Source organism: Spirillospora sp. NPDC047279 (assembly GCF_040643285.1).
In the GTDB taxonomy this organism is placed as follows: Bacteria; Actinomycetota; Actinomycetes; order Streptosporangiales; family Streptosporangiaceae; genus Spirillospora.
The window spans coordinates 1-55,586 of the sequence record NZ_JBEYUA010000012.1 but is presented as its reverse complement, the minus strand read 5'-3'; the positions used below and the strand labels follow the sequence as shown (position 1 = coordinate 55,586).

Annotated in this window: 54 protein-coding genes and 1 tRNA gene (1 of these 55 running past the window's edge); 24 read left to right on the top strand and 31 right to left on the bottom strand. The window is 72.3% G+C overall.

Annotated elements, in window-relative coordinates:
- The 7 genes from ABZ810_RS28815 to ABZ810_RS28785 form a co-directional block, all read left to right on the top strand.
- Window positions 1–678: the 3' portion of an LppX_LprAFG lipoprotein gene (locus tag ABZ810_RS28815; RefSeq protein WP_358408610.1), read on the top strand. 39 nt of this gene lie to the left of the window's left edge; 678 of the gene's 717 nt are visible here — the last part of the coding sequence; its start codon lies beyond the left edge, outside the window; it ends in the stop codon at window positions 676–678.
- A gap of 3 nt (window positions 679–681) precedes the next feature.
- The gene (locus tag ABZ810_RS28810; protein ID WP_358408607.1) at window positions 682–2,199 is read left to right on the top strand and encodes an MFS transporter; all 1,518 of its coding nucleotides are present in this window, start codon (window positions 682–684) and stop codon (window positions 2,197–2,199) included.
- Between the two features lie 81 nt (window positions 2,200–2,280).
- The gene (locus ABZ810_RS28805; protein WP_358408605.1) at window positions 2,281–3,291 is read left to right on the top strand and encodes an alpha/beta hydrolase; all 1,011 of its coding nucleotides are present in this window, start codon (window positions 2,281–2,283) and stop codon (window positions 3,289–3,291) included.
- 184 nt (window positions 3,292–3,475) lie between these two features.
- Entirely contained in the window at window positions 3,476–4,855 is a 1,380-nt protein-coding gene (locus ABZ810_RS28800; protein WP_358408602.1) for a wax ester/triacylglycerol synthase family O-acyltransferase, read from the top strand.
- A gap of 299 nt (window positions 4,856–5,154) precedes the next feature.
- The gene (locus tag ABZ810_RS28795; protein ID WP_358408601.1) at window positions 5,155–6,600 is read left to right on the top strand and encodes a wax ester/triacylglycerol synthase family O-acyltransferase; all 1,446 of its coding nucleotides are present in this window, start codon (window positions 5,155–5,157) and stop codon (window positions 6,598–6,600) included.
- 141 nt (window positions 6,601–6,741) lie between these two features.
- Entirely contained in the window at window positions 6,742–7,356 is a 615-nt protein-coding gene (locus ABZ810_RS28790; RefSeq protein ID WP_358408599.1) for a hypothetical protein, read from the top strand.
- A 77-nt stretch (window positions 7,357–7,433) separates the two neighbouring features.
- Window positions 7,434–8,876 (top strand): NAD(P)/FAD-dependent oxidoreductase, encoded by a 1,443-nt coding sequence (locus ABZ810_RS28785; protein ID WP_358408598.1) that lies wholly within the window; start codon window positions 7,434–7,436, stop codon window positions 8,874–8,876.
- Window positions 8,877–8,957: 81 nt separating this feature from the next.
- Here the strand turns inward: ABZ810_RS28785 and ABZ810_RS28780 are convergent, their stop codons facing one another.
- From ABZ810_RS28780 to ABZ810_RS28770, 3 genes are read right to left on the bottom strand one after another with little or no spacing between them, the layout of a single operon-like run.
- Window positions 8,958–9,842, bottom strand: coding sequence for an ABC transporter ATP-binding protein (locus tag ABZ810_RS28780; RefSeq protein WP_358408595.1), 885 nt, complete (start codon window positions 9,840–9,842; stop codon window positions 8,958–8,960).
- Entirely contained in the window at window positions 9,839–10,888 is a 1,050-nt protein-coding gene (locus ABZ810_RS28775; RefSeq protein ID WP_358408593.1) for an iron chelate uptake ABC transporter family permease subunit, read from the bottom strand. Before ABZ810_RS28775 ends, ABZ810_RS28780 begins: the two co-directional genes overlap by 4 nt.
- Window positions 10,885–11,931 (bottom strand): iron chelate uptake ABC transporter family permease subunit, encoded by a 1,047-nt coding sequence (locus tag ABZ810_RS28770; protein ID WP_358408590.1) that lies wholly within the window; start codon window positions 11,929–11,931, stop codon window positions 10,885–10,887. Before ABZ810_RS28770 ends, ABZ810_RS28775 begins: the two co-directional genes overlap by 4 nt.
- A gap of 129 nt (window positions 11,932–12,060) precedes the next feature.
- On the opposite strand from ABZ810_RS28770, the gene ABZ810_RS28765 reads away from it, so the two are divergent.
- Both ABZ810_RS28765 and ABZ810_RS28760 read left to right on the top strand, forming a co-directional pair.
- On the top strand, window positions 12,061–13,092 hold the full coding sequence (locus ABZ810_RS28765) for an ABC transporter substrate-binding protein (RefSeq protein WP_358408588.1): 1,032 nt from the start codon (window positions 12,061–12,063) through the stop codon (window positions 13,090–13,092).
- Entirely contained in the window at window positions 13,092–13,913 is an 822-nt protein-coding gene (locus ABZ810_RS28760; RefSeq protein WP_358408585.1) for a siderophore-interacting protein, read from the top strand. The genes ABZ810_RS28765 and ABZ810_RS28760 overlap by 1 nt, the downstream gene beginning before the upstream one ends.
- A gap of 1 nt (window position 13,914) precedes the next feature.
- On the opposite strand, the gene ABZ810_RS28755 is transcribed toward ABZ810_RS28760, so the two are convergent.
- Window positions 13,915–14,955 carry a DUF6528 family protein gene (locus ABZ810_RS28755; protein ID WP_358408582.1) on the bottom strand — a complete coding sequence of 347 codons (1,041 nt, stop codon included), beginning with the start codon at window positions 14,953–14,955 and terminating at the stop codon, window positions 13,915–13,917.
- A 158-nt stretch (window positions 14,956–15,113) separates the two neighbouring features.
- On the opposite strand from ABZ810_RS28755, the gene ABZ810_RS28750 reads away from it, so the two are divergent.
- On the top strand, window positions 15,114–16,007 hold the full coding sequence (locus ABZ810_RS28750) for a TauD/TfdA family dioxygenase (protein ID WP_358408580.1): 894 nt from the start codon (window positions 15,114–15,116) through the stop codon (window positions 16,005–16,007).
- 136 nt (window positions 16,008–16,143) lie between these two features.
- Here the strand turns inward: ABZ810_RS28750 and ABZ810_RS28745 are convergent, their stop codons facing one another.
- The 5 genes from ABZ810_RS28745 to ABZ810_RS28725 all read right to left on the bottom strand — a co-directional run bounded on the left by ABZ810_RS28745 (window position 16,144) and on the right by ABZ810_RS28725 (window position 21,768).
- Complete coding sequence (locus tag ABZ810_RS28745) at window positions 16,144–16,803, bottom strand: isochorismatase family protein (RefSeq protein WP_358408578.1); 660 nt, start codon at window positions 16,801–16,803, stop codon at window positions 16,144–16,146.
- Window positions 16,800–18,671, bottom strand: a complete 1,872-nt coding sequence (locus ABZ810_RS28740; protein WP_358408576.1) for a hydantoinase B/oxoprolinase family protein — start codon at window positions 18,669–18,671, stop codon at window positions 16,800–16,802. The genes ABZ810_RS28745 and ABZ810_RS28740 overlap by 4 nt, the downstream gene beginning before the upstream one ends.
- Before the next feature lies 1 nt (window position 18,672).
- Complete coding sequence (locus ABZ810_RS28735; protein ID WP_358408575.1) at window positions 18,673–20,730, bottom strand: hydantoinase/oxoprolinase family protein; 2,058 nt, start codon at window positions 20,728–20,730, stop codon at window positions 18,673–18,675.
- Window positions 20,731–20,971: 241 nt separating this feature from the next.
- Window positions 20,972–21,544 carry a hypothetical protein gene (locus ABZ810_RS28730; RefSeq protein WP_358408573.1) on the bottom strand — a complete coding sequence of 191 codons (573 nt, stop codon included), beginning with the start codon at window positions 21,542–21,544 and terminating at the stop codon, window positions 20,972–20,974.
- Window positions 21,545–21,695: 151 nt separating this feature from the next.
- A tRNA-Asn gene (locus ABZ810_RS28725) sits at window positions 21,696–21,768 on the bottom strand.
- 130 nt (window positions 21,769–21,898) lie between these two features.
- Here ABZ810_RS28725 and ABZ810_RS28720 point away from each other — a divergent pair.
- Entirely contained in the window at window positions 21,899–22,195 is a 297-nt protein-coding gene (locus ABZ810_RS28720; RefSeq protein WP_358408572.1) for a YtxH domain-containing protein, read from the top strand.
- Here ABZ810_RS28720 and ABZ810_RS28715 read toward each other — a convergent pair.
- From ABZ810_RS28715 to ABZ810_RS28665, 11 genes are all read right to left on the bottom strand, one after another.
- Window positions 22,192–22,659, bottom strand: coding sequence for a hypothetical protein (locus tag ABZ810_RS28715; RefSeq protein WP_358408571.1), 468 nt, complete (start codon window positions 22,657–22,659; stop codon window positions 22,192–22,194). The genes ABZ810_RS28720 and ABZ810_RS28715 overlap by 4 nt on opposite strands.
- 17 nt (window positions 22,660–22,676) lie before the next feature.
- Window positions 22,677–23,996 (bottom strand): hypothetical protein, encoded by a 1,320-nt coding sequence (locus tag ABZ810_RS28710; protein WP_358408569.1) that lies wholly within the window; start codon window positions 23,994–23,996, stop codon window positions 22,677–22,679.
- Window positions 23,997–24,034: 38 nt separating this feature from the next.
- Window positions 24,035–25,060 (bottom strand): TIGR03617 family F420-dependent LLM class oxidoreductase, encoded by a 1,026-nt coding sequence (locus tag ABZ810_RS28705; protein WP_358408567.1) that lies wholly within the window; start codon window positions 25,058–25,060, stop codon window positions 24,035–24,037.
- A gap of 121 nt (window positions 25,061–25,181) precedes the next feature.
- Window positions 25,182–25,997, bottom strand: coding sequence for an HAD family hydrolase (locus tag ABZ810_RS28700; RefSeq protein WP_358408564.1), 816 nt, complete (start codon window positions 25,995–25,997; stop codon window positions 25,182–25,184).
- On the bottom strand, window positions 25,994–27,169 hold the full coding sequence (locus ABZ810_RS28695) for a cysteine protease StiP family protein (protein WP_358409081.1): 1,176 nt from the start codon (window positions 27,167–27,169) through the stop codon (window positions 25,994–25,996). Before ABZ810_RS28695 ends, ABZ810_RS28700 begins: the two co-directional genes overlap by 4 nt.
- Window positions 27,166–28,596: a phosphoribosyltransferase family protein gene (locus ABZ810_RS28690; protein WP_358408563.1), complete on the bottom strand. Its 1,431-nt coding sequence runs from the start codon at window positions 28,594–28,596 to the stop codon at window positions 27,166–27,168. The genes ABZ810_RS28695 and ABZ810_RS28690 overlap by 4 nt, the downstream gene beginning before the upstream one ends.
- Window positions 28,593–29,753, bottom strand: coding sequence for an HpcH/HpaI aldolase/citrate lyase family protein (locus ABZ810_RS28685; RefSeq protein ID WP_358408561.1), 1,161 nt, complete (start codon window positions 29,751–29,753; stop codon window positions 28,593–28,595). Before ABZ810_RS28685 ends, ABZ810_RS28690 begins: the two co-directional genes overlap by 4 nt.
- Window positions 29,754–29,926: 173 nt before the next feature.
- Window positions 29,927–30,508, bottom strand: coding sequence for a TerD family protein (locus tag ABZ810_RS28680; protein ID WP_358408560.1), 582 nt, complete (start codon window positions 30,506–30,508; stop codon window positions 29,927–29,929).
- An 18-nt stretch (window positions 30,509–30,526) separates the two neighbouring features.
- Window positions 30,527–31,618 carry a DUF475 domain-containing protein gene (locus ABZ810_RS28675; RefSeq protein WP_358408559.1) on the bottom strand — a complete coding sequence of 364 codons (1,092 nt, stop codon included), beginning with the start codon at window positions 31,616–31,618 and terminating at the stop codon, window positions 30,527–30,529.
- 33 nt (window positions 31,619–31,651) lie between these two features.
- Window positions 31,652–32,230, bottom strand: coding sequence for a TerD family protein (locus tag ABZ810_RS28670; RefSeq protein WP_358408557.1), 579 nt, complete (start codon window positions 32,228–32,230; stop codon window positions 31,652–31,654).
- Window positions 32,231–32,372: 142 nt separating this feature from the next.
- On the bottom strand, window positions 32,373–32,948 hold the full coding sequence (locus tag ABZ810_RS28665; protein ID WP_358408556.1) for a TerD family protein: 576 nt from the start codon (window positions 32,946–32,948) through the stop codon (window positions 32,373–32,375).
- A 228-nt stretch (window positions 32,949–33,176) separates the two neighbouring features.
- Between ABZ810_RS28665 and ABZ810_RS28660 the strand changes: the two genes are divergently transcribed.
- Window positions 33,177–34,436: a molecular chaperone DnaJ gene (locus ABZ810_RS28660; protein WP_358408553.1), complete on the top strand. Its 1,260-nt coding sequence runs from the start codon at window positions 33,177–33,179 to the stop codon at window positions 34,434–34,436.
- Here ABZ810_RS28660 and ABZ810_RS28655 read toward each other — a convergent pair whose 3' ends face one another.
- Window positions 34,437–34,892 (bottom strand): heavy metal-binding domain-containing protein, encoded by a 456-nt coding sequence (locus ABZ810_RS28655; protein WP_358408552.1) that lies wholly within the window; start codon window positions 34,890–34,892, stop codon window positions 34,437–34,439.
- A gap of 37 nt (window positions 34,893–34,929) precedes the next feature.
- Window positions 34,930–35,280 carry a hypothetical protein gene (locus ABZ810_RS28650; protein ID WP_358408550.1) on the bottom strand — a complete coding sequence of 117 codons (351 nt, stop codon included), beginning with the start codon at window positions 35,278–35,280 and terminating at the stop codon, window positions 34,930–34,932.
- A 61-nt stretch (window positions 35,281–35,341) separates the two neighbouring features.
- Here ABZ810_RS28650 and ABZ810_RS28645 point away from each other — a divergent pair, with 61 nt between their 5' ends.
- Complete coding sequence (locus tag ABZ810_RS28645; protein ID WP_358408548.1) at window positions 35,342–35,806, top strand: hypothetical protein; 465 nt, start codon at window positions 35,342–35,344, stop codon at window positions 35,804–35,806.
- 106 nt (window positions 35,807–35,912) lie between these two features.
- On the opposite strand, the gene rpoD is transcribed toward ABZ810_RS28645, so the two are convergent.
- Both rpoD and dnaG read right to left on the bottom strand, forming a co-directional pair.
- Window positions 35,913–37,058 carry an RNA polymerase sigma factor RpoD gene (gene rpoD, locus ABZ810_RS28640; RefSeq protein WP_358409079.1) on the bottom strand — a complete coding sequence of 382 codons (1,146 nt, stop codon included), beginning with the start codon at window positions 37,056–37,058 and terminating at the stop codon, window positions 35,913–35,915.
- Between the two features lie 71 nt (window positions 37,059–37,129).
- Complete coding sequence (dnaG, locus tag ABZ810_RS28635) at window positions 37,130–39,001, bottom strand: DNA primase (RefSeq protein WP_358408546.1); 1,872 nt, start codon at window positions 38,999–39,001, stop codon at window positions 37,130–37,132.
- 108 nt (window positions 39,002–39,109) lie between these two features.
- Here dnaG and ABZ810_RS28630 point away from each other — a divergent pair, with 108 nt between their 5' ends.
- Window positions 39,110–39,712, top strand: coding sequence for a putative glycolipid-binding domain-containing protein (locus ABZ810_RS28630; protein WP_358408544.1), 603 nt, complete (start codon window positions 39,110–39,112; stop codon window positions 39,710–39,712).
- A 24-nt stretch (window positions 39,713–39,736) separates the two neighbouring features.
- Here ABZ810_RS28630 and ABZ810_RS28625 read toward each other — a convergent pair whose 3' ends face one another.
- The 3 genes from ABZ810_RS28625 to ABZ810_RS28615 are packed head-to-tail and all read right to left on the bottom strand — an operon-like array spanning window position 39,737 to window position 43,683.
- Window positions 39,737–41,326: a M20/M25/M40 family metallo-hydrolase gene (locus ABZ810_RS28625; RefSeq protein WP_358408543.1), complete on the bottom strand. Its 1,590-nt coding sequence runs from the start codon at window positions 41,324–41,326 to the stop codon at window positions 39,737–39,739.
- Between the two features lie 60 nt (window positions 41,327–41,386).
- Window positions 41,387–42,034 carry a Rid family hydrolase gene (locus ABZ810_RS28620; protein ID WP_358408541.1) on the bottom strand — a complete coding sequence of 216 codons (648 nt, stop codon included), beginning with the start codon at window positions 42,032–42,034 and terminating at the stop codon, window positions 41,387–41,389.
- Between the two features lie 41 nt (window positions 42,035–42,075).
- Window positions 42,076–43,683 (bottom strand): FAD-dependent oxidoreductase, encoded by a 1,608-nt coding sequence (locus tag ABZ810_RS28615; RefSeq protein WP_358408539.1) that lies wholly within the window; start codon window positions 43,681–43,683, stop codon window positions 42,076–42,078.
- 211 nt (window positions 43,684–43,894) lie between these two features.
- On the opposite strand from ABZ810_RS28615, the gene ABZ810_RS28610 reads away from it, so the two are divergent.
- The 6 genes from ABZ810_RS28610 to ABZ810_RS28585 are packed head-to-tail and all read left to right on the top strand — an operon-like array spanning window position 43,895 to window position 48,451.
- Window positions 43,895–44,197, top strand: a complete 303-nt coding sequence (locus ABZ810_RS28610) for an urease subunit gamma (protein ID WP_358408536.1) — start codon at window positions 43,895–43,897, stop codon at window positions 44,195–44,197.
- Window positions 44,194–44,535: an urease subunit beta gene (locus tag ABZ810_RS28605; protein ID WP_358408534.1), complete on the top strand. Its 342-nt coding sequence runs from the start codon at window positions 44,194–44,196 to the stop codon at window positions 44,533–44,535. Before ABZ810_RS28610 ends, ABZ810_RS28605 begins: the two co-directional genes overlap by 4 nt.
- Window positions 44,528–46,279, top strand: a complete 1,752-nt coding sequence (locus ABZ810_RS28600; protein WP_358408532.1) for an urease subunit alpha — start codon at window positions 44,528–44,530, stop codon at window positions 46,277–46,279. The genes ABZ810_RS28605 and ABZ810_RS28600 overlap by 8 nt, the downstream gene beginning before the upstream one ends.
- Window positions 46,279–46,986, top strand: coding sequence for an urease accessory UreF family protein (locus ABZ810_RS28595; protein ID WP_358408529.1), 708 nt, complete (start codon window positions 46,279–46,281; stop codon window positions 46,984–46,986). Before ABZ810_RS28600 ends, ABZ810_RS28595 begins: the two co-directional genes overlap by 1 nt.
- A gap of 20 nt (window positions 46,987–47,006) precedes the next feature.
- Window positions 47,007–47,687 carry an urease accessory protein UreG gene (gene ureG, locus ABZ810_RS28590; protein ID WP_358408528.1) on the top strand — a complete coding sequence of 227 codons (681 nt, stop codon included), beginning with the start codon at window positions 47,007–47,009 and terminating at the stop codon, window positions 47,685–47,687.
- The gene (locus ABZ810_RS28585; RefSeq protein WP_358408527.1) at window positions 47,687–48,451 is read left to right on the top strand and encodes an urease accessory protein UreD; all 765 of its coding nucleotides are present in this window, start codon (window positions 47,687–47,689) and stop codon (window positions 48,449–48,451) included. The genes ureG and ABZ810_RS28585 overlap by 1 nt, the downstream gene beginning before the upstream one ends.
- Here the strand turns inward: ABZ810_RS28585 and ABZ810_RS28580 are convergent.
- Window positions 48,391–49,089, bottom strand: coding sequence for a class I SAM-dependent methyltransferase (locus tag ABZ810_RS28580; protein WP_358408525.1), 699 nt, complete (start codon window positions 49,087–49,089; stop codon window positions 48,391–48,393). The genes ABZ810_RS28585 and ABZ810_RS28580 overlap by 61 nt on opposite strands.
- A 145-nt stretch (window positions 49,090–49,234) precedes the next feature.
- On the opposite strand from ABZ810_RS28580, the gene ABZ810_RS28575 reads away from it, so the two are divergent.
- The gene (locus ABZ810_RS28575) at window positions 49,235–50,488 is read left to right on the top strand and encodes an ATP-binding cassette domain-containing protein (protein ID WP_358408522.1); all 1,254 of its coding nucleotides are present in this window, start codon (window positions 49,235–49,237) and stop codon (window positions 50,486–50,488) included.
- On the opposite strand, the gene ABZ810_RS28570 is transcribed toward ABZ810_RS28575, so the two are convergent.
- Window positions 50,485–50,844 (bottom strand): MerR family transcriptional regulator, encoded by a 360-nt coding sequence (locus tag ABZ810_RS28570; RefSeq protein ID WP_358408520.1) that lies wholly within the window; start codon window positions 50,842–50,844, stop codon window positions 50,485–50,487. The genes ABZ810_RS28575 and ABZ810_RS28570 overlap by 4 nt on opposite strands.
- A gap of 129 nt (window positions 50,845–50,973) precedes the next feature.
- Between ABZ810_RS28570 and ABZ810_RS28565 the strand changes: the two genes are divergently transcribed.
- Entirely contained in the window at window positions 50,974–52,383 is a 1,410-nt protein-coding gene (locus tag ABZ810_RS28565) for an MFS transporter (protein ID WP_358408518.1), read from the top strand.
- Between the two features lie 15 nt (window positions 52,384–52,398).
- Here ABZ810_RS28565 and ABZ810_RS28560 read toward each other — a convergent pair whose 3' ends face one another.
- Window positions 52,399–53,217 carry an SDR family NAD(P)-dependent oxidoreductase gene (locus ABZ810_RS28560; RefSeq protein WP_358408516.1) on the bottom strand — a complete coding sequence of 273 codons (819 nt, stop codon included), beginning with the start codon at window positions 53,215–53,217 and terminating at the stop codon, window positions 52,399–52,401.
- Window positions 53,218–53,291: 74 nt separating this feature from the next.
- On the opposite strand from ABZ810_RS28560, the gene ABZ810_RS28555 reads away from it, so the two are divergent.
- Window positions 53,292–53,858 (top strand): TetR family transcriptional regulator, encoded by a 567-nt coding sequence (locus ABZ810_RS28555; RefSeq protein ID WP_358408514.1) that lies wholly within the window; start codon window positions 53,292–53,294, stop codon window positions 53,856–53,858.
- A gap of 355 nt (window positions 53,859–54,213) precedes the next feature.
- Here the strand turns inward: ABZ810_RS28555 and ABZ810_RS28550 are convergent, their stop codons facing one another.
- Window positions 54,214–54,852: an HNH endonuclease signature motif containing protein gene (locus ABZ810_RS28550; RefSeq protein ID WP_358408511.1), complete on the bottom strand. Its 639-nt coding sequence runs from the start codon at window positions 54,850–54,852 to the stop codon at window positions 54,214–54,216.
- 508 nt (window positions 54,853–55,360) lie between these two features.
- Here ABZ810_RS28550 and ABZ810_RS28545 point away from each other — a divergent pair.
- Window positions 55,361–55,586 (top strand): hypothetical protein (locus tag ABZ810_RS28545; RefSeq protein ID WP_358408508.1); only part of this gene is annotated, 226 nt, incomplete at its 3' end.

Genomic DNA, 55,586 nt, shown 5'->3' with positions numbered 1-55,586 from the left:
GCCCTCTGCGCGCTGACGGCTGTCACCGCGTGTTCGGGCGGAGACGACAAGCCCGGCGACACGCCCGCCGCGAACCAGCCCGACGGCAGCCCGACGCTCCAGCAGGCCTCGACCGCGATGGCCGGGCTCAAGAGCGTGGCGTTCACGCTGGCCACCGAGGACAAGCCGCCGATCATGGTCAAGAGCGGCGACATCAAGCTGCTCAAGAGCGGTGACGCCGAGGGGACGCTGCAGATCACCCAGTCCGGGCAGTCGGTCGAGATGAAGATCGTCGCGGTGGGCGACAGCATCTACATCAAGGGCGTGACCGGGGGCTGGCGCAAGGTTCCGAAGACGATGGCGGCGGCGCTGTACGACCCGTCGGCGGTGCTGGACCCCAACCGCGGGATCTCCAAGCTGCTGACGACGGTCGCCGGCCCCAAGGTCGAGGGCACCGAGAAGATCAACGGCAAGGACGCCGACCGGGTGCGGGGCACGCTGCCCAAGGACACGCTGGGCGGGCTGATCCCCGGCATCACCTCCGACATCCAGGGCCAGGTCTGGATCAACAAGGCCGACCACCGGCTGGTCCGGGTCAAGGCCGAGATCCCGCCCGTGGCGAGCGGCGGCGACAAGGGCTCGGTGATCATCAACTTCACCGAGTTCGACGCGCCCTACACCTTCAAGGCGCCCCAGTAAGCCATGGCCGACCGCCGGATCGCCATCGGCGTCGGCGGCGCGGTCGTGCTGCTGGCCGCGCTGGACGCCTACGTCATCACCACCATCCTGGTCACCGTCGTCCAGGACCTCGGCATCCCGATCAACCGGCTGGAGCGGATCACGCCGGTGCTGACCGGGTTCCTGCTCGGCTACGTGGCGGCGATGCCGCTGCTCGGCCAGTTGTCGGACCGGTTCGGCCGGCGCGCGGTGCTCCAGGTCTGCCTGCTGTTCTTCGCGGTCGGCTCGGCGATCACCGCGTTCGCGCACGGGGTGCCGCTGCTGACCACCGGCCGGGTGGTCCAGGGCATCGCCGGCGGCGCGCTGCTGCCGGTGACGATGGCGCTGGCCGGTGATCTCTGGGAGGAGCGCAAACGCCCGGTGGTGCTCGGCACCGTGGGCGCCGCGCAGGAGCTCGGCAGCGTGCTCGGCCCGCTGTACGGGGTGGCCGTCGCGGCCGCGTTCGACGACTGGCGCTGGATCTTCTGGATCAACCTGCCGCTCACCGCGGTCGCGATGGTCGCGATCCATTTCACCGTGCCCGGCGGCGGGCGCGAGCGGGCGGCGGAGCGGCCCGGCGTGGACGTGGTCGGCGGCGTCCTGCTGGCGCTCGGGCTGGGGTTGCTGGTCGGCGGGCTCTACAACCCCGAGCCCGAGGAGTCGGCGCTGCCGCCGTGGGGCCTCCCCGCGGTCGGCGCCGGCGTGGTGGTGCTGGTGTTGTTCGTGCTCTGGGAGGCGCGGGCCAGGACCAGGCTGCTCGACCTCACCGGGGTCCGGCGCGGGCCGCTGTTCGCGACGCTCGGCGTGAGCCTGCTGTCGGGCGCGGCGCTGATGGTCACGCTGGTGGACGTGGTCCTCGTCGCCCAGACGCTGCTGGAGAAGGACTCGGTCGACGGCGCGCTCATGCTGACCCGGTTCCTGGTCGCGCTGCCGGTGGCGGCGGTCGCGGGCGGTTTCGTGGCGCGTCGCGTCGGCGACCGCCGGCCGATGGTCGCGGGGATGGCGGTCTCCGCCGTGGGCTTCCTGCTGATCTCGGGCTGGCCGGCCGATCTGGAGAACGCCTCGTACGGCCCGATCCCCCGGATGGACGCCGACCTGATCGTGACCGGCCTCGGCCTCGGCCTGGTCATCGCGCCGGTGTCGTCGGCGGTGCTGCGTTTCGTGCCCGCCGCGCAGCACGGCGTCGCCTCGGCGGCCGTGGTGGTGGCGCGGATGATGGGCATGCTGCTGGGGATCTCGGCGCTGTCCGCCTGGGGTTTCTACCGCTTCCGGTCGCTGACGGCCGACCTGCAGATGCCGCTGCCGTTCGACGAGGGCTTCAAGGAGAAGCTCGCCGCGTACCAGGAGGCTCTGAAGGAGGCGCTGCGGACCCAGTACCAGGAGATGTTCTGGGTGACGGCGGCGCTGTGCGTGATCGGCGCCCTGCTGGCCCTCATGGTCACGTCTCGCGAGGAGGCGTCCGGAACGCCGGATTCCAGTCAGGAAGAACTCTTGACACACTGATCGTCCCGATGCGAAGTTGACCAACTGACCGCTTGGTCATGTCCGTACCCGTGCACCGGGACGGCATCGGGGAGGCCTCGCATGGACCTGACGATCGAGTCGCGCCCGGGAACGACCGTCCGTTCCAAGCTGGCCGCGCACGGCCTGCGCATGACGGTGCGGCCGTTCCTGGCGGTGTGGCCGCTGAGCCCGCGCGGGCTGCGCCCGGCGTTCGCGATCGACCTCGCCGCGCCGGTGGCGCTGCCCGCACCGCGCTGGGCCGAGGTGGAGCGGGTCAGGTTCCGCGACTTCCAGGCCGAGTGGGTACGCGGGCCCGAGAGCGCCGTCGACAGGGTGGTCCTGTACTTCCACGGCGGCGGGTTCTTCTCCTGCGGGCTGCGCACCCACCGGCGCATGATCGCCCGGATCGCGTCGGCGTCCGGCGCCCCCGTTCTCTCGGTGGCCTACCGTCAGCTCCCGGCCGCGCCGCTCACGGTCTCGGTGGCCGACTGCGTGCACGCGTACCGCTTCCTGCTGGAGAAGGGGTACGACCCGGAGCGCATCGTGGTCGCGGGCGACTCGGCGGGCGGGTTCCTGGCGTTCGCCGCCATCCAGCAGGCCCTCAAGGAGGGGCTGCCGGCGCCCGCCGGCATCGTGGCGATGGCGCCGCTGACCGACCTCGACCACACCACCAAGGTCTCGCACGCGAACGCCAGGCTCGACGCCTACCTGCCCGCGCGGCGGGTGGAACGGCTGGCCGGGCTGCTCACCGAGGGCGCGGTGCCGCTCGACCCGATGGTCTCGCCGGTCAACGGTGACCTCACCGGCCTGCCGCCGGTGCTGATCCAGGTCGGCTCGACCGAGATGTTGCGCCCGGACGCCGAGCTGATGGCCGACCGGCTGAACGCGGCGGGCGTGCCGTGCAGGCTCCAGGTCTGGGAGGGCCAGGTCCACGTGTTCCAGGTCTTCGCCGACCTGGTGCCGGAGGGGCTGGCCGCGCTGCACGAGGTCGGCGCGTTCATCCGCGAGCGCACCACGCCGAAGGTCGGGCGGATCACCGGGCGCCGGCCGCGTCCCCGCCCGCGCCGCCGGGCCAGGAACGTCGCCGCCTGACAGCACCGCCGGGACAGCACCGCCGGGACGGCACCGCCGGACGTCCGGCCGGCACATCCGACACGCCCGGCCTGGCACGCGCCGCTCCAGGTCGTCCACTAATTGGCGGTCTGTCCGGTTGGGCGGGGCATCGGGGGGAAGCCTGTGACGACCACCCCCTGCACGACGACGAGACGGACCTGCCATGGAGCGGCTGAGCGGACTGGACGCCGGATTCTTCTTCGCCGAGTCGGAGAACACCCCCCTGCACATCGCGTCGGTGACGGTCTTCGAGGGACCGGCGCCCACGTACGGGGAGGTGGTCCGGGCGGTGATCGCCAAGCTGCCGAAAGTGCCGCGATACCGCCAGCGCGTGCGTGCCGTGCCGCTGCACCTCGGGCGCCCCGTCTGGGTCGACGACCCGCACTTCAACATCCTCTACCACGTGCGCCACACCGCGGTCCCCAAGCCCGGCGGGCCGGAGGAGCTGCGCAACCTCGCCGGCCGGGTGTTGTCGCAGCGCCTCGACACCGCCAAGCCCCTGTGGGAGATCTGGCTGGTCGAGGGACTGGAGGACGGCCGCTGGGCGCTCATCACCAAGGTGCACCACTGCGTGGTGGACGGCGTCGGCGGCGTCGACCTCATGACCACGCTGTTCGACATCTCCCCCGACACCGGCCCGCCGGAGGCGACCGGCATCCCCGAGCCCGAACGGCAGCCGTCCTCCCTCGAACTGCTCGCCGACACCGCGCGCACCGCGGTCGCCGAGCCCGCCCGGCAGGTGGCCGCGCTGCCGGGAGCGGCGCGGCGGCTGCTGAGCACGAGCACGCTGCGCCGCGTCGGCATCGACGTGCCCGCGACGATCGGGCGGCTGGCCCGGTCGACCACCGGTTCGCTGAACGGCACGGTCGGCCCGCACCGGCGCTGGATGTGGATCCACGCCGACCTCGACGAGATCCGTACCGTGCGCAAGGCGTTCGGCGGGACCGTCAACGACGTCGTCCTGACGGCGGTCACGGCGGGCTTCCGCGAGCTGCTCGACGCGCGCGGCGAGCTGGAGGAGGGCACGCGGGTGCGCACGCTCGTGCCGGTGTCGGTGCGCGCGCGGAGCGAGCGCGGCGAGCTCGCCAACAAGGTCTCCGGCGTGCTGGTCAACCTGCCGGTGGGCGAGGGGGACCCGCGCCGGCGGCTCTTCGAGATCCGCAACCAGATGAACGAGGTCAAGCGCACGCACGAGGCGGCTGGCGGCGAGGCGCTCGCCCTGCTCGCCGGGTTCGCGCCGACGCTGATGGCGCTGGGGTCCCGGTACGCGCTCAGCCACAGCCAGCCGATCATGCAGACCGTGGTGACCAACGTGCCCGGCCCGCCGTTCCCGCTGTACGTGCTGGGGCGCAGGCTCGTCGGGCTCTACCCGTTCGTGCCGCTCGCGCTGGGCATGCGGGTCGGCATCGCGCTCTTCTCGTACGAGGGGCGGCTCACGTTCGGGCTCACCGGCGACTTCGACGGGATGCCCGACCTGAACGTGCTGGCCGACGGCATCCGCGCGGGGTTCGACGACCTCGTCAAGCTCGCCGGCGACGGCTGAACCCAAACCTCGCAGAGGACCATTGTCCGCATGTGGTCGCTCATCCCGGGCCACGCCATGCACAACCACCGCGTTCTTCACTCGGCCGACACACGTCCTGGTTAGCGTGACGTGCCGACTTCGGGCACCGAATCCGGCATTACCCGACAGTAGTCCGTACCCAGGTGACAACTGTCAGGTCGAGTCAGTGCATTTGTCAGAGATCGCCCCACGGGTGTTGGGTTGGACCGCCGCCACCGACCCCGAGTGACGCCCTTCCCCCGACCCGGTGGCAGAGAGACGGTGAGGCCGTGCAACGGATGAGCGGACTGGACGCCAGCTTCTACCTCCTGGAGGACGAGAACACTCCCCTGCACGTGGCATCGGTGATCGTGTTCGAGGGCCCGGTGCCGAAGTACGGCGACCTGATCAGGGCGATCGTCGCCAAGCTCCCGCTCGTTCCGCGGTACCGGCAGCGGGTGCGCCCGGTGCCCCTGCATCTCGGCCGGCCGGTCTGGGCCGACGACGCGCACTTCCAGGTGCTCTACCACGTCCGCCACACCGCGCTCCCCGCCCCCGGCACCGACGAGCAGCTGCGCAACCTCGCCGGCCGCGTCCTCGCGCAGCGCCTGGACCCCGACAAGCCGCTGTGGGAGATCTGGCTCGTCGAGGGCCTCACCGACGGCCGCTGGGCGATGATCGCCAAGGTGCACCACTGCATGGTCGACGGCGTCGCCGGGATGGACCTGGCCACCGTCCTGTTCGACCTGGAGCCCGACTACGAGCCGCCGGGCGAGCCCGATCCCTGGGAGGCCGCGCCCGGGCCGTCGGCCCTGGAGCTGCTGCGCGACTCGGCGCAGCGCGCGGTGACCCAGCCGATCCGCCAGACCCGCGACGTGGCGCGCAGCCTCGGCATCCCGCGCGTGGTCGGCCTCGACAACGTGATCCGCGTGCTGGACGGCGGCCTCGGCTCGCTGACCGCCTCCGGCCCCGGCCGCGACGTGCGCGACTTCGCCCTCGGCCTGACCCGCGCCACCGCGCGGTTCGTCCACCCGTCGGCCGGGTCGCTCAACGGGCCGATCGGCCCGCACCGGCGCTGGTGCTGGCAGCAGGCGCCGCTGGACGACGTCAAGACCATCCGCAGGGCGCTCGGCGGCACGATCAACGACATCGTGCTGGCCACCGTCACCGCCGGTTACCGCGACCTGCTCAACGCGCGCGGCGAGCTCACCCACGACACGTGCGTGCGGTCGGCGGTGCCGGTCTCGGTCCGCGCCACCGACGAGCAGGGCGTGCTCAACAACCGGGTGGCGGCGGTGTTCGTCAACCTGCCGGTCGGCGTCGACGACCCGCTCGAACGGCTGCGCCGCATCCGCGAGCAGACCGACGACGTCAAGGGCAGCAACCAGGCCGCCGGCACCAAGGCGCTGACCCGCCTGACCGACACCGCCGTGGCGCCCGCGCTGCTCTCGCTGGCCGCGCGGCTGCCGGTACGGCTGCGCCAGGACCTGGTGCAGACGGTCACGACCAACGTGCCCGGCCCCAACTTCCCGCTGTACATGCTGGGCCGCCGCGTGCTGGAGCTGCATCCGTACGTCCCCCTCACCGGCGGCATCCGGGTCGCGACGGCGATCGTGTCCTACTGCGGGCGGCTGCATTTCGGCATCACCGGCGACTTCGACGCGATGCCCGATCTGGACATGCTCGGTAAGGGCGTCGAGGGCGGCTTCGGCGAGCTCCTCGAAGAGGCCGTCAAGCGCCGCTAGGTCCAGAACCGCCGGTCGGCCACCGGGCGGAGGGCAGAAATCGGGGCCGGGTCTGTGCCCGTCATGCGAATCGGGAATATCCTGGTGAAAGATGGCTAAATGCCTCTTACCGGGAGTTTGCTCCCCGGGGAGGTGACGAGGATGGGCAGACCCGGCGCCGGTCAGCGGTGCTCGCCCGCCAGGAGGTTGTGGCGGCGGCTGGGGCTGGAGCACAACGAGCTCCGCCGCCGGATCGACCGCGTCCAGCGGCGTACCGCCCTCGCGCTCCTCGCCCTCTTCCTGCTCGCCGCGCCGCCGTTCGCCCTGTGGTGCGCGTCCTGGTCGTACGACGCGGGCACCCGGGCCGAACGCGCCGAGCACGCCGACCGCGCCCGGGTGACGGCGACCGTCCTGTCGACCGGCGGGGTCGGCACCACCGGCGACCGCTACGTCCACGAGACGGTGCAGGCCCGGTGGACGGGCCCGGACCGCAGGCCGCACACCGGGGCGCTGCCCAGCTGGAAGGGCGCGAAGGCCGGCGACACCAGGGCCATCTGGGTCGACCGGGCGGGCGAGGTCTCGATGCGGCCGCGGCCGCACAGCCGGACGGTCACCGACGCCGCGTACGCCGCGTTCGCCGCGTTCGCCGCGGGCGGCGTCCCGATACTGGGCGTGTACGCGCTGTTCCGGCACCGGTTCGACCGGATCAGGGACGCCGAGTGGGAGGCCGGCTGGGCGCGGATGGACACCGACGCCGGCCACAACCGCCCTTCCTGACGACCGCCCTTCCTGACGACCGCCATTCCCGGCGACGGACCTTCCTGACGAGGGCGTGTCAGTGTTTACTTATCCGCATGGCTGATCCGCGGGTGATCATCGTCGGTGCCGGCATGTCCGGGCTCTGCATGGCGATCAAGCTGAGGCAGGCGGGCGTCGGCGACATCACGATCTACGAGAAGGCCGGGGCGGTCGGCGGCACCTGGCGCGACAACACCTATCCGGGCCTGACCTGCGATGTCCCGTCGCGCTTCTACCAGTTCTCGTTCGCCACCAACCCCGAGTGGACGCACCTCTACTCCCCCGGTCCCGAGATCTGCGCCTACCTCGACGACATCGCCGACCGCTTCGACGTCCGGCGCCACATCGTCTTCGGCACCGAGGTCACCGCCGCCCGGCACACCGGCGGGCGCTGGCACGTCGAGACCTCGGCGGGCGGCACGGACGAGGCCGACTTCCTCGTGACCGCGACCGGCGTGCTGCACCATCCCCGCCACCCCGACATCCCCGGCCTCGGCACGTTCGCGGGCGCGACGTTCCACTCCGCGCGCTGGGACCACGACGTCCCGCTGCGCGGCCGCCGCGTCGCCGTCGTCGGCACCGGCTCGACCGGCGTGCAGATCACCGCCGACCTGGCCGGCACCGCGGGCCGCCTGCTGCTCTTCCAGCGCACCGCGCAGTGGATCCTGCCGGCACCCAACCGCGCGTACAGCAGGTTCACCCGCGCCGCGCACCGCCGTCTGCCCGTGCTCGACCGCCTCGGCTACCGCTGGCACGAGACCGTCATCAGCAAGGTGCTGTCCCAGGCCATCATCAAGCCCGGCTGGCAGCGCCGGCTCATCGGCGCGATGTGCCGCCGCAACCTCAACAAGGTCGCCGACCCGGACCTGCGCCGCAGGCTGACACCGCCCGACGAGCCGATGTGCAAGCGCCTCATCGCCTCCGGCGGCTTCTACGACGCGGTCCAGCGCGACGACGTCGAGCTGGTCACCGACACGATCTCGCACGTCGAGCCGCGCGGGATCGTCACCGCGGACGGCCGGCTGCACGAGGCCGACGTGCTGGTGCTGGCGACCGGGTTCGACGCGCACGCCTACGTCCGCCCGATGGGGCTGGTGGCGCCCGACGGCCGCACGCTCGAGGAGGCCTGGCGGGACGGCCCGCGCGCCTACCGGACCGTCGCGCTCCCCGGCTTCCCCAACCTCTTCTTCCTGATGGGCCCGCACAGCCCGATCGGCAACTACTCCCTGATCGCGATCGCCGAGGCGCAGGCCGGCTACATCACCGGCTGGATCAGGCGCTGGCGGGCCGGGCTGGTCACCTCGATGGCGCCCCGGGCCGACGCGACCGAGGCCTACAACGAGGCGATGCGGCAGGCGATGCCCCGGACGATCTGGACCAGCGGCTGCGCCAGCTGGTACCTCGGCAAGGACGGCCTGCCCGAGTTGTGGCCGTGGACGCCGCGCGACCACGCCCGCATGCTCAGCACGCCCGAGTTCGCCGAGTTCGACGTCTCCTGACGACGCGGCGTCTCACGAGAACGCGCGTCTCACGAGAACGCGCGTCTCACGAGAACGCGCGTCTCCCCGGAGCCCGGGGTCTCACGAGGCGCGGGCGCGCACGCGGGACGAAGCGGGGACGACCAGCGGGCTCCCGGTCTCGGGGCAGTCGATGACCCGGCACGGCAGGCCGAAGACCTGCTCGACCAGGTCGGCGGTGACGACCGTGCCGGGGTCTCCCTCGGCGACGATCCGGCCCTCGCGCATCGCGATCAGGTGGGTGGCGTACCGCGTGGCTTGGTTGAGCTCGTGCAGCACGGCGACGACCGTGCGGCCCTCCTCGTGCAGCCGCGCGCACAGGTCGAGGATCTCGATCTGGTGGGCGATGTCGAGGTAGGTGGTCGGCTCGTCCAGCAGCAGGATCGGGGTCTGCTGCGCGAGCGCCATCGCGATCCACACGCGCTGCCGCTGGCCGCCCGACAGCTCGTCCACGTAGCGGTCGGCGAGGTCGTCGACGCCGGTGGCGGCCATCGCCTCCAGCACGACCCGCTCGTCCTCCCGCGACCACTGCCGCAGCAGGCCCTGGTGCGGGTACCGGCCGCGGGCCACCAGGTCGGCGACCGAGATCCCGTCCGGCGCGATGGACGTCTGCGGCAGCAGGCCGAGCGTGCGGGCCAGCTTCTTGGCCGGCCACGCCCCGATCCGCTCGCCGTCCAGCACGACCGTCCCCGCCGACGGCTTGAGGATGCGGGCGAGGGCGCGCAGCAACGTCGACTTGCCGCACGCGTTCGGGCCCACGATCACGGTGAACGAGCCGTCCGGCACGACGACGTCGAGGCCCTCGGCGATGACGCGCCGGTCGTAGGCCAGGGTGAGGCCCTCGCCGGTCAGCCGCGCGGGCACGTCGTCCCGCGGCACGGTGCCGTCCTGCGGAGTGACGCCGCCCCGGGGAGAGACGTCGTCCTGCGGAGTCGCGTCGTGCTTCATATCCGTCCCGTCTTACGTTCCGTGGCCAGCAGCCACACGAGGTATCCGCCGCCGAGCAGCCCGGTCACCACGCCGACCGGGAGCTGGTGGCCGGGGAAGAGCCGCTGCCCGGCGAAGTCGGCGGTCACCAGCATCGCCGCGCCCAGGCAGGCCGCGGGCAGGAGGTTGGGGCCGGGCGCGCGGGTGAGCCGCCGCGCCAGCTGCGGCGCGGTCAGCGCGACGAAGTTGACGGGGCCGGCCGCGGCGGCGGCGAACGCCGCGAGCAGCACCGCCGCGCCGAGCAGGACCAGCCGCACGCGCTCGATCCGGACGCCCAGGCCGTGCGCCGCGTCGTCGCCCATCTCCAGCATGCGCAGCTGGCGCCCGCACCCGACCATGACCAGCGGGATCAGCACCGCGAGCGCGACGAGCACCGGTGCCGCGTCCGCCCAGTCGCGGCCGTCCAGGCTGCCGGTGATCCACAACACCGCGCGCGCCGCGTCGGTGAGCTCGGCCTCGGTGATGAGGTAGCCGTTCACGCCGGTGAGGATCGCGGCGACGCCGACGCCGACGAGGATGAGCCGCTGCCCGTGCGCGCCGTGGCGCCCGGTCAGGACCAGGACGAACAGGCCGGTGAGGATGCCGCCCGCGACCGCGCCGGCCGCCGCGGCCAGGCTGCCCGCGCCGAACAGCACGATCGCGGCGAGCACGCCCGTGGCGCTGCCCTGGGTGAAGCCCAGCAGGTCGGGGCTGCCGAGCGGGTTGCGCGACAACGACTGGAAGATCGCTCCGGCCATGCCGAGCGCGGCGCCGACGGCGAGCCCGGTGACGGCGCGCGGCAGCCGGATCTCGTTGACGATGAACGAGTCGGCCGGGTGGCCGTTGCCCAGCAGCGTCCGCACGACCTGGCCGGGGCTCAGCTGGAAGTCGCCGCTGCCGATGACCAGCACCGCGACGCCGAGCCCGGCGACGAGGAACGCCGCGCAGGCCAGGACGGCGCGCGGCTGGAACCGCAACGAGAGGCCCCCGGCGGTGCGGACGACGCCGGAGTGCACTGGACGCTTCACGAGGCCACCGTCCTGCGCCGCCGCACGAAGTAGAGGAAGAACGGGCCGCCGAGCACGACCGTGACGACGCCGACCTGGAGTTCGGAGGGGCGCACGATGACGCGTCCGATGACGTCCGCGAGGAGCATCAGCGCGGGCGACAGCAGCGCGCAGTAGGGCAACATCCAGCGCAGGTCGGGCCCGGTCAGCGAGCGCACCAGGTGCGGCACCATCAGCCCGACGAACACGATCGGCCCGCAGGCGGCGGTCGCGGCGCCGCACAGCAGCGTCACGGCGATGATCGCCAGGGTCCGGGTGCGCGCGGGGTCGGCGCCCAGCGAGGTCGCGGCGTCGTCGCCCATCGCCACCGCGTTCAGCGGCCGGGCGAGCGCCAGCGACAGCAGGAGCCCGACGGCGACGAACGGCAGGACGCGCACGACCGTCTCGGGCTGGGCGGCGGCCAGCGAGCCGACCGTCCAGAACCGCATGCGGTCGAGCGCGGCGGTGTCGAGCAGCATCACCGCGTTGACGTAGGAGAACAGCGCGGCGTTGAGCGCGGCGCCCGCGAGCGCGAGCCGGGCGGGTGTGGCGCTGCGCCCGCCGCCCACCACGTAGACGGCGACCGACACGACCGCGGCGCCGATGAACGCGAACCACACGTACCCCAGGAACGAGGTCACGCCGAGGAAGGAGATCGCTGTGACGACGACGGCGGCGGCGCCGGCGTTGATGCCGAGCAGTCCCGGGTCGCCGAGCGGGTTGCGGGTGGCCGACTGCATCACGGCGCCGGCCAGGCCGAGCGCGATGCCGACGAGGAGGCCGAGCAGGGTGCGCGGCAGCCGCATCTCGTGCACGACCGTGTAGGCGGGCGAGGCGCTGTCGACGAGCCCCTGCCACGCCTCGTTCAGCGAGAGCGGCTTGGCCCCGACGGCGAGGCTGAGCGCGACGACGGCGAGCAGTGCGAGCAGTGCGCCGAGCAACCCGGCCGTACGTGCCGCGTAGCGGCCACTCCCCGGCGGGCGCGCGGCGGGCGCGTCCGGGGGCGGAGCTTTCGTGAGGGTCACCTGCGGGGCTTTCGGACGGTGGCGAAGGCCGTGGAGGCCCCCTGGACTGGACAAAGGCTTAGGTTAGGTTAACCTAAGCGATCGAATCGGGCCATCAGGAACCCCCGCACCTTCAGGAGCATAATCACCATGTCAGACAGCCGAGCCTCGCATTTCTCGCGCCGGGGATTCCTCGCCGCAGGTGGCGCCACCGCCCTTGGAGCGTTCCTGACCGCCTGTGGCGGCGACAGCGGCTCCGGCTCGGGCTCCGGCACGTCGGGCGGCGGCGCCTGGACGTTCACCGACGACCGCGGCAAGAAGGTCGACCTGCCCGCCAAGCCCACCCGCATCGTCGCCTACGTCGGCGCCGCCGCGATCCTCGCGGACTACGGGGTGTCCGACCGCGTCACCGGCGTCTTCGGCCCGCAGAAGCTCAAGGACGGCAGCCGCGACCCGCAGGCCGGCGAGCTGGACGTGAACAAGGTCACCTCGATCGGCAACGCGTACGGCGAGTTCAACATCGAGAAGTACGCCTCGCTGCGGCCCGAGGTGATGGTCGGCCACATGTTCGTCAAGGACGACATCTTCTACGTGCCGCCGGAGAGCAAGGACAAGATCCTCGCCCTGGCGCCGCAGGTCGCCATCTCCACCGGCGACGCGCCGCTCCCCAAGCCGATCGAGCGGTACGCCCAGCTCGCGGTCTCGCTCGGCGCCGATCTCAACTCCGCGCAGAACAAGGCGGCCAAGGACCGTTTCGACAAGGCGTCCGAGGCCGTGCGGCAGGCCGCCAAGGCCAGCGGCGGGCTCAAGGTCCTCGCGTGCTCGGCGACCCCCGACCTGTTCTACGCCTCCAACCCCAGCAAGAACTCCGACCTCTGGTACTTCAAGGACCTCGGCGTCGACCTCATCGTCCCCAACAAGCTCGACAAGGACGACTACTTCGAGGGCCTCAGCTGGGAGAACGCCGACAAGTACAAGGCCGACCTGCTCCTGCTGGACAGCCGCACCCAGGCCCTGCAGCCCAAGGACCTCGGCTCCAAGCCGTCCTGGAAGGACCTGCCCGCCGTCAAGGCGAACCAGGTGCTGGGCTGGCAGGCCGAGCCGCGCTTCTCGTACGCGGGCTGCGCGCCGATCCTCGAAGAGCTCGCCAAGACCATCCAGTCGGCCAAGAAGGTCTCCTGATGGCGGCCGAGGCTCCGTGGCGGTTCTTCGACCTGCACGTCGTGCGGGCCGAGCGGCTCAGCCCGCACATGGCACGCGTGACGTTCGGCGCGGACGACCTCGGCGGTTTCGTGTCCGGCGGCCGGGACCAGCGGATCAAGCTCTTCTTCCCCCACCCGGGGCAGGAGGAGACCGTGGTCCCCCGGTCGCCGGAGGACTGGTTCGGCGAGTGGCGCGCCCTCGACCCCGACGTGCGCGGCATCATGCGCACCTACACCGTGCGGGCGCAGCGCGCCGGCGAGGTCGACATCGACTTCGCCCTGCACGGTGACGTCGGCCCGGCCTCGCGCTGGGCCGGCGCGGCCCGTCCCGGCCACACCGTCGTGGCGCTCGGCCCCACGCTCGCCGACAACGGCGGCGTGGAGTTCGAGCCGCCCGCCGGCACCGGCTCGTTCGTCATCGCCGGCGACGAGACCGCGCTGCCCGCGATCGGCGCCATCCTCGACTGGCTGCCCGCGGGCGGCCGGGCCCGGGTCTGGATCGAGGTCCCCGAGCCCGCCGACCGGCAGGACCTGCGCTCGGCCGCCGACACCGAGATCACCTGGGTGGAGCCGGGCACCCTGATCGACACGATCAGGGCCGCCGACCTGCCCGCGGACGCCTACTGCTGGATCGCGGGCGAGGCCGGCGCCGTCCGCGGCCTGCGCCGCCACCTGGTGAACGAGCGCGGCTACGACCGTTCCGCCGTCGAGTTCATGGGCTACTGGCGGCGCGGCGCGGGCGAGGAGCAGCTGCTCGCCGAGTCGCTCGCCGGCCAGAACCCGCACACCGGCGAAGACTGACTCACTGGTACCTGGGCACGAACCAGCGCGCCTTGTAGAACTGCGCGCCGGTGAGTGTCCGGGTGGCGGTGGACCGCCCGAACAGCTCGACCGTGTCGGTGCACCACGTCGTCGCGCACCCCTGCCGCGGCCTGGTCAGCAGTACCTGCCTGGTCACGGGGTCGTCCCCCACCGCCTTGACGATCGGCAGGTTCACGCTCGTCGCGTAGCGGTAGTCGGTCCTGAACGTCCCCGTGCGCTTGTCGAACTGGTAGACGCCGTAGTTGGTGGTGATCCACAACCGCCCCCGGTTCGCGTACACCGGCGCCAGGTCGTGCCCGCCCTGGGTGGGCAGCGCCACCCTCCGCACCTCGCTCAGCGTCGGCGCCGCGGCCGTCCCGCCGACCTTCAGCTCGACCAGGTCGTCGTCGCCGATCGCCCACAACACCTCGCGCTTCGGGTCCCAGAGCACCCCGTGGCCGCCCTTGAGCCTGAACTCGGTGTACGTGGCGCTGGCCGGCCCCTGCGACGCCGTGTACACGCGGACCCAGCCGCCCGTGCTCGCCGCCGCCGCGATGTTGCCGTCCGGCAGCAGTTCGGCCGCGTGGACGTTGCTGGGCCGTCCCGCGTTCACCGCCCAGCGGCGCCTGCCCGAGGGGTACTCGACCGCGCCGATGTAACCCCACGAATCACCGGCGAGCACGTAGGTCCTGCGTCCCGCCGAGCGCACTCGCACGTCCGACACCGCGCCCCAGCCGTCGGCCACGTCGCCGAAGCCGCCCTCGGCGGTCGGCGCCCACGACCACCTCGCCGCGCCCGCGTTCCACTCGCGCGCCGCGTCCAGCACCCAGATCCGGTCGAAGCCCTGGTCACCCCCGATCACCAGCCCCCGGGCGGTCCCGCCGACCCTGACCTTGGCCGCCAGTTCGGACTTGAGCGCGGCCGGCAGCGGGTCGGTCGCGGGCGGGGGCTCGGGCGCGGCGGGCCCGGGCGCGGCGGCCACGGGCGAGGCCGACATCAGGCTGGTGGCGAAGACTCCGGCGAGCAGGGCTCGGCGCAACATGGGACCTCCTGGGGGAGCGGATCGTGCGCCGTGATCGTGCGCCGGCGACACGACCCGCAGGAGACCGGAGGGCGTCCTCCAAATGATCACTAAAGGTCCGTCCGCGCCCGTGACCGATCGCAACGGCCCCGGCCCCGCGGTGGGCCTACTATCCGGACATGCAGCTGATGCACTACGGCGCCAGGCGGCTGACCCGCCCCGCCGCCGACTTCCGGCTCTTCGGCCTCGATCCCCTCACCGGCCTGATCGGCGCGGAGCTCGACCTCGACCTGACCGCACCGCTCTCCGCCGAGGTCACCGCCGAGCTACGCCGCGCGCTCCTCGAATGGAAGGTCCTCTTCTTCCGCGACCAGGACCTCACCCCCGAACGCCATCTGGAGATCGCCCGCATCTGGGGCGAGCCCGAGGCCAACCCGTTCTTCCCCCGGGCCGGTGCCGCGGCCATCTCCCGCCTGGCCAAGGACGCGCGGTCCATGGGCATGGAGAACATCTGGCACTCCGACCACTCGTTCCTCGCCGAGCCCGCCCGGCTGTCGGTCCTCCGCGCCGTCGAGGTCCCGCCCTGCACCGGCGACACCCTGTGGGCCGACATGGCCGCCGCGTACGACAACCTCCCCGCCGACGTCAAGTCGCGCATCGACGCCCTGGAGGCCGAGCACGACTGGGTCGCCAGCTGGGGCCTCCTCATGACCGAGGAACAGATCGCCGAGCTGCGCGAGCGCCTCCCCACCGTCCGCCACCCGGTCGTCAAGAAACACCCCGAGACCGGCCGCCCCACCCTCTACGTGAACGAGCCGTTCACCACCCGCATCCTGGGCGCGGACGACGAGCTCCTCGAATACCTCCGCGCCCAGGCCCGCGTCCCCGAGTACCAGGTCCGCTTCCGCTGGGCCCCCGGCTCGGTCGCCATCTGGGACAACTGGGCCGTCCAGCACTACGCCGTGAACGACTACCACCCCCAGCCCCGCGTCATGGAACGCGTGGCCGTCGCCGGCACCGGCTGGCTCCAGCCTTCCCGGCGAACGCGCCACCCTGCTGCGCGTCATACGTGAACTGGACAACCGGCATCAGGTCCTGATGCTCGCCGACCGCGCGGCGTCCGGCGTCCCGTTCACCATCCCCAGGTGGCCAGCCGGATCAGGCAATTCAATGAGCGCTACGGCCAGCAGGTCGCGGGGGCGCCGGTGGTCAGCGGCGTTTCAGGCGTTCGATCACCTCTGGCTCGTCGCTGACCTCGGCGTATTTGGCCTGGAGGTCGAAGAGGTTGGCCTCGTGGGGGCGGGGGTCGCGGTCGCCGACGGCCTGGCGGACGACGACGGGCGGGTAGCCGTGCGAGATGGCGTCCACCGCGGTGGCGCGCACGCAGCCGCTGGTGCTCACGCCGCAGATCACCAGGGTGTCGATGCGCGCGGCGGCGAGGGTCGCCGACAGGGACGTGCCGAAGAAGGCGCTCGGGTACTGCTTGACCAGCACCAGCTCGTCCGGGCGGGGCGCGACCTCCGGCATGATCTCCCCGAGCTCGGGGTGTTCGGCGTCGGCGGCGAAGTGCCGCAACGCGGCCACCTTGCGGTAGAAGACGCCGCCGTCCACCCCGCCGGGGCCGTACGCGACACGGGTGTGCAGCACCGGCACGCCACCGAGCCGGGCCGCCTGGACGACCCGGGCGGCCGACTCCAGGCAGTCGCGGCCGCCCAGGTACAGCTCGGCGCCGGGCTGGAAGTAGGCCCGCACCATGTCGATGACGATCACCGCGGGCGACTCGCCCCACTCCAGCGTCCGGCCGAACCCGGCCGAGGAGTAGTCCTCGGCCAGGTTCCTGTCCGGCCGGGCGGGCGGATCGGAGCTCATGCCGACACCGGCGGCTGGGGCGCGGGCAGGCCCGTCTCGGCCTCGCAGTTGGCGAGGATCTCCTCCAGCGGCGGGCCCATGTTGAAGACGGGCAGCTCGGCGGGACGTTCGCCGCGCAGCCGTTCGCGCAGGAGGGCGGTGGCGTCCGCGTCGAGGACGCCGTCCGCGGAGACGACCACGCCGTACCGGGCGGCGCCGTCCGCGCTCAGCAGGCCGCGGCGCACCTCCAGGGCGACGAGGTCGGCGGCGCGGGCGAGCGGGTCGCCCCATCCGCCGCCGCCCCAGGTGACGAAGTGCAGCACGTCGCCGCGCGCGACCGGCACGTCGTGGATCTTGCTGGGCAGCACCTCGACGGTGCCGTCCGCCCGTTCGATCCACTTGCGGCCGCGGGCGCCGGGGTCGCCGCCGTTGACGCCCCACGGGTAGGTGAGCCAGCGGTCGTCGTGGATCGCGATCGTGCCCGGCTCCAGGAACCGGTACGCCACGTCCACCCCGTTGCCGCCGCGGTGCAACCCGGCGCCGCCGGTGTCGGGGACGGTCTCCCAGCGCTCGATGCGCAGCGGGTAGTAGGACTCCAGGTACTCGCAGGGGATGTTGACGAACGAGGGCCACAACGAGTGCCCGTCGGGGCCGTCGCCGATGGGGCGGCCGGGGATCCCGCCGAAGCCGATGGAGTAGAGCTGGAACCACTCCCCCTCGCGGTCGCCGTCGGAATAGTGGCCGGAGTACATGAAGTGCGGCGAGGACGAGAAGCCGGCCGCGTTGAGCAGGTCGGGCGTCTTCTGCCCGAGCAGCCCGCCGAACAGGTCGAAGATCCGGCCGACGCCGTGGTTGCGGGCGTTGAGGGCGGCGGGGAACTCCGGCTTCCAGAAGCTCTTGTCCGGGATGTGCACGTCGACCAGCGGGTAGAAGCCGTCGTTCCACAGGATCTGCGGGTCGGCGACGGTGATCATGTAGATGCCGAAGAACATCCGGGCGAGGTTCTCGTTGATGTAGTAGTTGATCGGACCGGGCGACTGCGGGTCGCTGCCGGTGAAGTCGAGCAGCACCTTGTCGCCGGTGCGGGTCAGCGAGAGCGTCAGCTTGTACGGGCCGTACCCGACGCCGTCGTCGCAGATGTAGTCGGAGAAGCTGATCGTCTCGCCGTCCTCGAACAGCGTGGTCAGCAGCACCTTCATCGCCTGGTAGTTGCGGTCGAGCAGGGCGTCCAGCGTGGACAGGTAGGTGTCGGCGCCGAACCGGGCGCACAGTTCCTGGATCCGGCGGGACGCGGTGCGGCAGGCCGCCACGATGCCGTTGAGGTCGGCCCGGTTCCAGTCCGGCTGCCGCACCTGGTTGAGGATGATCCGCAGCGCGTCCTCGTTCAGCACGCCCTTGTTGTAGAGCTTGAACGGCGGGATGACGACGCCCTCTTCGAAGATCGTGTGCGCGTCGGTGGGCATCGAGGAGACCGTCTTGCCGCCGACGTCGGACATGTGCCCGAACATCGACGCCCAGCCGACCACCCGCCCGTCGACGTAGACCGGCATCACCACCAGCCAGTCGTTGGCGTGGCTGATGGCGCCGTCGCAGGAGTAGGGGTCGGACGTCAGCAGGACGTCGCCCTCCTCGATCGTCCCCTCGAACCGGTCGAGCAGCGCCGGGATCGACAACCCGAACTGCCCGACGACCATCTTGCCCTCGGCGTCGCCGATCAGCGGGAACTCGTCGTGCTGCTCGCGGATGCCGGGCGACAGCGCGGTGCGGAACAGCACCTCGTCCATCTCGTAGCGGGCGTTGCGCAGCGCGTTCTCGATGATGTCGACGGTGACCGGGTCGACCTCGACCCGGGCGTGCGGCGTGCCGTTGCTCTGGATGATCTGTGCCATGTCAGGCCTCCGGGCGGATCAGCAGGCTGCCGCCGACGTGCACGGTCGCGGCGTGGCCGGGCAGGACGAGGGTGGTGGAGTCCATCTCGGTGACGATCGCGGGGCCGGGGATCACGTCACCGGCCCGCAGCAGCGTCCGGTCGTAGACCGTCGCCTCGGTCTCGGCGCCGTCCACGTACACGCGGGTGGTGCCGGACGCCGCGGCCGCGGGATCGCCGTCTCCCTTGGGCAGCTCGGGGGCCTGGACGTTGGGGCGCGGGCCGCTGACCGCGGCGCGCGCGCTGACCAGCTCGTGCTCGTTGCTCAGCAGGAACGAGAACAGCCGCTCGTGCGCGGCGTCGAACGCCTTGCCGAGCGCGGCCAGCCCGCCCCCGCCGTCGAACGTCGCGATGTCGACCGGCACCGGGATCTCGAAGCCCTGCCCGTGGTACCGCAGGTCGACCTGGTAGGTGACGGTGTGACCGTCGCGCGGCACGCCCTGCGCCTCCAGCGTCGCCGCGGCGGTCTCGGCCAGCTCGGTGAGGATGCCGTGCAGCTCGGCGTCGGTGAGCTCGCCGAACCGCCGGATGTAGGTGCGCGCGGCCTCGTCCCGCATGCTGGTGGTCGCGTCGCCGTAGGCGCACAGCACGCCCGGCGACGGCGGGATGATGACCGGCCAGGCGCCGGTCAGCCGGCCCAGCGCGTTGGCGTGCAGCGGCCCGGCCCCTCCGAAGGCGACCAGCGCGAAGTCGCGCGGGTCGAAGCCCTGCTGCACCGAGACCAGCCGGAGCGCCCCGAACATGTTCTCGTTGACGATGTCGATGATGCCCTGCGCGGCGGCCTCGACGCTGGGCAGCCCCATCGCCTCGGCGACCGTGCCGACCGCCGCCCGCGCCGCCGCCCGGTCCAGGGTGATCTCGCCGCCCGCCAGCTCGGCGGGCAGGTTGCCGAGCACGACGTTCGCGTCGGTCACGGTCGGCTCGGCGCCGCCCTTGCCGTACGCGGCCGGCCCCGGCTCGGCGCCCGCCGACTGCGGCCCGACCCGCAGCGCCCGGGTGAGCTCGGGAACGTGCGCGATCGACCCGCCGCCGGCGCCGACCGTCCGCACGTCCACCGACGCGGCCCGGACGGTGAGGTCGCCGACGCTGGTCTCCCGGCCGATCCTGGCGGTGCCGTCCTGGACGAGCGCCACGTCGGTCGAGGTCCCGCCCATGTCGAACGTCAGCAGATCGCTGAACCCGGCCTGGTTCGCCGCCCAGATCGCGCCGGTGACACCGCCGGCCGGCCCGGACATCAGCAGCGACACCGGGTTGCGCGCCGCGATCTCGGCGCTCGCCAGCCCCCCGTCACTGCGCAGGATGTAGAGCCCGCCGTCGACCCCCGCCTCAGTGATCTTGCCGGCCAGCCCGTCCATGTACCGGGCGACCTGCGGCTGCACGTACCCGTTCGCCACCGTGGTGATCGTCCGCTCGTACTCCCGCAGCTCGGGCAGCACGCGGGACGACACCGACACCGGCACGCCGGGCAGTTCCTCCGCCGCGATCTCCGCGATCCGCCGCTCGTGCGCCCCGTTCACATAAGAGTTGATCAGCGAGACCGCGAGCGCCTCCACCCCGCTCTCCCCGAGCCGCCGCAGCCCCTCCCGCACCCCGTCCTCGTCCAGCTCCGTGACGACCGAACCGTCCGCGCCGATCCGCTCCGTCGCCTCGATCGTGTTCTCCAGCGCCGCCAGCGGCTCGGGCTTGGGCCAGATGATCCAGCCGGCCAGCCCGCCCGGCACGAACGACCGCGCGATCTGCAGCACCTGCCGGAACCCGCGGGTGGTGACGAGCCCGACCTTGGCGCCCTTCCCCTCCAGCACCGCGTTGGTCGCGACCGTCGTCCCGTGCAGCACCTGCCCGATCTCGCCCGGCGAGATCCCGGCCTCCTCGGCGGCCTTGCGCATCCCGGCGAGCACGCCGACCGACTGGTCGTGAGGCGTCGAGGGCGTCTTCGCTCGGAACGTCCGCCCGCTCTCCTCGTCGATGAGAAGGATGTCGGTGAACGTCCCTCCGACGTCCACACCCAGTCTGTAACGCACGAGGGCCTCCTGTTCCATTGTCAGATCACTCCGCCCCGTCGAACGCCCGCAGGGCCTTGAGCAGGACCGTCGCGCGCATGAGCGAGCCGACCAGCCTCGCTGTGAGATGTACACATTTAGTACATCCAAAACCGTCTGACAAGGGAAAACTCAAATATTTCAGGCACATTGCATACATATGCCCCCGTCCACCCCACACGGCCTACGAGCGGCACGAAACCGGAGGGCTATGTGCGCGTTCCTAGAGCCCGGCCGGATGCGCGGACAGCCAGCCCGCATGGCGGCTCTTCAGGACGTCGCGGTCGTGAACGGTCGGAGCGATGACGTCGCCTCCACCGTCGTACGGGTGGTAGAGCCACCTGAGATCCGGCGGGCCGATGATCACATGGCCGAGCTCGTCGTCGGCCACGCTCCGCAGCAACGGGTCCAGAGCCGTCCTCTCAAGGGAAGCCATACTGACGCACAACGTCAGCGGCGTCTCGAAGACCGAGCGTTCGTCAGGCTCGATCGTCAGCCAGGGCACCGCACCGGGATGGGTCCGCGGGTCGGGAGCAGCGCCGACACGTGCGCCCGCGAAGTATCCGGCGATCAGATAGAGGCCCTCATCAGCCCCGAGCTCGGCCAGGAGGCTGCGATGACGGCCGAGGACGACGCCGTATTCCTCTTCCGTCTCGGCGTACCGCTTGGACCCGGGGAGACTGTGAAACCGCACCCAGCGATCGGCATGCCGGCCGCGAAGCTCATGCGCGATCGGCCTACCGCCCCACCGCGCCCGCCACGCGGCGGTGAGCGCTCCCACCTCGTCCTCAGTCACGATCTCCACCTCGAGCAGCACCGGACCGGAAACGGGATCCGAAGACCACGTGAGGACACCCTAGGCACTCACCCCGGTCCCCGCTCAAACGATCAGGCCCGCACCCCACAGGGGTACGGGCCTGGCCTGACGCTTTGAGGGGATACAAGAGCTCCCGCGATTGGACTCGAACCAATAACCTGCCGGTTAACAGCCGGCTGCTCTGCCGATTGAGCTACGCGGGATCGTGGCGGGCTCTCGCCCTGCCAGCGGCTCTAGATTAGCGCATCCGGGGAGCGCTTCGCGCAGTCAGGGGACTGGTCACGCGGTTCCTGGGTATGTCTGGCTGGACGATCCAGCACCTGGGGGGTGGACATGAAGTACCGCGCGATGTTCGTCGCGGGCGCCGCTGTCGGCTACGTCTTCGGAACGCGGGCCGGGCGAGAGCGGTACGACCAGATCCGGAGGGCTTCGCGGAAGGTCGCGGAGAACCCGACCGTCCAGGAGGCCGCGGGGATCCTGCGGGCCAAGGGCGGTGAGCTGGCCGGGGTGGCCAGGGTCAAGGGCGGTGAGCTGGCCGGGGCCGCGGCGGGCAAGGCCGGGGAGGCCATGCACAAGCTGCCCGGGCGCCGGGAGACGGAGTCCGAGGACGTCCGGGAGCCGGTGGGCTAGAGCCCGGTCTGGCGACGGAGGGATTCGAGGATCTGCTCCGCTTGGGCGCGCAGGCCGGGGTCCGCGGGGTCCAGGCCGGCGTCGAAGACGAACGACCAGCTTACGTCGCCGCCGTCCAGGGGGCGGCGGCCGGCGATCCTGACCGTGCCGCCGCCCGGGAGGCTCGCCTGGTGGTTGATCGCGATGGTGGCGGTGACGCGTTCGCGGACGGTCTCGGGGACGGAGCCGGGGTCGGTCAGGCGGACGTGGTGCTCGGGGCCGCCGGAGGCCTCGGTGACGTGGAGGGCGCCGTTCTGCCAGCCGGCCTGGTCGATGCGCTCCCAGGGGACGCGGGTGAAGCCGCCCTCGGCGGTGGGCAGGTGCAGGGCCGTGGTGGTGGCGACGACGTGGGAGCCCCCGCGGGTGGGGGCGTGGGCGAGCACGCGCTCGCGGCGGTGGAGGTCCAGCTTCACGGGCGAGCGCATGGGTCAACGGTAGGCGATCACGCCGCCTGGGGTGCGCGCCGGGCGCCCAGAAGGTCCAGGACGAGGGCGGCGGACCAGCTGTAGTCGTGGCTGCCGCGGCCGGTGCCGTCGAACGGGTCGAAGTACTCGCGGAACCCCGACTGGCGGACCAGCCGCAGCGTGGAGCCGTAGAGCAGGTCGGCGATCACGGTCAGGTCGTGGCCGAGGGCGCCGTACCAGAGCAGCCAGTTGGTGTTGATCCAGGTGGGCCCCCTCCAGTAGCAGCCGCGGTCGAACGAGGGGGCCTGGATGTCGCAGGACGGGACGGGGTAGCCGGCCGCGCCGGCGAAGCGGGCGGAGAGCAGCAGGTCGACCAGGGTGCGGATCACCGGGTGCGGCAGGTCCGGGTCGAGGAGGGGGCCGAACGAGGAGACGGTGACGACGGGCAGCAGCCGGTCGTCGCGCAGGTCGCGGGCGCGGAAGCAGCCGGTGTCGCGGTCCCACAGGCGGTCCAGGAGGCCGTGGTGGATGTGCCCGGCCTGTTCCCGGTGGGGGCGCGGGTCGGCGCCGATGATCACGGCGATCTCGGCGAGGGCGTGCGTGGACGCGAGGTAGGTGGCGTTGACCAGCGGGTCCTGGACGGCGAACGGGTGCTCGTCGCGGAGGTAGCCGTTCCCGTACCCGGCGTCGCGGAGGGTGGTGACGAGCCACACGTACCGGTCGTAGTCCTCGCCGGTGGGCAGGGTGCGGGGTACGCGGCGCGGCGCGTAGCCGGTGGGCGGCAGCTGGAGCGCGCCGAGCGGGCGGTCCCAGGCGGGGCTGTTGTCCAGGCCCGCCTCCCAGGGGTGGCAGATCGCCATGAGGCCGCTGTCGTCCAGGTCGCGGGCGGCGGCGAGGTAGGCGTGCTGGGCGGCGAGCCGCGGGTAGAGGTGGGCCAGGAAGTCGCGGCTGTCCTCGGCGTCGCGGGCGCATTCGTGCAGGCGCAGCGCGGCCAGGGCGTGCAGCGGCGGGTGGGTGAGGCCGGAGGTGTGCACGCCGCGTGGCGCGTCGGGGTGCCGGTCGCTGCGCCACAGTTCGGGGCCGGGGAAGTAGGCGAGCCGGGACTCGCTGGAGTTGAACACGATGTGCGGGAGAAGGCCGTTCGCCCACTGCCCCCGGAAGAGGGAATCCAGCTCGGACTCGGCGCGGTCCTGCCGGTGGCGCGCCAGGCCCATGCTGATGAACGCCGAGTCCCAGCTCCACTGGTGGGGGTAGAGGCCCGGGGACGGGACGGTCGCCGCCCCGGTCCAGTTGGCGTCCAGCACCCGCGCCGCTGCCTGCCACAGCGCGCTCTCGTCGCCGGTCAGACGGGGACTCATAGCCTGAGAGTGACCCTCCGATCGCGTTCTGGCCACCCCTAGGACGGCACGGGCTCACAGGTGATCTCGTGGATGCGGGCGACCAGGCCTGCCCAGGTGCCCGGATCCTGGTGGAACGGTCCCATCAGGGTCACGCGGCGGCACAGCGCGCCGTACCGCCGTACCAGCAGTTCGGGGATGTCCTTCAGCTCGCCGCAGACCGCGAACTCCTCGACCAGGTCGTCCCCGATCAGGGCGGGCATCGCGTTCCAGCGGCCCTGCCGGGCGAGCGCGGTGAGCTCGTCGTGCAGCCCGGCGCGGCCGACCGACTCCAGGACGCGCCGGTACGCGGGCGCGGCGCCGTAGAAGGCGATGGCCTCGCGCGCCCGGCGCCGGGACCGTTCGCAGGCCTCGTCGGTCGCGCCGGTGACCAGGAGGGCGGGCGCCACGACCTCGATGTCCTCCCAGCTGCGGCCCGCCTCGTGCAACCCTCGTTCGAGCTCGGGAACGGTGGTCTCGCGCAGGTGCGCGGCCGAGGTGAAGCCGTGCAGGATCAGCCCGTCGGCGAGCTCGCCCGCCAGCCGGGTCATCCGCGGGCCGACCCCGGCGAGGTAGATCTTCGGCGGGCCGAACGGGTGCGGCGGCGGCGTGAAGTGCGCGTGCGGGACGGCGTCGTTCTGCCAGGACCGCCAGATCGTGCGGACGGTCCGGATCGTCTCCCGGATCCGCGGCACCGGCGGCTGGAACGACACCGCGTACTGCAGGCCGTCGCCCGGCACGGGCACGCGCCCGCCGGCCTGCGCCCCCACCTGGGCTCCGAGGCCGAGCACGAACCTGCCGCGCGAGTACTCCTGGAGGTCGTTGGCGAGGTGGGCGAGGGTGCGCGGGCTGCGGCCGAGCGCGAGCGCGATGGACGTGCCGAGCCCGATCCGGACGGTGTGCTCGGCGGCCCCGGCGAGCGGCAGGAACGGATCGTGGCAGGACTCGGCGGTGTAGAGGGCATCGAAACCGATGTCCTCGGCGAGACGGGCGAGCGCGGAGATCTGCCGGAGCTCCGGGCCCCCCACAGCAACGTCGACCTTCATGCCGCGCCTCCGGGGTGGTCGCGCACCGTGGATTAACGCGATTGTGACGGCAGAAGGCGACCAGGACGACCCCTTATTCGCCGTCGTTTCTCTTCGTCGCGGGGCGCTCGTTCGTGATTGTTCACGCCCCGGTGCCCGCGGCGCGCTCCAGCAGCCACCCGACGATCTCCTCACCGGCGGCGATTCCGTGCGCGGCGGTGACGGCGGTGCGGGGCGAACTCCAGCCGGTGTCGTGCAGTTCGCCGTGCGCGGGACGGATCGCGGCGTCGGCGAACTCCAGCAGTTCGATGTCGAGCAGCGAGTCGCCGGCGGCCAGCGTGGCGGTGGCGCCGGTCCGGCGCGCGACCTCGGCGGCGGCGTCGGCCTTGGTGAGCGTCTCGGGCAGGCAGTAGACCTTGCGGCCCTGGAGGGAGACCCGCCAGCCGCGCTCGGCGCACCAGCCGGTCAGGTCGGCGGTCCAGCCCGCCGGGAGCGCCGCCCGGTCGACGACCGCGTACGCGAAGAGGCCGGCGGCGGTCCTCAGCTTCAACATGAACTCGCCGCCGGCGCCGCGCAGGTGCTCGTGCACCTCGGCGAGCTCGGCCCGGCCCCCGCCGGCGATCCGCGCACGGACGGCGGCCGACCACTCCCGGTCCTCGACGCCGTCGACCAGAATGTGGCCGCCGTTGGCGCAGATGGCGTACGCGGGCGGCTTCTCCAGCAGGTGCACCCGCGCGTACTGCTCGATCGTCCGCGTCGTCGTCGGGACGAACGTCGCGCCGGCGGCGAGCAGTTCCAGCCCGCGCGCGGCGGTCTCGGTCACGTACGACAGCGGCGCCGCCTGGTAGAGCTCCACGCACAGCAGGCGCGGCAGCCCGGCGTCGGGGCCGGCCAGCGCCATCGAGTTGACCGAGTAGATCAGGGTGCGGTCGAGGTCGGAGCAGACCAGGGGGATCACTGCACGGCGCCCTTCCCGAAGCGGGGGTGGATGAGGCCGACGCAGGCGTACGGCAGCGACGCGGGGTCGACGTCGAGCACGGGTACGCCGCGTTCGGCGGCGAGCAGGCGGATGTGGCGCAGGTCGTCGCCGGCGTCGGCGCGCGCGAGGACCTTCCAGGGAACGCGGCGCAGCAGCACCCGGGTGGTCTCCCCCACCCCGGGCTTGATCAGGTTGAGGTCGCCGACGCCGTGCGCGGCGCCCACCCGGCGCACGGCCTCCCAGCCGGACCAGTCCGGCGTACGGTCGGCGGCGATCAGCGGCGGGGCGTCCTTGGCCACCCGTTCGGCGACGTCGTCGAACCGCGCGCTCACCGCGTCGAGGAACAGCGCGGACACGTCGGCGCCGGCCAGCTCGGCGTAGAACTTGGCGCCGTGGAAGTCGCCGGGGCCGATCAGCCGGTCGTTCAGCACGGTTCGGCTGACCAGGCCGGACACCGTCGAGTTGAGGCAGGCGGACGGGACCAGGAAGTCGTCGCGCGTCCCGAAGACCGGGGTGCACCGGCCCGGGTCGGCCAGCACCGCGAGCCGGGCGGAGAAGCGGTGCCCGTACGCGGCGGCGTGCTCGTCGAGGGCGGCCGCCAGCTCCCGGGTGATGGCGCCCTTGCCGGTCCAGCCGTCGACGAACATGACGGACGCCGGGTCGTGGTGCGCGGCGAGGTACCGCAGCGCGGTCGCGTCGATCCCGCGCCCGCGGACGATGCTGGCCGCGTAGTGCGGCAGGTCGAGGCCGTGCGCGAACCGCGCCCAGCGCCGCACCAGCACGCCGACCGGCGTCCCGGCGCGGGCCAGCGACACGAGCACGGCGTCCGGGCCGCGCTCGGCGAGGATCATCTCGGTGATCAGCCCGACCGCGTGCGCGAGCCGTCCGGCCGTCGCCTCCAGCGCCTCGTGGAAGAGCCGCTGGTAGGCCTCGCCCGGCTGGTACTCGACCGGCAGCGACTCGGCGTAGTGCGCGGCGCCCGCCTGGATCGCGGCCTCGCGTTCCTCGGTCGGGGCCTCGAGCCGGACGTCCGACAGGTCCTTGAGCAGCCAGGCCACCTCGGAACGGGCGTAGCTCCCGAACTCCGGCCCGTACAGCGGCTCGGGCAGCGGCCCGGACGGCCGGGGCGGCCGGGGCGGCCCGCCGGTCATCGCGCGCACCTCGCCGCCTCCTCGGGGATCACCACGAGGACGACGCGCGCCGGCGCGGCCAGCTCCGCCAGGAGCCCGTCGCGCAGCGCCGCGGTGTCGCCCGGCTCGTCCACGACCAGGACGATCGTGTCGAATCCGGCGTCGACGTTGTAGGCGTACCGCTCCCCCGGCCCGTCGGCCGGGTCGTCGTGGGCCGGGAACCGCAGCCGTGTCCGGATCGCGTACCCCGGGTCGTCCACCGCCAGCACCGGCGAACGCGTGGTCGTCGAATACCGCACGGCCGCCTCCGGCAGGGCGTCCGCCAGGGCCTCAGCGAGCCGCAGCGGCGCGTACATCAGCTCCTCGAAGCCCAGCACCAGAACGCGCTTCCCCTCCCGCACGGCGGGAACCAGGCGCGCCGCCATCGCCGGAAGCTCCTTGTCGAGCCGCTCCCGGTCGTGCGGCGCGAAGCCGTGCCGCCCGCCCTCGGGCAGCCCCCGCGGCCAGCCGACATCGACTCGCGCCACGCCCTCTCCCGCGCCGGAACGCGCGCCGTTCACCGAACGCGCGGTCTCGCCGGGCGGTTCGCGCTCCAGCTCGGCGACGAGTGACAGGCCCGCCTCCAGGATGCCGTCGGGCAGCTCGACCCGGCCGCCGGCGAGCGCGACGGCGTCGATCCGCGCGCCGAGCCTGGCCCCCAGGCCCGCCATCCGCGCCCGGTCGTCCTCGCCGCGCAGGTCGACCAGCGCCGCGAGGACGTAGTGGCGCCGCGGGCGCAGGGCGTGCAGCGCCTCGATCGTGTTGAGGACCGTGCGCCCGGTGGACAGCTCGTCGTCCACCAGTACCAGCGGGGCGTCCGTCTCCAGATCGGAAGGGTCGGCCGGGAGCAGCAGGTGGCTGGTGGCGTGGCTGTGCTCCTCCTCGAACCCGCCGTACGTGGCGAAGCCCGCGACCGGCCGCCGCGTCGAATGCAGGTAGTACGCGCCGCCGAGGGCGTCCGCGACCGAGTGCCCCAGCGCCGTGGCGGTCTCCGCGTACCCCAGCACCACCGCGTCGACCGGCGCCCGCGGCTCCCGAAGCCGGTCGCGCAGCGCACAGGCCGCGCCCGCGGCGCCCGGCTCGTCCGCCAGCGCTCGCGCCAGCAGGGCGCCCAGCGGGCCGGTCGCGGCGGGGACGCCGGTCAGCACGGCGCGGACGAGCTCGCCCAGCAGCCGTCCCGCCCCGTACACCAGGCGCGGATCGGTCGGCACGTGCTTGCCGAGGACGGCCGACACCAGCAGGTGCGCGCGCCGCGGGTTGCGGCGCACGGCCAGCCCGACGAGATCGCTCAGCCCGACCCCCAGCGGGCGGTCGCCGTCGGCCGGCCGGACGTCCAGCCGCCCCGCGACCCACTCCCCCGCCCACACGGACCCCGCCGCGCCCGCACCGGCGGCGCGTGCCGCGTTCACCGGCCACCCGCGGCGGCGTCGAGCAGTTCCACGAACGTGACGTCCTCGGCCGCCACGCCGAAGACGTGGGCGCGCAACATCAGCCGTTCCGCCCAGGCGCGGTGCGGCCCGGCCTCGTTCATCTTGTTGGCGTACGAGCTGGCCATCGCGCCTCCCCCGGACACGCCGAGGATGTCGGCGGCGTCGCAGTACTCCTCGTGCGTCACCACCGAGAGCGCGTGCACGGCCGTCACGTGGGTGGGATGGATCACGGTCTTGCCGGTGAGCCCGTTGGCCTTGTCGAGGTGGACCTCGCGGATCAGGCCGTCGAGGTCGGCGGTGATCAGCCGCTGCCGCAGCGGCGCGGCGCGCTGGGCGTCGAACGGCGACTGCCGGAGTTGCGGCTTGAACATGCGCTCGCCGGCCGAGAAGTACTCCCAGACCGGCCCGGTGACCACGAACCCTGTGCCGTCGGCGCGGCCCAGGATGTTGACCACGTCGGAGATCACTCCGGCCACCGGCTGGATGTCGTAGATCGTCAGGTCCGGCGGGCGGCGCAGCCCGTACGCGGCGGACATGTCGGTGGCGCCGAGCCGCACCGCCAGGACGCGCTCGCGGTGCTTGGCCAGCAGCAGCGCCACGTCCTGGAGCATCTCGGCGCGGGTCTCGCGGTAGACCGCCTCGCGGCTCTCGATCACCGGCATGGCCAGCAGGCGGCGCCCGGTGCTCTCGGCGGTGGCGCCGAGGGCCTCCAGGAACGCCGCGCCGCCGGACGCGGTGAACTTGGGCAGGACGAAGCCGCTGACCAGCTCCAGGGCGTCGCCGAGCCGGCCGGCCATGTCGCCGATCTGCTCGGGGGTCCTGACCCGGATGAACAGCAGCGGCGCCTCGATCCGCTCGGCGTGCACGCGGCGCAGGTGCGCGGCGGCGTTGGCCTCCGCGGCGGGCACGTCCTCGTCGGCGATCGAGTCCTCGAGGCAGATGACCATGCTGGTCACGCCGCGGCGGTGCGCCTTGGCGATGTCGTCGGCGAGCGCGGGCCGGATGGCGGGGCTGTAGAGGGTGGCGCCGAGCGCCACCGCCAGGACCTCCGGGTCCGCGTGGCGGTCGAAGCGGCGCGGCTGCCGGTAGAACAGGTGTTTGCGGTAGGCGGTGTCGATGTGGTCAAAGTGCCGCATGCACGCTGGGTCCTTCCGCGTCGTCGGGCCCGCACGCGGGCACGATAACCCAGGGTATGCGGTGAATGCCGGGATTCGGCCGGACGGAAACGCCGGTGGACATCACATCGATGGCCACCGGCGTGTTCCGGCCGTCGTTTCAGAGGTGCCGCCGACGCGGAGGAACCGCCGCCTCAGAGGTGCGGGGTGACCGCGGGCACCAGATGCTGGACGGTGCGCCCCGTGGCGATGGCGCCGATGGCGGTCATCGACCAGCCCTGCCCGTCCCGCGACACCTTGGCCATGATCTGGGCGTTGTGCTGCCCGGAGCCGCTCAGGTCGTAGCGGGCGAGCTCCTGGCCGGTCGCCTCGTCCACCAGGCGGCAGAACGCGTTCTCGATCTGCGAGAAGTCCTGGCCGGTGAACGAGTTGACGGTGAACACCAGCTGGGTGATGTTCGCCGGAAGGCTCTGCAGGTCGACGTTGATCACCTCGTCGTCGCCCTCGCCCTCGCCGGTGAGGTTGTCGCCGGTGTGCAGGACCGCGCCGTCCTTGCTGCGCAGCTGGCGGAACCACACCGTGTCGGCGAGGTTGCCGCTGGCGTCGAACAGCAGGCAGGACGCGTCCAGGTCGATCGACTGCGCCTTGCCCTTCTTGCCGAACAGGCCCTTCTTGGCGATCGCGTCCCAGCCCAGGCCCATCTTGACGCGGGTGAGGTCACCTCCACCGGGCTTGGACAGAGAGACCTTCTGGCCCTTCTGCAACGAGATCGACATCTTCGTCTCCTTCGATCGTCACACTCGGGTCGAATGAAGCTGTACGTCCGGGGTGGCCTCGTCGTCCGGGCCCGCGTTCCGGTTGCGGACCACCGAGCTGACGAACGCCGCGATGATCAGGCCCGCGCCCAGGCCACCGGTGATCCACTCGGGCACGTGGTGGCCGATGCTGATGATCATGCAGGTGGCCAGGGCGCCGATCGCCCACATGGCGCCGTGCTCGAGGTAGACGTACTCGCTGAGCGTGCCCTTGCGCACCAGGTAGACCGTGAGCGACCGGATGTACATCGCCCCGATGCCCAGGCCCAGCGCGATGATGACCAGGTTGGTGCTGATCGCGAACGCGCCGATCACGCCGTCGAACGAGAACGAGGCGTCCAGCACCTCCAGGTAGAGGAACAGGAAGAACCCGGCCTTGCCGGTGGCCACGACCAGCCCGTTGGGGCCCTTCTTGGCGTCCTCGGAGTCCTCGTCGACGTCGAGCTGTCCCGCACCCTCGAACAGCTCGCCGAGGCCGCTGACCAGGATGTAGGTGATCATGCCGAGCACACCGGCGATCATCACCTCGCCCGGGTCGGCGGCGAAGTAGCCGGCGGCCACCGCCAGCGCCGCGCCGGCGATGACGACGGGCAGCTGGTCGAGCTTGCCGATGCGCACCAGCGGCCGCTCCAGCCAGGACAGCCACTGGTAGTCGTGCTCCTCGAAGACGAACTCCAGGAAGAGCATCAGCAGGAACATCCCGCCGAACGCAGCGATCATCGGGTAGGCCGACTCGAGAGCGTGCGCGTAGGCCTTCTCGTCGGTGAGCGCCAGGTCGAAGGCCTCCCACGGGCTCAGCCCCGCCGTGATCGCGACGATGGCCAGCGGGAACACCAGCCGCATGCCGAAGACCGCGATGGCGATGCCGATGGTGAGGAAGATCTTCTGCCAGAACGCGCTCATCCGCTCGAGCACCTTGGCGTTGACCACCGCGTTGTCGAACGAGAGCGAGATCTCCAGAACGGACAGGATGGCCACGAGGGCAAGCGCGGAGGGCCCTCCGTAGACGAGGGCTGCGACGAGGCCGACGGCCGTGACGCCGAAGGACCACCCGAAGGTGCGAAGAATCATGGATGCGTTTCTCTAGGCGGGGTGACTGGGGCGTTAAGCGACGTTGACGCCGAAGTCCATGGCGATCCCGGCCAGGCCAGAGGCGTACCCCTGGCCGACGGCGCGGAACTTCCACTCGCCGTTGTGCCGGTAGAGCTCGCCGAAGACCATCGCGGTCTCGGTCGAGGCGTCCTCGGTGAGGTCGAACCGGGCCAGCTCGTTGCTGTCGGCCCGGTTGACGATGCGGATGAAGGCGTTGCGCACCTGGCCGAAGCTCTGGCTCCGGTTGTCGGCGTCGTAGATCGACACGGGGAACACGATGCGCTCGCACTCGGCGGGCACCGTGGTCAGGTCGACGTTGACGACCTCGTCGTCGCCCTCGCCCTCACCGGTCAGGTTGTCGCCGGTGTGCTCGACCGAGCCGTCCGGGCTGCGCAGGTTGTTGAAGAAGACGAAGTGCTGGTCGGAGAGCACCTTGCCGCCACTGTTGAGCAGCAGGGCCGAGGCGTCCAGGTCGAAGTCTGCGCCCGTGGTGGCGCGCACGTCCCAGCCCAGCCCGACCGAGACTGCGGTGAGGTCGGGCGCGGCCTTCGTCAGCGAGACGTTGCCGCCCTTGGCCAGCGATACTCCCATGATCGCGCTGCTCCTTGGTCTTCAGATTCCTCAGTGACGACGTTCGCACGGTGGCGGGAGTTCCGCAAAACCCTGGAATTCCTCCCAGGGCGAATTTCGTGCCGGACGCCTGCGGCCGGATGGTCGTGGCGGGCGCCGGCGCCTACAGGCTGACGCCGAAGTCGGTGGCGATGCCGGCGAGCCCGGACGCGTACCCCTGGCCGACGGCGCGGAACTTCCACTCGGCGCCGTTGCGGTAGAGCTCGCCGAAGACCATCGCCGTCTCGGTCGAGGCGTCCTCGCTGAGGTCGTAGCGGGCGAGCTCGGAGTTGTCGGCCTGGTTGACCACGCGGATGAAGGCGTTGCGCACCTGCCCGAAGTTCTGGCTGCGGCTGTCGGCGTCGTAGATCGACACCGCGAACGCGACCCGCTCGGCCTGCGGCGGCATGGCCGCGAAGCTGACCTTGATCTGCTCGTCGTCGCCCTCGCCCGCGCCGGTGGTGTTGTCGCCGGTGTGCTCGACGCCGCCGTCGGGAGTGCGGAGGTTGTTGAAGAAGACGAAGTGCTGGTCTGAGACGATCTTGCCAGAGGCGTCCAGGACCAGGGCCGAGGCGTCGAGGTCGAAATCGGTGCCGGTCGTGGTGCGCAGGTCCCATCCGAGACCCACCGTCACCGCGGTCAGCCCCGGCGCCTGCTTGGTGAGGGAGACGTTGCCGCCCTTGCTGAGACTGACACCCACAGTGCCTCCAAGATCGCTGCTGCACGACGGCGCCGCACGGCGCCTCGCAATAAAGACGCTGGAAGAGATGCTATCCGTTCCCTGTGGATCGATCGCCCCTCCGGGGAAACGGCGGCATACATGGGAAAGAGGGGCACGAGGCGGCCAATTCGACCGTCCCACGTAGGTGAACTCAGGGGCCCACCTGGGCGAAACTAGAGCGAGCACGGGCACGGAAGGGAGGCAGCGTTGCGGGGACCGGGCGATCAGCGTCGTCGAGGCCGCGGGTCCGGGCGTGAAGCGGAGGCCCTCGGGTCGGCCGTCGAGGCCAAGCAGGGCGCGGCCGGCGCCTTCTACGACATGGACCAGGCGCAGAAGTACCTGGAGGGGCGCGTCACCCTGCTGACCGACCTCGACCAGAACGCCGGCGCCACGGCGCGCCGCGACTTCGAACGGCTCGACTCGGCGGCCGACGCGGCCTCCATGGGCTACATCGACGTCGTGGACGCCCACGACCTGGACTCCGCGGACCGTTCCCTGGCCGAGTACGACGCCGCGCGGCGCGCGTTCCTGGCCGTCACCGACCGGCTGCGCAAGATCACCGGCGACCTCAACCACTTCGCCGAACGGCTGGTGCCGCAGATGGCCCGGCTGGAGTCGGCGCTCGACCGGCTGCCGCCCCGGCTGACCGCGGCCCGCGACGCCGTGGCCGCTGCGGAGGCGGCGATCGAGTCCGCCCGCAAGGCGGGCATGGACGCGGCCGACCCCGAGGCGGAGCTGTCCGCCGCCCGCGAGGGCCTGGCGCAGCTCAGCGCGCAGGGGCTCGGCGGGCTCGGCCTGTCCGGGGCCCTCGACAAGGCCGACGAGGTCGCCCAGATCGCCCGCCGGGCCCGCGAGGCCGCCGAGGAGCTGCCCCGGCTCGGCGAGAAGGTCCGCAACTCGGTGGCGTCGGTCCGCACCCGCGTCGACGTGGTGGCCGGGCGCGTCGAGCCGGTGCGGCAGGCGATGAAGAAGCTGCTGGTCGGTTACTCGCAGGCCTGCTGGCAGGACCTGCGGGGCGCGCCCGAGGCCATCGAGGGCGGCGTGACCCGCGCCCGCGAGCGGCTGAACGAGGCGTCCGACCTGCTGTCGCGCAACGAGTGGAAGCGGGCCCAGCAGGCGCTCACCGCCGCCCGCACCGAGCTCAACGCCGCCGACCGCCGGGCCGGGCAGGTCACCGGGCGTGTCGCCGACCTCGACGCGGTCCGCGCCGATCCGGCGGCACCGGTCGAGTCCGCCCGCTTCGTCGTGCGCGACGCGCAGAAGCTCGCCATCGCGCAGCCGGGCGGTGCCGCGCCCGAGCACGCCCGCGTCCTGGACGGCCTGGTCGAACGGCTGGAGGCGGCCCCCAAGGCGCTCACCGGCGCGCACCCCGACTACTGGGCCTACCTCCGCGAGCTGGAGGCGGTCAAGACGGCCGCCGGCGACGTGGTGGCCCGCATCCGCGCCGAGCGCGCCGCGGGCAACTGATCAGCGCGGGCGGTCGTGCAGGCCGATGGTGAGGTTGCGCGCCGCCATGGGCGCCCCGCCGTGCTGCGGGTGGTCGCCGTAGGGGGGCGCCGCGGGCGCCTGCTGCGGCATCTGCCCCGGCTGGGGCTGGGCGGCCGCGGCCTTGGCGGGCTCGGCCCACACGGCGGTGCCGTACGCGCAGACCTCGTGGCCGCCGGACAGCTGCGCGGTGTCGAAGCACATCCCCACGACCGCGTTGGCGCCCTTGCGGTGCGCCTCCTGCGCGAGCCGGTCGACCGCCTCGCGCCGCGCCGCGGCCAGGCCGACGCCCTGCTGCTCACCCGTCACCCGGAACGTCGCGCTGCTCTGCGGCCCGCCGGGCGTGGCCTGATCGGTCTGGACGGCCACCCCGAGGACCTCACCGAGCACGTTGCGGATCTCGTACCCGGCCAGCCCGTCTGTCGTCACGATCAGCATGTCTCAACGGTAATGGAACGGCGCCGGAAATGAACCGTTATGGCACCTCTTCCACGGCACTGACCCCCGAACCGGGCCTGGACTCCCACTCCCAGACCTCCTCCAGCCGCACCCGCCCGTCGGCCAGCACGCCGATCGTCGACACGCAGTGCCCGTTGCTGGTCTCCCCGCCGGTGTTGAGCTGGCTGTAGCGGAAGTCGAGCCTGTCCCCCGCCCGCGTCCCCACCAGGCGCCCCCGCCTGATCGAGCCTCCCGCGTACTCGGCCCACACCTCGCCGCCCTCCTCGTGGTACGTGAAGAGCGTCTCGGGCACGACCTCGCCGCCCTCGGTCTCCGCCACGGCCCGGAACCGCCGTCCGTCCAGAGAGGGCGCCACCTTTTCAGTCATGCCGAAAACCTTATTAACAGATGAGTAGGCGCCGCGGCCCGAATCCCCGATCATGGCGACCATGGGACGCGCGTTCACCGTCGCCGCCTGGCTCCTGGTGGCCGTCGTCGTCCTGCCGTTCGCCGCCCTCCTGGTCGGCACGGGAGCCGACCTGGCCACCGGGAACGAGACCCCGCTCTCCCCCGCGCGGTTCCTCTTCCTGGCGGCCTTCGTCCTCACCTTCGCCGCCCCCGCCGCCTACGCGCTCCTCAGACGCCGCCGGCGGCCCGCTCCCGCCGCCCCCGGGGACGACGACCTCCTGACCGCCCTGCGCGACGGCCGGTCGAGGCAGCCCAGGATCAGCCTCTGGAAGGCGCGCCCCTTCCTCCCCGCCCCCTACGGCACGAGGACCGAGGCCGACCGCCCCGCCTGCCCCCTCTGCACGACCCCCGCCGAGACCGTGCGGATCGTCCCCGGCACCCTCACCCTGCTGCCCTGCGGGCACGCCTTCCGGGTCCGCAACCTCCCCGAGGCCGCCCGCACCTGATCGCGGCATGCCACATCCGGTCACGGCGTGAAACGGCTCTCCGCCGTGATCGTGCGACCGGGGTGGTGATCGGACGATCACGGCGGAGAGCCGGTAGGGGGCGGGGTCAGTCGAGGTATTCGCGGAGCATCTGGGCTCGGGACGGATGACGCAGCTTGGCCAGGGTCTTGGATTCGATCTGGCGGATGCGCTCGCGAGTCACACCGAACTCGCGACCCACCTCCTCGAGGGTCCGCGGGTGGCCGTCGGTCAGGCCGAAGCGCAGCTGGATGATGCGCTGCTCGCGGTCGGAGAGGGTGCCGAGGATGTCCTCGAGCTGGTCCTGGAGCAGGATGAACGCCGCCGCCTCGATGGGCACGACCGCGTCCGCGTCCTCGATGAAGTCGCCGAGGTCGGAGTCTTCCTCTCCGATGGGCGACTGCAGGGACACCGGCTCCTGGGCGATCCGCTGGATCTCGATGACCCGGACGGGCGACAGGCCCATCTCCAGGCCGATCTCCTCGGGACTGGGCTCCCGGCCGAGGTCCTGGTGGAGCTGACGCTGCACCCGGACCAGCTTGTTGATGGTCTCCACCATGTGAACAGGGATCCGGATCGTCCGGGCCTGGTCGGCGATCGCTCTGGTGATCGCCTGGCGGATCCACCAGGTGGCGTAGGTCGAGAACTTGAATCCCTTGGTGTAGTCGAATTTCTCGACCGCACGGATGAGTCCGAGATTTCCCTCCTGAATGAGATCGAGGAAGAGCATTCCCCGGCCCACGTAGCGTTTGGCGATCGAGACCACCAGACGCAGGTTGGCTTCGATCAGTCGTTGCTTCGCCCGGACGCCGTCGCGGGCGAGCAGTTCGAGGTCGAGCTGTTCCATCCGGGAGAGGATGGCGGTGTGCGCCATCTTCTCCTCGGCGAACAGTCCCGCCTCGATCGATTTCGCTAGTTCGACTTCATCTTCTGCCGTGAGAAGCGGTACGCGACCGATCTCTCTCAGGTAAATCCTGACCAGGTCGCTCGTCGGCGCCCGCTTGCCGAGGTCTCCCTCGTCCGCTCGCGTGACGTCCTCGGTCTCCTGTTGAGACTCGAGAACCTCTACCCCCTGCTCTGCGAGCATCCGGACGATCCGTTCGAGGGAGTCGTCCGGCAAGTCGGAGCGATCGAGTGCAGCAGCGACGTCATCGACGGTTACACCGCCGCGTTCTCTGCCACGTGCGACAAGGTCAGCCACCTGATCAACCGATGGCGCCTCGCTAGGCAGCACCGAAGGGCCCACGGGGACAGTCTGCGTTATCGAGGCCCTAGATCACAGGACCCATTTTGCGGTCTCTTGACTTACTGGGACCCAAGCCCTCGCTCCCGCAACTCCCGTCTCCGCTGCTCAAGCGCGACAAGATCGCCGAAGAGCTTGTTGTACTCCTCACCCTGTTCGACCGGATTCAGCCGTCCGAGTTTAGATTTCACGTCGGCGATCATGCGTGTGAGCTGCCGCTCCTGAATTCGGGCGAGCAGCTCTACGGCATAACGGTCATCCGATTCCTGTGCGGACCGTGTCGGCTCCACAGCAAGCTGCGTGATCAGGGCTTTGACCTGCTCGTTCGGTGCGTGCTCATGGAGCGCGGCGACCCATTCGGCCGCCCCGGCCACCACAGCGACCCCACCCGTCGCAGAGATGACCGCCCGGACGGCGGCGTGCGGCGGGGCGATGAACGCCTCGGGCGGGACGTCGTCGAAGACCGGGCCGAGGAGGGACGGGCGCTGCACCGCGATCTTGAGAAGCTCGCGCTCGCGCTGGACGTCCGGGTCGTTGGGGTCCCAGGCGGGACGGTCGGCGGGCGCCTCGGGCTCGCCGGTCCGCCCGTTGCGCCGGCCCTGCTCGCGCGCCGCCAGCTCGCGGACGCGGCGCAGCACGAACTGCTCGTCCATGATGCCGAGCCACCGGTCCAGGCTGACCGCGTACATCTGCCGGAGCGCGCGGTCCTTGATCTTGGCGACGACGGGGGCGGCCGCGTCGAGGGCGGCCAGGCGCCCCTCGGCGGTGTCGAGGTTGTGCTGGGAGATCGCGCTGCGGACGGCGAACTCGAAGAGCGGCTGGCGGGAGGCGACCAGGTCGCGCACGGCCGAGTCGCCCTGCCCGATCCGCAGGTCGCAGGGGTCGAGACCGTCGGGCTGCACGGCGACGAAGGTCTGCGTGACGAACTTCTGCTCGTCGGCGAACGCCCGCAGCGCGGCCTTCTGGCCGGCCGAGTCGCCGTCGAACGTGAAGATCACCTCGCCGCGGAACTCGTCCTGGTCCATCAGCAGGCGCCGGAGGATCTTGATGTGATCGTCGCCGAACGAGGTGCCGCAGGTGGCGATGGCCGTCGGGATGCCGCTCAGATGGCAGGCCATCACGTCGGTGTAGCCCTCCACGACCACGGCCTGGCGGCGCCGGGCGATCTCCTTCTTGGCCAGGTCGGCACCGTAGAGCACCGAGCTCTTGTGGAAGATCGGCGACTCGGGGGTGTTGAGGTACTTGGGGCCGTCGTCCTCGTCGTAGAGCTTGCGCGCCCCGAAGCCGATGACGTCGCCGGACAGGTCGCGGATCGGCCAGAGGAGCCGCCCGCGGAACCGGTCCATCGGGCCGCGCCGGCCCTCCTTGGCCAGCCCGCCGGCGATCAGCTCCTTGTCGGCGAAGCCGCGCCCCCGCAGGTGGCGGACCAGCGCCTCCCACTCGCGCGGCGCGAACCCCACGCCGAAGTGCGCGGCGTCGGACGCCTCGAAGCCCCGTTCGGACAGGAACTTGCGGCCGATGATCGCCTCGGGCGTGTTGAGCTGCTCGGCGAAGAACTCCGCCGCCGCCTTGTGCGCCGCGACGAGCCGGGCCCGCTGCCCGCCGTCCTGCCGGGGGGTGAACCCGCCCTCCTCGTAGCGCAGCTGGATGCCCGCCTTGGACGCGAGCCGCTCCACCGCCTCGGAGAACGACAGGTGCTCCATGTCCTGGACGAACTTGATGACGTCGCCGCCGACGCCGCAGCCGAAGCAGAAGAACAACCCGCGAGCCGGCGTCACGTTGAACGACGGCGACTTCTCGTCGTGGAACGGACACAGGCCCTTGAGGTTGCCCCCGCCCGCGCTGCGGAGCTGGAGGTACTCACCGATCACTTCTTCGACGGAAGACCGCTCTCGCACGAGAGCGATGTCCTCATTCCTGATCCGGCCTGCCACGACGTTGGAGTCTAATCTCGCCCCACGACATCCGGCGCATCACGCCAGAACCGGCCCCCGCCGCTCACGCAGCGTGTCCGCCGCCCGCCTGGGTAGGGGGACGCCATGATGACACCGGTCGTATGGGTCAAACCGGAGGGCGCCGAGCTCGCCGAGGTGGAGTTCGGCGACGGGCGGCTGGCGGCCAAGGGCACGGCCGTCGGGGGCGACCCGCTCCCGTACCGGCTGGAGTACGAGCTGACGACGGGCGAACGCTGGATCACCTCCCGGCTGCTCGTGGAGGCGTACGGGACCGACCCGGAGACGGGGCCGTGGCGGCGGTGGCTGGAGCTGGCCAACCGCCCGGAGGGCGAATGGACGATCAGCGCGCGGGCCGAGGGCAAGATCAGGCTGCCGCCGCCCGGCGGGGACGCCACGTCCCTCGCGGGCGCGCTGGACTGTGATCTCGGTCTCTCGCCGCTGACCAACACGATGCCGGTGCTGCGCGGCGGCCATCTGGAGGGCGGGCGGCCGGAGGGCGGGGAGCACGAGTACCTCATGGCGTGGGTCTCGGTGCCCGACCTCACGGTGACCCCGTCCCGGCAGACGTACGCGCACGTCCGCCGGGACGCGGTCCGCTTCTCCAGCCCGGGTTTCACCCGGACGATCGAGTTCGGGCCCGACGGCCTGGTCGAGGACTACCCCGACATCGGCCGCCGCGTCAGACCGTGAGGCCGGGCCCCGAGGCTCCGGGGGTCAGACCCGGAAACGTTCGAACAGGCGGTACATGAACTCGGTGCCCTGCTGGAGCGCGGCCACCGAGATGCGCTCGTCGTTGCCGTGCATGCCGATGAGCTGGTCGTTGTCGAGGACGTACGGGTAGACGCCGTAGCCGGGGACGCCGCGCGAGGTCCACGGCGACAGGCTCGTCCCCGCCTCGAAGAGCGCCGGGGCGAAGACCGCGTCGGGGTAGGTCTTCCCCGCGGCGTCCTTGATCGCGGTGTACAGCGGGCTGTCGATGGACGAGGGCGGCTTGGCGAACGTCTCGTCCAGGCGGGCGAGCGCGGCCTCCTCCGTCTCACCCGCGTTGCCGACCAGCTTGACCTGGACGTCGCGGTCCGCCAGCAGCCGTCTGACCTGGGCGAGGAAGTCGCGCGGCCGCTGCCCGCCGGGAACGCCCCGGCAGTTGACCCGCAGGGTGGCCGACGACGGGATGACGTTCTCCTTGTAGCCCGCGTCCTCGATGACGAACGCGTGCGTGGTGCGCAGCAGCGCGCGGTGCAGCCACGGGTACGAGCTGCGCTTGACGACCAGGGCCGCGGCGCGTTCCCGTGACGGGCCGGACCGGGCGCTCAGCAGCAGCTCGACGGCCCGCTTGAACGGCCTGTCGCCGGTCGCCGCGGCCAGCGCCGCGAAGTACTCGCGGGTGACCGGCGTGAGCGTCACCGGCGCCAGCCAGCCGTCGAGCTCGGCGACGGCGCGCGACAGCTTGGCGATCGCCGAGTCGGGGTTGGGCTTGGACGAGTGCGTCGCGGTGCCGTCGGCGACCAGGTCGAGGTTGAAGTAGACCTTGTCCTGGCGGGTGACCGTGATGAGCATCGGCGTCGTCCGGTCCTTCTGGGCCAGGAACCAGCCGCCCTCGGTGAGGACCATGCCCGCGTCGATCTTGTTCCAGTGGTTCTCGGCGAGCCAACGGGAACCGTGCGGACCGGCCTCCTCGTCGCAGTCGGTGAGGACGATGATGTCCCGGTCGAAGGAGCCCTTCTCGTCGAGGTGCCGCAGCAGGGCGGCGATGAACGCGGCGTTCGCGCCCTTCATGTCCAGCGCGCCGCGGCCGTAGATCTCACCGTCCTTGACCACCCCGGCGAACGGGTCGACGGTCCACTTCGAACGTTCCACCGGAACGACGTCGGAGTGGCCGAGCAGCAGCAGCGGCGGGTTGGCCGTGGTGCCGCGGATGCGCGCGATCAGGTGGACGTTGTCCTTCGTGGGCGTGGGGATGATCTCCGCGCCGACGCCGGCGGAGTCCCACATGGCCTTGAGCATCTCGGCGTGCGGGCGGGTGACGCCGCCGTCGCCGGCGTTCTGCGTGTCGAAGACGAGCATCTTCTTCAGCAGGGCGAGGGGATCGAGATCGGCGGGCGCGATCGCCCGCACCGGGGTGGTGCGGGCGACCGCGGAGCCTCCGCCGGCCGCCAGGCCGCCCGCGAGGAGGGCCGCGCCGGCGCCGGCGCGGCCGAGGAACGCGCGGCGGGAGAGCGGAACCGGCACGGAAGCCGGACCGGACGAGGGGTCGGGAGGCGGGGACGGGGCGGGGGTCGGAGAGGTCGGCGGGAGCTCGGACATGGATCTCCTTGTCTCCTGGTGCCGGGCGCCGTCACCTCCTGGTGGCGGGCGCCCGCTGTGTCACCTGTGGCGGAAGGCCGCGACCACCTCGACCTCGACGAGCCAGCCGTTGACCGGCAGATTCTCGATCTCGAGGGTGACACGGGACGGCCTGGCGGGGTTGACGAGCAGGGGTTTCGCCGGCGTGGCGCTTCCCAGCGGCACGTCGACCGGCTTGCCGGTCGCCAGGTCGGTGTTGGCGTAGAACTGGCGGTACGCGCGGTTCCAGCCGGCGAAGTCGGCCGCCGCGGCACCGGGCGGGTTCGCCAGGTACGCCCGCATCGAGATCACGTCCTTCGGGGTGAGGCCCTGCACCTTCAGGTTCTCGGTGATCTGCTTCAAGACATTGATCGCTTGCGCCTCGGTTGTCGAGACCCCGGGCGGCAGCGTGCCGCCGGGGAAGTCGATGTACCGCTCGGGCGTGCCCGCCGGGGCGGCCGGGTTGGCGTCCCTGGGCCCCAGGCCGCTGGAGGTGTACGTGGCGACCAGCGCGCCGGTGGCGACGCCGTTGGCGATGGAGGGGTTGGTCTGCCCGTCCGGCAGCGCCGGCCGGACCTCGGTCAGCTTGGGCGGCCGCGGCGCCCGTTCCGGCGCGGCCGAGGCCGCTCCGCCGATGCCGACGGCAGCGGCGGTGACGAGCCCGCCGACGATGATCCTGCGCCCGTTCATCCGTGTCCTCATCCCGTGGCCTCTCATCGTCCTGTGGCCCCTCATCCCTGGAGTACGCGCTGGTGGAGCTCGGTGACGACCTTGCGGGCCGACTCGAACGAGCCGTGCTGCCAGGCGATCTCGTAGCTGAGCCAGTCGCCGGCGTAGTAGACGTTGCCCTGCGGGGCGCAGAGCAGCTTGTACTCGGCGCCGCGGCTGGGCCAGGAGATCCAGCCGCCCTCGATGTGCGGCTGGCGGCTCCAGGCGATGGACGCGGACGCGGCGATGTCCTGGCGGTACTTGTCGCCGTGGATCTTCGCGCCCATGTCGAGGGCCCGCCGCAGCCTTTCGGGGTGCGTGAGCCTGGCGTACGCGTCGGCGCTCCCGCCGAAGTTGTAGTAGCCGACGACCAGGCCGCGCCGCCCGTTGTAGCCGTAGGACGGGTACCAGATCGTGGAGAGGTCCAGGTCGGTGTTGGTGATGCCGCCGTAGATGTTGTCGTCGCGTTCCCACCAGCGGTTGCGGTACTCCAGGCCGATCTTGCCGGTGGACGCGGGGACCGGGGTCCTCAGCGCCGCCTGAACGTTCGCGCCGAGGTTGTGCGGGATCCTGGCCAGGATCTGCGGCGGCAGCGTGGCGACGCAGTAGTCGGCCTCGATCACGCGGGTGCGGCCGTACCGCTCGTACTCGACCCTGACGCCGGACGCCAGGTTGGTGATCTCGGTGACCTTGGCGCCGGTGCTGATGCGCCCGGGGCCGACCGCCTTGGCGAGCGCCCGCGGGATGGCGTCCATGCCGCCGACCGGCTGGAACATCAGCATCGCCTGGCTGTAGCCGAACTCGAACGAGAAGTAGCGGCCGACGCCGCTGGCGAACACCTCGCTCAGCGACGGCGGCGGGCCGAGGAGCGTGCCCGCGGTCTCCCCCGCGCCCGGGTCGACGGTGTAGCCGCGCCGGTCCGTGCCGGTGTAGGCGAACCCGTTCGCCCTGCTCCCGATGGCGCCGAAGCCGGACAGGAACGACAGCAGGCGTTCCTTGTCGGTCGTGGTGAGCCGCTGGTCCAGCGCGCCCTGGTCGGTGGCCTTGGCGAGAAGCTCGGAGATGTACCCGAAGACGTCGGCCTTGGCGGTGCGCCACTTCACCGGCGCGGTCATGCCCGCCGTCTCGTTGTAGAGGTAGGCCTCGGCGTTGGAGTTGGTGAAGACCTCCAGCGGGACTCCCAGCTCGCGGCAGTAGTCCATGGTGGTCATCCACTGCGCGATGCGGGCGGGCCCGGCGTTCATGTACTGGCCGTCGCTGAACCCGACGCGCTGCGTGGGGCCGTCGATCTCCGTCAGCCGGTCGCCGCCGCGCAGCGTGCGGTTGCGGCCGCCCACCCGGTCCTGCGCCTCCAGCACCGTCACCTGGTAGCCGGCCTTGCCCAGCTCGTAGGCGGTGGCCAGGCCGGCGACACCGGCGCCGAGCACGACGACCTTGGCGGCGCCCCGGCCGCGCAGCCGGAAGTCGGAGGCCTGCGGGGGGTCGAACGGGGCCTTGGTCGCGGCCTCCGCGGACGGGGCCAGGCCGAGCGCCCCCATGGTGGCGAACATCGCGCCGGCGCCGCCGGTGGCCCCCACCCTGGTGAGGAAACCGCGCCTGCTGACGCCCTGTGACTCTGCCGAAGTCGGCAATGGACACCTCCAAGATCTCTTCGCCAGGAGTCTTCGATCAGCACGTTTCGGCAGATGTTCCGGTTTGTAATAGACAGGTTTCCGGATGTGGTTGCCGCCGTGTGAGCCGAATGTGTCGGTCGTGTTTCGGGCGACACAGGCTTGTGAAATGACTGTTAAAGGGCACCGCGTCCCGTTCCGCCGCGGCCCGCGCCGGGACTAGCGTGCGGGTGTGCTGATCACCCCACATGAGCAGGAGCGCCTGCTGATCCACGTGGCCGCGCAGGTGGCCCGGGACCGGCGGGGGCGCGGACTGCGGCTCAACCATCCCGAGGCCACCGCCATCATCGCGGTGCACATCCTCGAAGGCGCCCGGGACGGGCGCACCGTGGCCGAGCTCATGGAGTCGGGCCGCACCGTGCTCTCCCGCGACGACGTCATGGAGGGCATCCCGGAGATGCTGGACTCGGTCCAGATCGAGGCGACGTTCCCCGACGGGACCAAGCTCGTCACCGTCCACCGGCCGATCCCGTGAGCGCCGCCACGCCGCCCGCCGGGGGCCTCGTCCCGGGCCAGGTGATCCCGGGCGACGAGCCGGTCGAGCTCAACCCCGGCCGCCCGCGCGTCGCCGTCACCGTGGTCAACACCGGCGACCGGCCCGTCCAGGTCGGCTCGCACTACCACTTCGCCGTGGCCAACCCCGCGCTCGAGTTCGACCGCGACGCGGCGTGGGGCCGGCGGCTCGACGTGCCCGCCGGCACGGCCGTGCGGTTCGAGCCCGGCATGACCCGCGAGGTCTCCCTCGTTCCCCTCGCCGGCGCCCGCGTGGTGCCCGGCCTGCGCCTGGAGAGCCGTGGAGCCCTCGATGACTGAGATCCCGCCCGCCCGGCTGTCCCGGGCCCGCTACGCCGAGCTGTACGGGCCGACCGCGGGCGACCGCGTCCGGCTCGCCGACACCGACCTGCTGATCGAGGTGACCGAGGACCTCAGCCGCGGTCCCGGCGGCGCCGCCACCGGCGACGAGGCGGTGTTCGGCGGCGGCAAGGTGATCCGCGAGTCGATGGGCCAGGCCCGGACGACGCGTGCCGACGGTGCCCTCGACCTGGTCATCACCGGTGTCGTCGTGCTCGACCACTGGGGCGTCGTCAAGGCCGACGTCGGCGTCCGCGACGGGCGGATCGTCGCGCTCGGCAAGGCCGGCAACCCCGACACCATGGACGGCGTGCACCCCGGCCTGGTCATCGGCCCGTCCACCGAGGTCATGGCCGGCAACGGCAAGATCCTCACCGCCGGGGCCGTCGACTCGCACGTGCACCTCATCTGCCCGCAACTGCTCGAGGAGGCGCTCGGCGCGGGCGTCACCACGCTCGTCGGCGGCGGCACCGGCCCGGCCGAGGGCACCAAGGCCACGACCGTGACCGGCGCCTGGTACCTGCACCGCATGCTGGAGGCCCTCGACTCCTGGCCGGTGAACGTGGCGCTGCTCGGCAAGGGCAACACGGTCGGCGAGGACGCGCTCTGGGAGCAGCTGCGCGCCGGGGCGTCCGGGTTCAAGCTGCACGAGGACTGGGGCACCACGCCCGCCGCGATCGACGCCTGCCTGCGCGTCTGCGCCGAGTCCGGCGTCCAGGCGGCGCTGCACTCCGACACCCTGAACGAGGCCGGGTACGTCGAGTCGACGCTCGAGGCGATCGGCGGCCGCGGCATCCACGCGTACCACACCGAGGGCGCCGGCGGCGGGCACGCGCCCGACATCATCACGGTCGCCTCGCACCCGAACGTCCTGCCGTCCTCCACCAACCCGACCCGCCCGCACACCGTCAACACCCTCGACGAGCACCTCGACATGCTCATGGTGTGCCACCACCTCAACCCGTCGGTGCCCGAGGACCTGGCGTTCGCCGAGTCGCGCATCCGGCCGACGACGATGGCGGCCGAGGACGTCCTGCACGACCTGGGCGCGATCTCGATGATCGGCTCGGACTCGCAGGCGATGGGCCGCATCGGCGAGACCGTGATCCGCACCTGGCAGACCGCGCACGCCATGAAGAAGCGGCGCGGCGCGCTGCCGGGCGACGGCTCCCCGTCCACGCCCGCCGACAACCTGCGGGCCCGCCGCTACGTCGCCAAGTACACGATCAACCCGGCGATCGCGCACGGGCTGGACGGCGAGGTCGGCTCGGTCGAGCCGGGCAAGCTGGCCGACCTGGTGCTCTGGGACCCGGCGTTCTTCGGCGTCCGCCCGCAGGTGGTGCTGAAGGGCGGCGTGATCGCGTGGGCCGCGATGGGCGACGCCAACGCCTCGATCCCGACCCCGCAGCCGGTCCTGCCCCGGCCGATGTTCGGCGCCGCCGCGCCGGTCGCCGCCGCGACGTCGGTGCACTTCGTGGCGCAGGCCGCGCTGGACGCCGATCTCGGCTCGAACGTCGACGTGCGCCGCAGGTTCGTCCCGGTGAAGGGCACCCGCGGCCTCACCAAGGCGAACATGCCCCTGAACGACGCGCTGCCGTCGATCGAGGTGCATCCGGACACCTTCACCGTGTCCATCGACGGCGACGAGGTCGAGCCCGCGCCCGCCACCGAGCTGCCGATGGCCCAGCGCTACTTCCTGTTCTGATGAACGCGTCGCTGCTCCTGCTCGCCGACTCGCGGCTGCCCGCCGGGGGCCACGCCCACTCCGGCGGGGTCGAGCCCGCCGTGACGGCGGGCGCGGTGCGGGACGTCGAGGGCCTGGCCGGGTTCCTGCGCGGGCGGCTGGCCACCTCCGGCCTGGTCGCCGCGGCCCTGGCCGCCGCCGCGTGCGCCCACGCGGCGGCGGGGGAAGCGGCGGGGGAAGCAGCTGCCGGGGAACGGGCGTGGGAACGGCTCGACGCCGAGGCCGACGCACGGACGCCCTCTCCCGCCCAGCGGCAGGCGGCCCGCGCGCAGGGCCGTTCGCTGCTGCGCGCCGCCAGGACGACCTGGCCGCACCCGGCGCTGGACGCCCTCGCCGCCACCACCCGCGAGCCCCACCACCCGCTCGTGCTCGGCGCGGCAGCGGCGGCGGCGGGCGGCACGCCCCTCGACGCGGCGGCCATCACCGCCTCCGCGGCGATCACCGGGCCCGCGTCCGCGGCGGTGCGCCTGCTCGGCCTCGACCCCCTCGCCGTGCACCGCGTGCTCGCCGCGCTGTCGGCCGACGTCGACGCGACGGCGGCCGAGGCGGCGGCCGACGCGGCGGCGGACCCCCTGGACTGGACGGCGCTGCCCGCCGCGTCCGCCCCGGTCCTGGATCTCTACGCGGAACTCCATCACGGCGCCGACCTGCGCCTCTTCGAATCCTGACGTACGACCCGGAGGTGCTCATGGGAGCCGGACACGACCACTCGCACGACCCGCACACCGCCGCGCCCGCGCACGGCCGCGCGCTGCGGCTGGGCATCGGCGGGCCGGTCGGCAGCGGCAAGACCGCGCTGACCGCCGCGTTGTGCCGCACGCTGCGCGACGAACTGGACCTGGCGGTCGTGACGAACGACATCTACACCACCGAGGACGCCGACTTCCTGCGCCGCAACGCCGTCCTCGACGACGACCGCATCACCGCCGTCCGCACCGGCGCCTGCCCGCACACCGCGATCCGCGACGACATCTCCGCCAACCTGGACGCGGTCGAGGCGCTGGAGGAACGGCATCCGGGCCTGGACCTCATCATCGTGGAGAGCGGCGGCGACAACCTGACCGCGCTGTTCAGCCAGGGCCTCGCCGACCGGCAGATCTTCGTGCTGGACGTGGCGGGCGGCGACGACGTGCCGCGCAAGGGCGGCCTCGGCGTCGCCGCGGCCGACCTCCTGGTCGTCAACAAGACCGACCTCGCCCCGCTCGTCGGCAGCGACCTGGACATGATGGCCCGCGACTCGGCGCGCGTCCGCGGCGGCAAGCCGGTCGCGTTCACCTCGCTGCGCGAGCAGCCCGGCGCCCCCGAGGTCGCCGGCTGGGTCCGCGCCGTCCTGCACGAGGCCCGCCACCACGACCACGCGCACGCCTGATGACCCGCGGCTACACCGCTCGCGCCGCCGCGCGCGCCGAGCGCGACGCGACCGGCCGGACCCGGCTGACCAGGATCCGGTCGGACGGCCCGCTGGCGCTGCGCGAGACCGCCGACGCCCTCTACCTGGTCGGCGCCGCCGCCGGGCCGCTCGGCGGCGACGACTTCGCGCTGTCGCTGGAGGTCGGCGCGGGCGCCCGCCTGGCCGTACGTTCCGTCGCGACCACGCTGGTGCTGCCCGGCGACGGCGAGTCGCGCATGACGGTGCGGGCCGAGGTCGGCGCCGGCGGGCATCTCGACTTCGCGCCCGAGCCGACGGTCGCCGCCGCCGGCTGCGACCACCGTTCCGCCGCCGGGATCTCCCTCGCGGAGGGCGCCACGCTGCGCTGGTACGAGGAGCTGATCCTGGGCCGCCACGGGGAGCGGCCCGGCAGGCACACCGGCCGCTTCGACGTGACGCTCGGCGGCGTCCCGCTGCTGCGGCACGAGCTGCGCCTCACCGACCCCTCGACGTTCGGCAGCCGCGCGGTGCTCGGCGACGCCAAGGCGGCCGGCAGCGTGCTCCTGGTCGCCCCGGGCCTCACCCGGACGCCGTACACCGCCGAGGGCCTGGCCGTCCTCCCGCTGGCCGGTCCCGGCGTCCTGGTCACCGCGGTCGCCGCCGACTCCGCCGCCCTCCGCCGGCGGCTCGCCCGCGGCGAGGATCACGCGGCCGGGACGAGCCGGAACGCGACGAAGGCGGGCGCGGCCTCCAGCTTCTCGTAGTCCTCGGGATAGCGGGCGGCCATCTCCGGCACCGGGCGCGGCTCGCGCAGCTCCTCGATCAGGAAGCCCGTCTCGCGGAACTCCGCGCAGATCTCCGACATCGGCCGCCGCCACACCCGGATCGGCCAGTCGTTCTCGGCGCTCAGCGACACCTCGACCGGCTCGCAGGTGAAGTACGACCCGCCGAACGCCACCCAGTCGCTCACCGGGTGGTGGGTCGAGACCACCAGCGCTCCCCCGGGCGACAGGACGCGCCGCAGCTCGCGCAGCGTCGCCACCCGGTCGTCCAGGTAGTGCAGCGCCAGCGCGAGGACGATGAGGTCCACCGACCCGTCCGGCACCCAGTGCAGCGGCTCGGCCAGGTCGTGCACCCGCACGTCGGCCGCGTCGCCGACCCGGTCTCGGGCCAGCTTCACCATGGTCGGGCTCTGGTCGAACGCCAGGACCCGGGCCCCGCGCCGCGCCAGCTCCACCGCGTACAGGCCGGGCCCGCACGCGGCGTCCAGGACCGTGCGGCCCCGGACGTCGCCGGCGAGCTCGAGCACCGCCGGCCGGTCGTACATCGCGTTGTACGGGCTGCCCTCCGCGTGCTCGGCGTACTCGCGGGCGAAACGTTCGTAGATCGGTCCATCCGGCATCTCGCGAGAATCCCACGATCCGCGTGACATGAGCGAGTCAGGTGACACGATCTCGCAGTCAACCTGGGAGACCCTGGACAAAACCGGACTCGCGCGATGGGATCGACAGGATGTAACCAGTGTCACATCCAGGGTGGGCGGCCCGATGACCGACGTTGTGCTCGACGGTGTCGACAAGGTGTATCCCGGCGGGCTGCACGCGGTGCACGACCTCGGCCTGCACATCAGGGACGGCGAGCTGTTCGTGCTGCTCGGCCCGTCCGGCTGCGGCAAGTCCACCGTGCTGCGCATGATCGCGGGCCTGGAGGAGATCACCTCGGGCGACCTGTGGCTGGGCGGCTCGGTCGCCAACGAGCTCTCGCCGCGCGACCGCAACGTCGCGATGGTCTTCCAGAACGGCGCGCTCTACCCGCATCGCAGCGTGCGCGGCAACATGATGTTCCCGCTGCAGATCACCAAGGACGACCCGGTCGAGGCGCGCGGCAAGGTGACCGAGCTGGCCCGCGCGCTCGGCCTGGACTCCATGCTCGACCGGCTGCCCGGCACGTTGTCCGGCGGCCAGCGGCAGCGCGTCGCGATGGGCCGCGCGCTGATCCGCGAGCCCTCCCTCTTCCTGATGGACGAGCCGCTCTCCAGCCTCGACGCCGGCCTGCGCGCCGAGCTCCGCGTCGAGATCGCCGCGCTCGTGCGCTCCACCGGGGCGACCACGGTGTACGTGACGCACGACCAGGTCGAGGCGATGACGATGGCCGACCGCATCGCCGTCATGCGCGACGGCGTGCTGGAGGACGTCGGCACCCCCGAGCAGGTCTACCAGGACCCCGCCACGATGTTCGTCGCCGCGTTCCTCAGCTCACCGCCGATCAACCTGATGAGCGCCACCGCGTGGGCCGTCCAGGATCAGGGCGTGGTGCTCGACCTGGGGCCGCAGCGCCTGACGCTGCCCTGGGACGACCCGCGTTCGACCGGCCTCATCCACCACCACGGCGAGCCCGTCACGGTCGGCCTGCGCGCCGACGCGCTCACCCAGGTCAGCGGCCCCGCGACCGGTCAGGAGCTCACCGGCCAGGTCCGGACGCTGGAGTTCCACGGGCACGAGTGGCTGGCGTACGCCGAGGCCGGGATCCCGTCCGTGGACGCCACCGAGTTCACCCAGCGGGTGGCGCCGCAGCACGTCGAGCCCGCGGTGTCGCGCGTCAAGGCGCTGTTCCGCCGTCCGGCGCCCCAGCCCGAGCCCGAGCTGGAGCACACCGGCCACCACCGCCGCACCGACCTGATCTTCCGCATCATCAGCGGCCCGCGACCGCAGCGCGGCGAGGAGGTCAGGCTCGCGGTCGCCCTCGACCGGCTGCTGGTGTTCGACGCCCGGGGCCGCCGGATCGGCCCGGTCTCGCGCTAGACCTGGTCGCCGTAGTAGCCGATCTTCCACTGGATGTGCGCCTGCTGCGACCGCAGCAGGCCGATCTGCGCCTCGACCCGCTGGTCGTGGGCGCGGAGCAGCGCCAGCCGTTCCACGATCGTCTCGTCTCCGCCCCGGGCCAGCTCGGAGTAGCGCAACATCTCCGCGATCGGCATGCCGGTGTCGCGCAGGCACCGCAACATCCCGAGCCACGCCAGGTCGTCGTCGCTGAACACCCGGCGCCCCGAGGAGTTGCGCGCGATGTCCGACAGCAGCCCGATCTTCTCGTAGTAGCGCAGGGTGTCGATGCTGAATCCGCTCTTCTGAGCGGTCTCGCCCGGAGAGTAAAGGCTCACCCCTCCACTCTTCCACCTGGAGTGTGCTCCAGGTCAACCGAGCCGGAGACACCGCCGCTCCCGCACCGATGAATCGGCGCCCGGTCGCGCCTCTCCATAGGAGACGGCCCGACTCGGAAAGGCATCTGAATGAGCAACCCACCACGCGCGGTATGGACGCTCGTCCTGGCACCCCTCGGGGTGTTCCTCACCGCACTGGACATCGTCGTCGTGGCGACGGCGCTCCCGGTCATGCGCACGCAGCTGGACGCGAGCCTGGCCGACCTCGAATGGACCATCAACGCCTACAACCTGGTGTTCGCCTGCCTGATGTTGTCCGGCGCGGCCCTCGGCGACCGGTACGGGCGCCGCCGCATGTTCGTCACGGGCCTCACGGTGTTCAGCCTCGCGTCCGCCGTGGCGGCCCTGTCCACGACCGCCGAGGCGCTCATCGTCGCGCGCGTCGTGCAGGGCGCGGGCGCGGCGGTCATCCTGCCGCTGACCCTCGTCCTGATCGTCGAGGCGTTCCCGGGGGAACGGCGCGGCGCCGCCATCGGCGTCTGGGGCGCCGTGGCCGGGCTCGGCGTGGCCGCCGGCCCCGTCATCGGCGGTGCGATCACCGAGGGCCTGTCCTGGCAGTGGATCTTCTGGGTGAACGTCCCGGTCGGGCTGACGGCGGCGGCGCTCTCCCTCGTCCTCCTCCGCGAGAGCCGCGGCCCGAACCCCCACCTGGACGTTCCGGGCCTGCTCCTCGCCGGCGCCGGCCTCTTCGCCCTCACCTGGGCCCCGGTCCGCGCCCCCGCCGCCGGCTGGGCCAGCACGGAAGTGATCGTCGCGCTGGTCGCCGGCGCCGCGTTCCTGCTCGCGTTCCTCCGCTGGGAGGCCCGCACCCCGCACCCGATGGTCCCGCTGCGCCACTTCCGTTCCCGCGGCTTCTCCGCGTCCAACGCGGTGGCGTTCCTCCAGCAGGTCTCGCTGATCGGCTCGCTGTTCGTCATCGCGCAGCTGCTCCAGGTCGGGATGGGCTACTCGCCCTGGGAGGCGGGCCTGCGCATCCTGGTCTGGAACGGCACGCTGATGGTCACCTCCCCGATCGCGGGAGCCCTCGCCGACCGCTTCGGCAACAGGCCCTTCATGGTGGGCGGCATGGCGTTGCAGGCCGCCGGGCTGGGCTGGCTCGCGGCGGTGGTGGAACCCGGCGTCCCCTACTCCTCCCTGGTCGCGCCCCTCGTCGTCTCCGGCGTCGGCCTCAGCGCGGTCATGCCCACCGTCGCCAACGCCGTGACCGCGTCCGTCCCGTTCTCCGACGCGGGCGTCGCCTCGGGCGTCAACAGCGCGCTGCGCGAGCTCGGCAGCGTCTTCGGCGTGGCGATCATCGCGCTGGTGTTCGCGGGCCAGGGCGGTTACGCCTCCCCTGCGGCCTTCATCGACGGCTTCGTCCCGGCGATGTGGACCGCCGCCGCCATTGCCCTCGCCGCCGTCCTCCCCGCCCTGCTCGCGTCACCGAACACCCCGGCCGCCGCCCCGCACCCGGCCCCCCGGCCCCGGGCGACGGTCTGACGTCCGGCGGGCCGCCTACGTCCGAACGGGCGGCCCGCCGATGAGCTCCACGGTGACGTCATGCAGCCGGGCCGCGCGGACCGGATCGAAGTCCTCACCCTCCAGCGCCAGGGGCTTGCCCTGCTTGAACGCGCTCACCGGGGCCTCGGGCCGTTCGTCCATGAGACGCGCGATCGGCACGATGGCCTTCTCCGGCGACTTGGCGAACGCCTTGGCGAGCACCTTCGTCAGGACCCGCCGCGCCGGGGGCAGCGGGTCGGCCATGCCGGTGTCGACGAACCCCGGGTTGTAGAGCACATAGCGCGTACGGGCGCCCGGGTGACGTTCGGCGAAGTCGGCGCCCAGCAGGTCGAGGCACCGGGAGGCCTGCATCGAGGCGCGCATTCCCTTGTACCTCCGGGTCAACTGAAGGTCGTCCCAGTGAACGGTGCCCGGCAGCCCTCCCGGCCCCGCGATGTTCATGATGACCGGGGCCTCCGCACGTTCCAGCCGTTCCACCAGCCCGTGCCCGATCACGAAGCGGCTGAGGTACATCAGGGCGAACGTGAACTCCAGGCCGTCCGCCGTCTCCTCCCGCGACGGCCGGAACCGCTGCGCCCCGAAGACCAGCCCGTCCACCACGTCCGGAACCTCCTCGACCACCCGCCGCATCCCCTCCAGCGTGCTCAGGTCCGCCCGCAGGAACGAGGCGTTCTCCCCCGCCTCCGCCACGAACCGGCGCCCCTTCTCCGCCCCGCTCGCCACCGCGATCACGCGGTCCCCCCGCCGCGCGAAGTGCAGCCCGAGCGCCCGTCCCATCCCGTCCGTGCCACCAGTGATCACGTACGTGCGCATCTCGCCTCCCAAGTCATCGATCGATGACACAAGCCTAGCGCCAAGTCAGCAGGTGATGACTTATGCTGACTTCCATGGAACGCAAGCGCCGCGACAAGGCGGCCACCCGTGCGGCCCTGCTCGACGCGGCGCGCCTGCGCTTCGCCCGGCAGGGCTACGACGGCACCGGAGTCCGCGACATCGCCGCCGACGTGGGCGTCGACCCCGCCCTGGTCTTCCGCTACTTCGGCTCCAAGGACGACCTCTTCGAGGAGGCCGTCCACGTCGAGATCCCCGAGTCCGCCGGCGGCTCGCTCACCGACATCACCGCCGCACTGCTGAACGACGTCGTCTTCGCCGACCGGCAGGAGTTCGACGGCGAGCACCCCCTGATCGTGATGCTGCGCTCGTCCGGCCGCGCCGAGGTCCGCGACCGTCTCCGCCACGACCTCTGCGAGGGCTACCTGCGCACCTTCGCCGACCACTTCAAAGGCGCCGCCCCCGACCTCCGCGCCGAACTCGTCGGCGCGCTCCTGGTCGGCATCGGCGTCATGCGCTCCGTGGTCGCCTCCCCAGCCCTGACCCAGGCCCCCTACGAGGAGACCCTCCCCCTGGTCCAACGCCTGGTGGCGGCCCTAGACCAACCGCCCGCTCACCCGTAGACGTCAGGCTGGGCCACGCACCAATGGTCCGTCGGGGTGACCCACATCAAGACACCCGGACTGACCTGATGCAGCGTCCAATCGCTCCGCAGCCCGAGCCGCTGATGCCGCCGACCCAACGCAGCCAGACTGCACGGACACATCACCCCACCCCCGATCATGCAGCGCGGAACGTCAAGGCCGCCCCGACCCACCAGTCTCCGGCACCCCGAGAAACGGCACCCCCGACCACACACCCGCACCATCGCCCAGACCTTGCAGCCGGACCGGAACGACCACAGACCAGCGCACACATCTGGAACGTTGGCGGCGAGCGCCCCCATCCTGGATGAAAGGGGCCGGGCGCTCGCGGACCTCAGCCGTAGGTGTCGGGCTGGGCCATGTACCAGTGGTCGGTCGGCGTGACCCACATCAAGACACCGGGGCTGACCTGGTGCAGCGCCCAGTCGTTCCGCTGTTTGAGCCGGTGGTGTCGTCGGCACAACGCGGCCAGGTTGCACGGGCATGTCGCCCCGCCCTGATCGTGTGGCGTGGAGTGGTCGAGGTCGCACCGGTGCGCGGGTCTGCGGCATCCGGGGAAGCGGCAGGTGCGGTCACGTGCCTGCACCATCGCGCGGGTCTTGGAGCCGGGCCGGTAGGGGGTATCGCCGTGGGCGATGGCCTCACCCTTGTCGTTCACCACGGTCACACACCAGCGCGCGTCCCGGGCGTTGCCGGCGAGCGTCCTGGCGACCTCGCCCAGGATCGGCCCGTACCCGCCGATCTCGCCCGGCTCGTCGGCGAGCTTGAGGTACGTGGTGAGCGGGACGGTGAGCTGGACGGTGCCGACCTGGGCACCCGCCCGAGCCGCGACCTCACCGCTCCACACGACCGGCGCCTCGCCGCCCTCACCCCCGCCAGGCTCGTCGCAGTCCTGGAACCAGGGTCGGATCTCCTCCACCCCAGCGTCCGGATAAGCGCCCGGCGAGACCTCGCCCACCTGCACGTCCGTCATCGAGCCATCCGTGGGAAGGGTGGCCGGAGACTCCGGCCCCGGGATGCACACGTTCAGGCTGCTGTCCTGGCCATCAGGTCGAGCCTGCCGCGGGCCGAGCCATGCCCCATCGCCGTCGTCCCCCTCAAAGGTGGCCGCGTTGGCAGGTGGAGCCTCAGCGCGGCGAACCACAGGATCTGTCGATGGCGGGGAGACTCCCGGCAACGCGACGCCCGGCTGCGCGTCCGTCGCGGCCCTGGCGGCTGGCGCCGTGACCAACGACTCCCGGGGCACGCACGCGGCCAGGCGGTGGTCTCGGCCATCGACTCGAGCTGACCTGGTGTCACACCCCGGCGCACCCCCAGCACCAGCGAAGGCGGCGGCATCCGCAGACGCGGCAGCCACGCCACGACCGACCACAGGCACATCCGACGCAGGCACATCCGACGCAGGCACGTTCGACGCAGAGGCGGCTGGCTCAGAGGCGGCTGGCGCAGGCACGTCCGGCGCAGAGGTGGCTGGCGCCGGGGTGGATGCCGTGGGGGTGGATGCCGTGGGGGTGGATGCCGTGGGGGTGGATGCCACGGGAGTGGGGGTGGCTGGCGTGGGAGTGGCTGCCGGTGTGGCTTGTGTGGGGGTGGCTGATGTCGGGATGAGGGTGGTGGGGAGGATGCCGAGGAGGAGGGAGAGGAAGACGTCGGCGCGGATGGTGTCCAGGCGGCGGTGGTCGCCGTCGGTTTTGAGGGCGCGGGCGA

Bases quoted from the DNA above. Each gene is read 5' to 3' on its own strand.
- ABZ810_RS28810 (WP_358408607.1), top strand. From the start codon at position 682: ATGGCCGACCGCCGGATCGCCATCGGCGTCGGCGGCGCGGTCGTGCTG.
- ABZ810_RS28805 (WP_358408605.1), top strand. From the start codon at position 2,281: ATGGACCTGACGATCGAGTCGCGCCCGGGAACGACCGTCCGTTCCAAG.
- ABZ810_RS28800 (WP_358408602.1), top strand. From the start codon at position 3,476: ATGGAGCGGCTGAGCGGACTGGACGCCGGATTCTTCTTCGCCGAGTCG.
- ABZ810_RS28795 (WP_358408601.1), top strand. From the start codon at position 5,155: ATGAGCGGACTGGACGCCAGCTTCTACCTCCTGGAGGACGAGAACACT.
- ABZ810_RS28790 (WP_358408599.1), top strand. From the start codon at position 6,742: ATGGGCAGACCCGGCGCCGGTCAGCGGTGCTCGCCCGCCAGGAGGTTG.
- ABZ810_RS28785 (WP_358408598.1), top strand. From the start codon at position 7,434: ATGGCTGATCCGCGGGTGATCATCGTCGGTGCCGGCATGTCCGGGCTC.
- ABZ810_RS28780 (WP_358408595.1), bottom strand. From the start codon at position 9,842: ATGAAGCACGACGCGACTCCGCAGGACGACGTCTCTCCCCGGGGCGGC.
- ABZ810_RS28765 (WP_358408588.1), top strand. From the start codon at position 12,061: ATGTCAGACAGCCGAGCCTCGCATTTCTCGCGCCGGGGATTCCTCGCC.
- ABZ810_RS28760 (WP_358408585.1), top strand. From the start codon at position 13,092: ATGGCGGCCGAGGCTCCGTGGCGGTTCTTCGACCTGCACGTCGTGCGG.
- ABZ810_RS28755 (WP_358408582.1), bottom strand. From the start codon at position 14,955: ATGTTGCGCCGAGCCCTGCTCGCCGGAGTCTTCGCCACCAGCCTGATG.
- ABZ810_RS28750 (WP_358408580.1), top strand. From the start codon at position 15,114: ATGCAGCTGATGCACTACGGCGCCAGGCGGCTGACCCGCCCCGCCGCC.
- ABZ810_RS28745 (WP_358408578.1), bottom strand. From the start codon at position 16,803: ATGAGCTCCGATCCGCCCGCCCGGCCGGACAGGAACCTGGCCGAGGAC.
- ABZ810_RS28740 (WP_358408576.1), bottom strand. From the start codon at position 18,671: ATGGCACAGATCATCCAGAGCAACGGCACGCCGCACGCCCGGGTCGAG.
- ABZ810_RS28720 (WP_358408572.1), top strand. From the start codon at position 21,899: ATGAAGTACCGCGCGATGTTCGTCGCGGGCGCCGCTGTCGGCTACGTC.
- ABZ810_RS28715 (WP_358408571.1), bottom strand. From the start codon at position 22,659: ATGCGCTCGCCCGTGAAGCTGGACCTCCACCGCCGCGAGCGCGTGCTC.
- ABZ810_RS28710 (WP_358408569.1), bottom strand. From the start codon at position 23,996: ATGAGTCCCCGTCTGACCGGCGACGAGAGCGCGCTGTGGCAGGCAGCG.
- ABZ810_RS28705 (WP_358408567.1), bottom strand. From the start codon at position 25,060: ATGAAGGTCGACGTTGCTGTGGGGGGCCCGGAGCTCCGGCAGATCTCC.
- ABZ810_RS28695 (WP_358409081.1), bottom strand. From the start codon at position 27,169: ATGACCGGCGGGCCGCCCCGGCCGCCCCGGCCGTCCGGGCCGCTGCCC.
- ABZ810_RS28685 (WP_358408561.1), bottom strand. From the start codon at position 29,753: ATGCGGCACTTTGACCACATCGACACCGCCTACCGCAAACACCTGTTC.
- ABZ810_RS28680 (WP_358408560.1), bottom strand. From the start codon at position 30,508: ATGTCGATCTCGTTGCAGAAGGGCCAGAAGGTCTCTCTGTCCAAGCCC.
- ABZ810_RS28675 (WP_358408559.1), bottom strand. From the start codon at position 31,618: ATGATTCTTCGCACCTTCGGGTGGTCCTTCGGCGTCACGGCCGTCGGC.
- ABZ810_RS28670 (WP_358408557.1), bottom strand. From the start codon at position 32,230: ATGGGAGTATCGCTGGCCAAGGGCGGCAACGTCTCGCTGACGAAGGCC.
- ABZ810_RS28655 (WP_358408552.1), bottom strand. From the start codon at position 34,892: ATGCTGATCGTGACGACAGACGGGCTGGCCGGGTACGAGATCCGCAAC.
- ABZ810_RS28650 (WP_358408550.1), bottom strand. From the start codon at position 35,280: ATGACTGAAAAGGTGGCGCCCTCTCTGGACGGACGGCGGTTCCGGGCC.
- ABZ810_RS28645 (WP_358408548.1), top strand. From the start codon at position 35,342: ATGGGACGCGCGTTCACCGTCGCCGCCTGGCTCCTGGTGGCCGTCGTC.
- ABZ810_RS28630 (WP_358408544.1), top strand. From the start codon at position 39,110: ATGACACCGGTCGTATGGGTCAAACCGGAGGGCGCCGAGCTCGCCGAG.
- ABZ810_RS28625 (WP_358408543.1), bottom strand. From the start codon at position 41,326: ATGTCCGAGCTCCCGCCGACCTCTCCGACCCCCGCCCCGTCCCCGCCT.
- ABZ810_RS28620 (WP_358408541.1), bottom strand. From the start codon at position 42,034: ATGAACGGGCGCAGGATCATCGTCGGCGGGCTCGTCACCGCCGCTGCC.
- ABZ810_RS28600 (WP_358408532.1), top strand. From the start codon at position 44,528: ATGACTGAGATCCCGCCCGCCCGGCTGTCCCGGGCCCGCTACGCCGAG.
- ABZ810_RS28595 (WP_358408529.1), top strand. From the start codon at position 46,279: ATGAACGCGTCGCTGCTCCTGCTCGCCGACTCGCGGCTGCCCGCCGGG.
- ureG (WP_358408528.1), top strand. From the start codon at position 47,007: ATGGGAGCCGGACACGACCACTCGCACGACCCGCACACCGCCGCGCCC.
- ABZ810_RS28585 (WP_358408527.1), top strand. From the start codon at position 47,687: ATGACCCGCGGCTACACCGCTCGCGCCGCCGCGCGCGCCGAGCGCGAC.
- ABZ810_RS28580 (WP_358408525.1), bottom strand. From the start codon at position 49,089: ATGCCGGATGGACCGATCTACGAACGTTTCGCCCGCGAGTACGCCGAG.
- ABZ810_RS28575 (WP_358408522.1), top strand. From the start codon at position 49,235: ATGACCGACGTTGTGCTCGACGGTGTCGACAAGGTGTATCCCGGCGGG.
- ABZ810_RS28565 (WP_358408518.1), top strand. From the start codon at position 50,974: ATGAGCAACCCACCACGCGCGGTATGGACGCTCGTCCTGGCACCCCTC.
- ABZ810_RS28560 (WP_358408516.1), bottom strand. From the start codon at position 53,217: ATGCGCACGTACGTGATCACTGGTGGCACGGACGGGATGGGACGGGCG.
- ABZ810_RS28555 (WP_358408514.1), top strand. From the start codon at position 53,292: ATGGAACGCAAGCGCCGCGACAAGGCGGCCACCCGTGCGGCCCTGCTC.
- ABZ810_RS28550 (WP_358408511.1), bottom strand. From the start codon at position 54,852: ATGACGGACGTGCAGGTGGGCGAGGTCTCGCCGGGCGCTTATCCGGAC.